50 protein-coding genes and 2 tRNA genes (1 of these 52 running past the window's edge) are annotated in these 57,671 nt (G+C 42.3%); 46 read left to right on the top strand and 6 right to left on the bottom strand.

Features of this window, described 5'->3' with window-relative positions; translation table 11 throughout:
- The 23 genes from lepA to DP73_RS11935 form a co-directional block, all read left to right on the top strand.
- A protein-coding gene (gene lepA, locus DP73_RS12045; RefSeq protein ID WP_034599766.1) for a translation elongation factor 4 crosses the window boundary here: on the top strand, window positions 1-1,127 show its 3' portion. 679 nt of this gene lie to the left of the window's left edge; 1,127 of the gene's 1,806 nt are visible here — the last part of the coding sequence; its start codon lies beyond the left edge, outside the window; the stop codon is at window positions 1,125-1,127.
- Between the two features lie 20 nt (window positions 1,128-1,147).
- The gene (gene hemW, locus DP73_RS12040) at window positions 1,148-2,362 is read left to right on the top strand and encodes a radical SAM family heme chaperone HemW (protein WP_034599764.1); all 1,215 of its coding nucleotides are present in this window, start codon (window positions 1,148-1,150) and stop codon (window positions 2,360-2,362) included.
- A 194-nt stretch (window positions 2,363-2,556) separates the two neighbouring features.
- Window positions 2,557-3,588: a heat-inducible transcriptional repressor HrcA gene (gene hrcA / locus DP73_RS12035; RefSeq protein ID WP_014904744.1), complete on the top strand. Its 1,032-nt coding sequence runs from the start codon at window positions 2,557-2,559 to the stop codon at window positions 3,586-3,588.
- A 91-nt stretch (window positions 3,589-3,679) separates the two neighbouring features.
- Complete coding sequence (gene grpE / locus DP73_RS12030; protein ID WP_034599761.1) at window positions 3,680-4,285, top strand: nucleotide exchange factor GrpE; 606 nt, start codon at window positions 3,680-3,682, stop codon at window positions 4,283-4,285.
- A 19-nt stretch (window positions 4,286-4,304) separates the two neighbouring features.
- Window positions 4,305-6,152, top strand: a complete 1,848-nt coding sequence (gene dnaK, locus DP73_RS12025) for a molecular chaperone DnaK (RefSeq protein ID WP_034599759.1) — start codon at window positions 4,305-4,307, stop codon at window positions 6,150-6,152.
- A gap of 334 nt (window positions 6,153-6,486) precedes the next feature.
- Window positions 6,487-7,596, top strand: coding sequence for a molecular chaperone DnaJ (dnaJ, locus tag DP73_RS12020; protein WP_034599756.1), 1,110 nt, complete (start codon window positions 6,487-6,489; stop codon window positions 7,594-7,596).
- Between the two features lie 14 nt (window positions 7,597-7,610).
- Window positions 7,611-8,537, top strand: coding sequence for a 50S ribosomal protein L11 methyltransferase (gene prmA / locus DP73_RS12015; RefSeq protein ID WP_034599754.1), 927 nt, complete (start codon window positions 7,611-7,613; stop codon window positions 8,535-8,537).
- The gene (locus DP73_RS12010; protein WP_034599752.1) at window positions 8,538-9,275 is read left to right on the top strand and encodes a 16S rRNA (uracil(1498)-N(3))-methyltransferase; all 738 of its coding nucleotides are present in this window, start codon (window positions 8,538-8,540) and stop codon (window positions 9,273-9,275) included.
- A 763-nt stretch (window positions 9,276-10,038) separates the two neighbouring features.
- On the top strand, window positions 10,039-11,385 hold the full coding sequence (gene mtaB / locus DP73_RS12005) for a tRNA (N(6)-L-threonylcarbamoyladenosine(37)-C(2))-methylthiotransferase MtaB (protein WP_052090632.1): 1,347 nt from the start codon (window positions 10,039-10,041) through the stop codon (window positions 11,383-11,385).
- A gap of 80 nt (window positions 11,386-11,465) precedes the next feature.
- Window positions 11,466-11,810, top strand: coding sequence for a histidine triad nucleotide-binding protein (locus DP73_RS12000; RefSeq protein ID WP_034599750.1), 345 nt, complete (start codon window positions 11,466-11,468; stop codon window positions 11,808-11,810).
- Window positions 11,811-11,909: 99 nt separating this feature from the next.
- The gene (rpsU, locus tag DP73_RS11995) at window positions 11,910-12,086 is read left to right on the top strand and encodes a 30S ribosomal protein S21 (RefSeq protein WP_014904736.1); all 177 of its coding nucleotides are present in this window, start codon (window positions 11,910-11,912) and stop codon (window positions 12,084-12,086) included.
- Window positions 12,087-12,098: 12 nt separating this feature from the next.
- Complete coding sequence (locus tag DP73_RS11990; RefSeq protein ID WP_034599747.1) at window positions 12,099-12,551, top strand: GatB/YqeY domain-containing protein; 453 nt, start codon at window positions 12,099-12,101, stop codon at window positions 12,549-12,551.
- A gap of 221 nt (window positions 12,552-12,772) precedes the next feature.
- Window positions 12,773-13,054, top strand: a complete 282-nt coding sequence (locus DP73_RS11985; protein ID WP_034599744.1) for a YabP/YqfC family sporulation protein — start codon at window positions 12,773-12,775, stop codon at window positions 13,052-13,054.
- Window positions 13,054-14,229, top strand: coding sequence for a sporulation protein YqfD (locus tag DP73_RS11980; protein WP_034599743.1), 1,176 nt, complete (start codon window positions 13,054-13,056; stop codon window positions 14,227-14,229). The genes DP73_RS11985 and DP73_RS11980 overlap by 1 nt, the downstream gene beginning before the upstream one ends.
- Window positions 14,230-14,295: 66 nt before the next feature.
- On the top strand, window positions 14,296-16,566 hold the full coding sequence (locus DP73_RS11975) for an HDIG domain-containing metalloprotein (RefSeq protein WP_034599782.1): 2,271 nt from the start codon (window positions 14,296-14,298) through the stop codon (window positions 16,564-16,566).
- Window positions 16,567-16,776: 210 nt separating this feature from the next.
- The gene (ybeY, locus tag DP73_RS11970; RefSeq protein ID WP_034599741.1) at window positions 16,777-17,250 is read left to right on the top strand and encodes an rRNA maturation RNase YbeY; all 474 of its coding nucleotides are present in this window, start codon (window positions 16,777-16,779) and stop codon (window positions 17,248-17,250) included.
- Between the two features lie 36 nt (window positions 17,251-17,286).
- Window positions 17,287-17,673 (top strand): diacylglycerol kinase family protein, encoded by a 387-nt coding sequence (locus DP73_RS11965; protein ID WP_034599740.1) that lies wholly within the window; start codon window positions 17,287-17,289, stop codon window positions 17,671-17,673.
- Window positions 17,674-17,691: 18 nt separating this feature from the next.
- Window positions 17,692-18,147 carry a cytidine deaminase gene (gene cdd, locus DP73_RS11960; RefSeq protein WP_348982416.1) on the top strand — a complete coding sequence of 152 codons (456 nt, stop codon included), beginning with the start codon at window positions 17,692-17,694 and terminating at the stop codon, window positions 18,145-18,147.
- 90 nt (window positions 18,148-18,237) lie between these two features.
- Window positions 18,238-19,149, top strand: coding sequence for a GTPase Era (gene era, locus DP73_RS11955; RefSeq protein WP_034599739.1), 912 nt, complete (start codon window positions 18,238-18,240; stop codon window positions 19,147-19,149).
- A 2-nt stretch (window positions 19,150-19,151) separates the two neighbouring features.
- Window positions 19,152-19,787, top strand: coding sequence for a deoxyribose-phosphate aldolase (deoC, locus tag DP73_RS11950; RefSeq protein WP_034599737.1), 636 nt, complete (start codon window positions 19,152-19,154; stop codon window positions 19,785-19,787).
- Between the two features lie 175 nt (window positions 19,788-19,962).
- Window positions 19,963-20,736 (top strand): DNA repair protein RecO, encoded by a 774-nt coding sequence (gene recO, locus DP73_RS11945; RefSeq protein ID WP_034599735.1) that lies wholly within the window; start codon window positions 19,963-19,965, stop codon window positions 20,734-20,736.
- A gap of 1 nt (window position 20,737) precedes the next feature.
- Window positions 20,738-21,172, top strand: a complete 435-nt coding sequence (locus tag DP73_RS11940; protein WP_034599734.1) for a DUF4342 domain-containing protein — start codon at window positions 20,738-20,740, stop codon at window positions 21,170-21,172.
- Window positions 21,173-21,363: 191 nt separating this feature from the next.
- Window positions 21,364-21,927, top strand: a complete 564-nt coding sequence (locus DP73_RS11935) for an NUDIX hydrolase (RefSeq protein ID WP_034599732.1) — start codon at window positions 21,364-21,366, stop codon at window positions 21,925-21,927.
- Between the two features lie 748 nt (window positions 21,928-22,675).
- Here DP73_RS11935 and DP73_RS23465 read toward each other — a convergent pair.
- Window positions 22,676-22,816 carry a hypothetical protein gene (locus tag DP73_RS23465; protein ID WP_165574410.1) on the bottom strand — a complete coding sequence of 47 codons (141 nt, stop codon included), beginning with the start codon at window positions 22,814-22,816 and terminating at the stop codon, window positions 22,676-22,678.
- A 146-nt stretch (window positions 22,817-22,962) separates the two neighbouring features.
- Here DP73_RS23465 and glyQ point away from each other — a divergent pair, with 146 nt between their 5' ends.
- From glyQ to DP73_RS11850, 17 genes are all read left to right on the top strand, one after another.
- Window positions 22,963-23,856 carry a glycine--tRNA ligase subunit alpha gene (gene glyQ, locus DP73_RS11930; protein WP_034599730.1) on the top strand — a complete coding sequence of 298 codons (894 nt, stop codon included), beginning with the start codon at window positions 22,963-22,965 and terminating at the stop codon, window positions 23,854-23,856.
- Between the two features lies 1 nt (window position 23,857).
- Window positions 23,858-25,933: a glycine--tRNA ligase subunit beta gene (gene glyS, locus DP73_RS11925; RefSeq protein ID WP_034599729.1), complete on the top strand. Its 2,076-nt coding sequence runs from the start codon at window positions 23,858-23,860 to the stop codon at window positions 25,931-25,933.
- A 516-nt stretch (window positions 25,934-26,449) separates the two neighbouring features.
- On the top strand, window positions 26,450-27,088 hold the full coding sequence (locus DP73_RS11920) for a helix-turn-helix transcriptional regulator (protein WP_034599728.1): 639 nt from the start codon (window positions 26,450-26,452) through the stop codon (window positions 27,086-27,088).
- 53 nt (window positions 27,089-27,141) lie between these two features.
- Window positions 27,142-27,963 (top strand): pyruvate, water dikinase regulatory protein, encoded by an 822-nt coding sequence (locus tag DP73_RS11915; protein WP_034599727.1) that lies wholly within the window; start codon window positions 27,142-27,144, stop codon window positions 27,961-27,963.
- The gene (ppdK, locus tag DP73_RS11910; protein ID WP_034599726.1) at window positions 27,956-30,604 is read left to right on the top strand and encodes a pyruvate, phosphate dikinase; all 2,649 of its coding nucleotides are present in this window, start codon (window positions 27,956-27,958) and stop codon (window positions 30,602-30,604) included. Before DP73_RS11915 ends, ppdK begins: the two co-directional genes overlap by 8 nt.
- 413 nt (window positions 30,605-31,017) lie before the next feature.
- Window positions 31,018-31,257, top strand: a complete 240-nt coding sequence (locus DP73_RS11905) for a type II toxin-antitoxin system YafQ family toxin (protein WP_052090628.1) — start codon at window positions 31,018-31,020, stop codon at window positions 31,255-31,257.
- Window positions 31,258-31,497: 240 nt separating this feature from the next.
- Window positions 31,498-32,799 carry a [Fe-Fe] hydrogenase large subunit C-terminal domain-containing protein gene (locus DP73_RS11900; RefSeq protein WP_034599724.1) on the top strand — a complete coding sequence of 434 codons (1,302 nt, stop codon included), beginning with the start codon at window positions 31,498-31,500 and terminating at the stop codon, window positions 32,797-32,799.
- 128 nt (window positions 32,800-32,927) lie between these two features.
- Window positions 32,928-35,528, top strand: coding sequence for a cation-translocating P-type ATPase (locus DP73_RS11895; RefSeq protein ID WP_034599723.1), 2,601 nt, complete (start codon window positions 32,928-32,930; stop codon window positions 35,526-35,528).
- 334 nt (window positions 35,529-35,862) lie between these two features.
- The gene (gene flgB / locus DP73_RS11890; RefSeq protein WP_034599720.1) at window positions 35,863-36,264 is read left to right on the top strand and encodes a flagellar basal body rod protein FlgB; all 402 of its coding nucleotides are present in this window, start codon (window positions 35,863-35,865) and stop codon (window positions 36,262-36,264) included.
- A 344-nt stretch (window positions 36,265-36,608) separates the two neighbouring features.
- A complete protein-coding gene (locus tag DP73_RS11885) occupies window positions 36,609-37,286 on the top strand; it encodes a response regulator transcription factor (protein ID WP_034599719.1) in 678 nt (225 codons plus the stop codon).
- Window positions 37,279-38,331 (top strand): HAMP domain-containing sensor histidine kinase, encoded by a 1,053-nt coding sequence (locus DP73_RS11880; RefSeq protein WP_034599717.1) that lies wholly within the window; start codon window positions 37,279-37,281, stop codon window positions 38,329-38,331. Before DP73_RS11885 ends, DP73_RS11880 begins: the two co-directional genes overlap by 8 nt.
- A gap of 76 nt (window positions 38,332-38,407) precedes the next feature.
- Window positions 38,408-39,433: a hypothetical protein gene (locus DP73_RS11875; protein ID WP_034599716.1), complete on the top strand. Its 1,026-nt coding sequence runs from the start codon at window positions 38,408-38,410 to the stop codon at window positions 39,431-39,433.
- Window positions 39,433-40,341: an ABC transporter ATP-binding protein gene (locus DP73_RS11870; protein ID WP_034599715.1), complete on the top strand. Its 909-nt coding sequence runs from the start codon at window positions 39,433-39,435 to the stop codon at window positions 40,339-40,341. Before DP73_RS11875 ends, DP73_RS11870 begins: the two co-directional genes overlap by 1 nt.
- Entirely contained in the window at window positions 40,332-41,189 is an 858-nt protein-coding gene (locus DP73_RS11865) for an ABC transporter permease subunit (RefSeq protein ID WP_348982417.1), read from the top strand. The genes DP73_RS11870 and DP73_RS11865 overlap by 10 nt, the downstream gene beginning before the upstream one ends.
- 172 nt (window positions 41,190-41,361) lie before the next feature.
- Window positions 41,362-41,850: a cytochrome c biogenesis protein CcdC gene (locus DP73_RS11860; RefSeq protein ID WP_034599713.1), complete on the top strand. Its 489-nt coding sequence runs from the start codon at window positions 41,362-41,364 to the stop codon at window positions 41,848-41,850.
- A 267-nt stretch (window positions 41,851-42,117) separates the two neighbouring features.
- Complete coding sequence (locus tag DP73_RS11855; protein WP_034599712.1) at window positions 42,118-42,810, top strand: response regulator transcription factor; 693 nt, start codon at window positions 42,118-42,120, stop codon at window positions 42,808-42,810.
- Window positions 42,803-44,701 carry an ATP-binding protein gene (locus DP73_RS11850; protein ID WP_034599711.1) on the top strand — a complete coding sequence of 633 codons (1,899 nt, stop codon included), beginning with the start codon at window positions 42,803-42,805 and terminating at the stop codon, window positions 44,699-44,701. The genes DP73_RS11855 and DP73_RS11850 overlap by 8 nt, the downstream gene beginning before the upstream one ends.
- Here DP73_RS11850 and DP73_RS11845 read toward each other — a convergent pair.
- Window positions 44,691-46,379 (bottom strand): methyl-accepting chemotaxis protein, encoded by a 1,689-nt coding sequence (locus tag DP73_RS11845; protein WP_034599710.1) that lies wholly within the window; start codon window positions 46,377-46,379, stop codon window positions 44,691-44,693. The genes DP73_RS11850 and DP73_RS11845 overlap by 11 nt on opposite strands.
- A 288-nt stretch (window positions 46,380-46,667) precedes the next feature.
- Between DP73_RS11845 and DP73_RS11840 the strand changes: the two genes are divergently transcribed.
- The gene (locus DP73_RS11840) at window positions 46,668-47,663 is read left to right on the top strand and encodes a deoxyguanosinetriphosphate triphosphohydrolase (RefSeq protein WP_034599708.1); all 996 of its coding nucleotides are present in this window, start codon (window positions 46,668-46,670) and stop codon (window positions 47,661-47,663) included.
- A 169-nt stretch (window positions 47,664-47,832) separates the two neighbouring features.
- On the opposite strand, the gene DP73_RS11835 is transcribed toward DP73_RS11840, so the two are convergent.
- Complete coding sequence (locus DP73_RS11835; protein ID WP_034599706.1) at window positions 47,833-48,420, bottom strand: GerMN domain-containing protein; 588 nt, start codon at window positions 48,418-48,420, stop codon at window positions 47,833-47,835.
- A gap of 367 nt (window positions 48,421-48,787) precedes the next feature.
- Between DP73_RS11835 and dnaG the strand changes: the two genes are divergently transcribed.
- The 4 genes from dnaG (at window position 48,788) to DP73_RS11815 (ending at window position 52,298) form a co-directional block, all read left to right on the top strand.
- Window positions 48,788-50,638, top strand: coding sequence for a DNA primase (dnaG, locus tag DP73_RS11830; RefSeq protein ID WP_081963040.1), 1,851 nt, complete (start codon window positions 48,788-48,790; stop codon window positions 50,636-50,638).
- The gene (gene rpoD, locus DP73_RS11825; RefSeq protein ID WP_014904698.1) at window positions 50,628-51,818 is read left to right on the top strand and encodes an RNA polymerase sigma factor RpoD; all 1,191 of its coding nucleotides are present in this window, start codon (window positions 50,628-50,630) and stop codon (window positions 51,816-51,818) included. Before dnaG ends, rpoD begins: the two co-directional genes overlap by 11 nt.
- Before the next feature lie 312 nt (window positions 51,819-52,130).
- Window positions 52,131-52,205: transfer RNA gene (locus tag DP73_RS11820), tRNA-Asn, on the top strand.
- A gap of 18 nt (window positions 52,206-52,223) precedes the next feature.
- Window positions 52,224-52,298 (top strand) — tRNA-Ile (locus DP73_RS11815).
- Between the two features lie 472 nt (window positions 52,299-52,770).
- Here DP73_RS11815 and DP73_RS11810 read toward each other — a convergent pair.
- Window positions 52,771-53,100 (bottom strand): helix-turn-helix domain-containing protein, encoded by a 330-nt coding sequence (locus tag DP73_RS11810; RefSeq protein ID WP_034599704.1) that lies wholly within the window; start codon window positions 53,098-53,100, stop codon window positions 52,771-52,773.
- Window positions 53,090-55,204, bottom strand: coding sequence for a hypothetical protein (locus DP73_RS11805; protein ID WP_034599703.1), 2,115 nt, complete (start codon window positions 55,202-55,204; stop codon window positions 53,090-53,092). Before DP73_RS11805 ends, DP73_RS11810 begins: the two co-directional genes overlap by 11 nt.
- 561 nt (window positions 55,205-55,765) lie before the next feature.
- Here DP73_RS11805 and DP73_RS24205 point away from each other — a divergent pair.
- Complete coding sequence (locus DP73_RS24205) at window positions 55,766-55,897, top strand: ATP-binding protein (RefSeq protein ID WP_282432676.1); 132 nt, start codon at window positions 55,766-55,768, stop codon at window positions 55,895-55,897.
- 120 nt (window positions 55,898-56,017) lie between these two features.
- Here DP73_RS24205 and DP73_RS11800 read toward each other — a convergent pair whose 3' ends face one another.
- Entirely contained in the window at window positions 56,018-57,295 is a 1,278-nt protein-coding gene (locus tag DP73_RS11800) for a hypothetical protein (RefSeq protein WP_034599702.1), read from the bottom strand.
- Between the last annotated feature and the right edge of the window lie 376 nt (window positions 57,296-57,671).

Below are 57,671 nucleotides of genomic sequence, written 5' to 3'. Positions count from 1 at the left end.
TGCAGATGATGTCCACCGGGAAATCCTTCGAGGTAACTGAGGTTGGGGTTTTTGCTCCTTCAATGCGTATCGTCGACGAACTCAAGGCTGGTCAAGTAGGATTTATTGCCGCCAGCATCAAGAATGTTAAAGATACTCAGGTGGGGGATACCATTACAGATGCAGATAATCCGGCGGCTGAAGCACTTCCCGGATATCGGAAGGCGACTCCCATGGTCTTTTGCGGGCTCTATACTGTTGAGGCGAGCGATTATAATAAATTGCGGGATTCTTTGGAAAAGCTTCATCTTAACGATGCCAGTTTGATTTTTGAGCCAGAGACTTCCGTGGCTTTAGGCTTTGGATTTCGCTGCGGCTTCCTGGGGTTGCTGCACATGGAGATTATTCAGGAACGATTAGAACGAGAATATGATCTGAATTTGATCACTACGGCACCTAGTGTAATTTACAAGGTTAATACTGTTCAAGGGGAAGTTTTGAGTATCGATAACCCCTCCAATCTCCCTAAAGTGGATCAGATTGTCAGTATCGAAGAGCCCATTGTTAAAGCTACAATTTTGGTTCCGTCAGAGTATGTTGGAGCGATTATGGAGCTTAATCAGGAAAAGCGCGGAGCCTATTGTAATATGGATTATGTGTCAACGAGTCGAGTAAGGCTGACTTATGAGCTGCCCCTAAGTGAGATAGTTTTCGATTATTTTGATCAATTGAAGTCACGAACTAAGGGGTATGCGTCTTTAGATTATGAACTATCCGGTTATAAGGAAACAGATCTTGTTAAAATAGATATCCTTTTAAACGGGGAAATGGTGGATGCTCTTTCATTTATCGTTCACCGTGCCAAGTCCTACAATCGTGGCAGGAAGCTTGTAGAAAAGCTCCGGGGTATTATTCCGAGGCACATGTTTGAAATTCCTATCCAGTCAGTCATCGGCAGTAGAGTTATTGCCCGTGAGACCGTTAATGCCATGAGAAAAGATGTCTTGTCTAAATGCTATGGGGGAGATATTTCCCGTAAACGCAAACTCCTGGAAAAGCAAAAGGCTGGGAAAAAGCGTATGAAGCAAGTCGGTAACGTGGAAATTCCTCAAGATGCTTTTATGGCTGTATTGCAGATCGAAGACTAGAAGAAAGAGTGGGCACACCTATGCCATCTTTATACGTTCACGTCCCATTTTGTCTCCAAAAATGTGACTACTGTGGGTTTTATTCGCACTCACTTAACAATTCCTCCCCGGATCTTATCTCTGTGTATTTAGAGGGCTTAGAAATAGAGATGGCAAAGAGGCAAAAAGATACCCCTCAGGGGGTGTCTTCTCTTTTTATTGGGGGTGGAACTCCAACGGTTTTGAGTGAGCGGCAGTTAGAAGGGTTACTGGGAATGATTCAACGGTATTTCCCCATGAACCCAGAAGTCGAACAGACAATGGAAGGGAACCCGGGGACTATTACAATGGAAAAGGCCAGGCTTATCCGGGATTTGGGGATCAATAGGTTTTCACTAGGGATCCAGAGTTTTGATGATGATTTGTTGTGTGGTGTAGGACGGGTGCACACTGCTGCACAGGCACGCGAAGCCATTGCCCGCTTGAGATCGGCAGGATTTGAAAATCTCAATCTCGATCTGATGTTTGGCTTACCCGGACAAGGTCTGCGGGCCTGGCAGGCATCCTTGGAGGAGGCCCTTTCCTATTCGCCAGAGCATCTTTCCCTCTATGGGTTAATGCTGGAAGAAGGAACACCGCTTTTTGAACAATATGAGGGAGGTAACGACACTAATACTAAGGGGGCCTACCTCCGCAAGCAGTCCTTTCAATTAGAGCAAAAGGGTAAGGATGGTTGTTTAAAAACCCTTCCGAGTGAGGATCAGCAGGCTGAGATGCATGAATGGGCGGTAAGACGTTTAGGTCTGGAGGGTTATCGGAACTATGAGACTTCAAATTTTGCCCTTCCCGGATACGAGTGTCGCCATAATTTAGGATACTGGCGAGGAGCGGATTATCTGGGAATGGGGCCTGGCGGTGTATCATGTTTGAACAGGGTGCGCTGGAAAAATATTGAGGATGTATGTGCTTATAAAAACCTCTTATCTGAGGGGAAAAGTCCTATTGATGAGACCGGTCAAGAGGTGTTGTCTTTACAAGAATGTATGGCTGAGCGGATGATTTTAGGTTTGCGTCTAGAGGCAGGGGTTCATCTTAAAGAATTTGAAATTGACTTCGGAACTGATCTCAGGGATATTTATAGATCTGTTTTGGAACGCTATAAAGATACTGATATTTTTATCGTCGAGGGGGATTATTTCCGCTTGAATCCTCGGTATTCCTTCGTGGCAAACTCCATCTTACAAGAATTTGTATAGTGGTTTAGGTCTCAAATATTTATATTAAAATGATTCTTGACAAAGCCAAAATGAAGTGGTAATGTGAAGACATAAACTGTTAGCACTCATCGAGGTAGAGTGCTAACAACGAAAAAGGTAAGAAGATAATGAGTATGTACTTGTCAGTACATTTTGTATAAAACAAGATCACTCAAGAAAGCGGGGAAGCATATATGCAAATGGATGAGCGCAAACGCAAAATATTAAGAGCGATAGTTCAGGATTATATTGCTACCGCCGAACCCATTGGATCTCGAACGATTGCTCGTAAGTTTGATCTGGGCGTATCTTCAGCAACTATACGAAACGAAATGGCTGATTTAGAAGAGTTAGGATTTATTGAACAACCTTATACCTCTGCTGGACGAATTCCTTCGGACGCAGGATATCGATACTTTGTAGACTGCCTGATGGATCCTCAAGAACTTAATGCCGAGGAAATGGAGATCATCGAGCGTGAAAGCTCGAAAAGAATTAATGAGCTGCAGGAAGTGATTGCTCATACGGGCAAACTCCTATCCGAGCTTACAAACCTGACGAGCCTGGTGCTGGGTCCTCATAAGGGCAAAAGTACCTTCGGGAAAATGCATTTTCTCCCCTATCAGCCTGGGCAGGTTATCATGGTCATCGTCAAAGAAAACGGGGCTGTGGAGAATCATATATTGGATGTGGGGGAAAATCTCTCTGCAGAAGAACTTCAGCATGTGGCCGAAGTCTTTAACCAGAAGATGCGAGGATATTCCATAAGCCAAGTCAAACGCAGCATGCTGCATGAAATATATAGTGAATTGTCCAGGCAAAGACTTTTAATCGATAATGCCATGGATATGTTAAGGGCTATCTTAGATGGTAAAGAGGAAGATGAACGTATCCATCTCGGTGGCACCCTAAATATGCTTAATCAACCTGAATTTAAAGATTTAGCTAAGGTCAAAACACTTTTCAAAGTGTTTGAAGATAATGAACCTCTGAAAAAACTGCTAACCCCCCGCCAGGAAGGACTAAATGTAACTATTGGTGGAGAAAATACATTGAAGGAATTTCGTGACTGCAGCTTGATTTCGGCCACCTATAAGGTCAATGGATTAACCATCGGGGCAGTGGGAGTTCTGGGACCGACCCGTATGGATTACGCCAAAGTAATAGCTATTGTCGATTTTATGACTCGGAGTATGACAGAAATCCTTACGCGACGCAGGCGGTGACGAGAGTAGATTATTGCGGTGACTGAGCCTTCTGGTTCATTCTATATAAATTAACACTTTATAGTGATTATGTTGCGAGAGGTGATTTTGCATGGCGCGAATGAGAGAAGATACTCTCAGAGGCCGAGATTTTAGCGTGGATGAGGATCAAGTGGAGGATACGCTAGAGCGTGACCTTGAGAATCCTCCGGAAGAAGATAGCCTGGATAGTAACGATATGAGTCCTTTAGAAAAAATAATGACTCTGGAAGCTGAGCTTATTCAAGCAAAAGCTAAAGCTGATGAGCATAAAGATCATTTGTTACGATTACAGGCAGAATTTGATAACTACCGAAAACGCACTCAGAAGGAAAAAACAGAGATCATTAAATATGCATCTGAACGCCTTATATCAGAGTTACTACCAGTTTTAGATAATTTTGAACGGGCGGCAAGTTCGGCCCAAGTAAACCCGGATTTCAATGCCTTTTCCCAGGGGATAGACATGATTTACCGTCAATTGCAAACTGCGCTGAATAAAGAAGGGCTTAAGGCCATTGAGGCTACCGGGCAGCCTTTTGATCCCAATCTTCATGATGCGGTGCTCAGAGTAGAGTCTGATGAACATCCGGAAAACACAGTTGTCGAAGAACTACAAAAAGGGTATTACCTTAAAGAAAAAGTTTTACGTCCCAGTATGGTTAAGGTTTCGAACTAGTTAAAGGAGGAAGATTATAATGGGTAAAATTATTGGTATTGACTTAGGTACAACTAACTCTTGCGTTTCAGTTATGGAAGGTGGAGAGGCTGTCGTTATCCCAAACGCGGAAGGAAATCGTACAACTCCATCTGTCGTAGGATTTTCTAAAACCGGTGAAAGATTAGTTGGTCAGGTTGCTAAACGCCAATCTGTTTCAAATCCGGATAAAACTGTTATTTCCATTAAGCGTCATATGGGAACAGATTTCAAAGTGAAAATTGAAGATAAGACTTACAGCCCTCAAGAAATTTCCGCCATGGTTCTCCAGAAGCTCAAGACTGATGCAGAAGCCTATATCGGTCAACCGGTCACTCAAGCGGTTATTACAGTACCGGCATATTTTACGGATGCTCAACGTCAAGCAACCAAGGATGCAGGTTCCATTGCCGGACTTGATGTCTTGCGGATCATTAACGAGCCAACAGCTGCGGCACTTGCTTATGGACTTGACAAAAAAGACGATTCCACGGTTTTGGTCTTTGACTTAGGGGGCGGTACCTTTGACGTATCCATTCTTGAGTTAAGTCAAGGTATGGTTGAAGTTAAGGCAACCAGTGGAAATAACAATTTGGGCGGCGACGATTTTGACCAACGCTTAATTGATTATATGGTTGCAGAATATAAGAAGAGCCATGGAGCAGACCTTGCCAAAGACCGAGTTGCTCTTCAACGTTTAAAAGAAGCAGCAGAAAAAGCTAAGATTGAGCTTTCCGGGGTTACCAGTTCCAATGTTAACCTGCCATTTATCACAATGACTGAAGATGGACCGCAACATTTAGATATGAATATTACTCGAGCTAAGTTCGATGAAATTACATCTGACCTGGTAGAATCCACCATTGGACCTACACGTCAAGCAATTGAAGATGCCAAGTTATCTTGGAATCAAATTGACCAAATTATTCTGGTTGGTGGATCGACTCGTATCCCCGCTGTTGTAGAAGCTATTAAGAAAGTCAGTGGCAAAGAGCCTCATAAAGGGGTTAATCCGGATGAAGTAGTAGCTATGGGCGCTGCAATTCAAGGGGGCGTGCTTAGCGGTGAAGTTAAGGATATGATCCTGTTGGATGTTACTCCCCTTTCCTTAGGGATTGAAACCCTAGGTGGAGTTTTCACCCGGATTATTGATCGTAACACTACAATTCCAACCACTAAATCACAAACTTTCTCAACTGCTGCAGACAACCAAACCTCTGTTGACATTCATGTTCTCCAAGGGGAGCGTGAAATGGCCAGTTACAACAAGACCTTAGGTCGTTTCCAACTTACCGGAATTCCTCCTGCACCCCGGGGCATCCCCCAAATCGAAGTTAAATTCGATATTGATGCTAATGGTATTGTTCACGTCTCGGCAAAAGATGTGGCTACCGGAAATGAGCAAAAAGTAACGATCACTTCTTCTACCGGGCTTTCTAAAGAAGATATTGAAAAGATGAAGCAAGATGCTGAGGCTCATGCTGAGGAAGACAAGAAACACAAAGAGCTAATTGATGCTAAGAACCAAGCAGATTCAATGGCCTATCAAACTGAGAAAACCTTAAAGGAATTCGAAGGTAAAGGCGACGCTGGTGAAGTTGAATCCATCAAAAAGGCAGTAGAAGATTTAAAAACTGCAGCTACCGGCGATAATGTCGAGGAGATCAATGCAAAAGTTGAGGCTCTTAATAAAGTTCTCCATCCTTATATTGAGAAAATGTATCAACAGCAAGCTGCTCAAGACCCCACAGGTGGTGCCGGTGCCGGTGAACAACCCGGTGCTGAACAAGCCAAAAAAGATGATGATGTAGTGGATGCTGAGTTTACTGAAGTGAAGAAGGATCAGTAAGACTGACTAGATGAAGGAAACTACTTCGCCCAGTACAGTGACGATGCTATCAAGCTTCGCAAATTAACTCTCCTGGCTTTGGCCGCCAATCTTATGTGAAATTATGTTGACTGGGATTTCCTTAGCCGTATAAGGTTGGCGCGAGGTCAGGCAGGAGTTATTTAAAATATTAGGGTGCAAAGGTTGAAAGCCTTTGTGCCCGCGTTTGTTTGTGGAAATTTAAGGATTTCCTTTAATGTGGATATTTCCTTGTGCTTCAGAGCGAAGGATCATATAATACTATAGGACTTTGCTGTCCGAGTGGATGGGTTTAGCAGGAGTGTGGAGGGAAGTAATGAAACGCGATAATTATGAAGTGCTCGGGGTCGAGCGGAACGCTAGCGAGCAGGATATTAAGAAAGCATATAGAAAGCTAGCTCGCCAATATCATCCCGATGTTAATCCAGGGAATAAGGAAGCAGAAGAAAAGTTTAAGGAAGTTACTGAGGCCTACGATGTTTTAAGTGATCCTCAGAAGAGAGCGCGTTATGACCAGTTTGGTGACGCAGACCCAGGTATGGGGGGATTTGGGGACGCCGGAGGCTTCGGCGATATTTTCGATATGTTTTTCGGCGGAGGCGGTGGTGGTCAACGTCGTAATGGTCCCCAACGGGGCTCTGATTTGCGCTATGCAATGACCTTGACCTTTGAAGAAGCAGCTTTTGGCGTTGAAAAAGAAATCCAAATTCCCAAGGACGAGACCTGTTCTGATTGTCAGGGTTCAGGTGCAGCGCCAGGTACGCATCCCACAACTTGTTCTCAATGTCATGGCAGCGGTCAAGTTAAGGTTACGCAACGGACTCCTTTTGGTCACATTCAAACGGCCAGAACTTGTCAAACTTGTAATGGAGAAGGCCGTACTGTTAGCAGTCCTTGCTCCACATGCCATGGACAAGGGAAGGTTCGCAAGGTTAAGACTCTTAAAATCAATGTCCCTGAAGGTTCGGAAGATGGTTTGAACTTAAGGCTTAGCGGTGATGGCGAAGCCGGATCTAAGGGCGGGCCTCCAGGAGATTTGTATATCATTTTGCAAGTAAAACCTCATAAGTTTTTTGAACGTGATGGCAATGATGTCTATTGCGAGATTCCCATCACTTTTGTTCAAGCGGCTTTAGGTGCGGAAGTTGATGTTCCAACTCTGGATGGGGTTGTTAAGATGAAAGTTCCGGAAGGGACTCAAACCGCTACGATTTTCCGGCTAAAAGGACATGGTATACCACGTCGCCGAGGAACCGGACGGGGAGATCAACATGTTAGAGTTGTTTTGACAACTCCTACTAAACTTAATGAGAAGCAAAAGAAACTCCTCCGTGATTTCGGGGAAGTTACTTCTGAACAACAACAAATGGGTAAAAAGTCACTGTTTGAAAAGTTTAAAGAGAACCTCCGCGATGCAATGGGGTGAAAAGGAGTATAAACATGGATTGGCGTGAAGTTGCGGTAACAGTTTCATCTGAAGGAGAGGAAGCTGTTGCCGATCTTTTTTATGAGTTAGGTTGTCCGGGAGTCAGTATAGAGGATCCGGAACTCTTTGTGCAATACATTGAATCCGGAGAGTGGGATTATCATAGTTTTGGAGAGGTTAAGCTCACAGGCACCTCTGTGGTTAAGGGGTATTTCCCTGAGGATGAAGAGCTTGGAGACAAGCTTCGTGTCCTTGAACAGGGGATTTCAGGGCTGCTGGAGCGGTATCCGGACTGGATTATTCATACTAAAGGGATCTCATTGAAGGAAGAAGACTGGGCAACGGCTTGGAAGGCCTATTTTAAGCCCATATATATTGGCAAGAACTTTTTGGTAAAACCAACTTGGGAAGAGGTTGAAGTTAAGCCGGAGGATGTTGTTCTTGAGCTGGATCCGGGCATGGCCTTTGGAACGGGAACACACCCTACAACAACCTTATGTTTAAGGACCTTAGAGGATATGATAAAACCGGAACACGTGGTTTTCGACTTGGGAACAGGTTCAGGTATTCTGGCTATTGCTGCAGCAAAGTTGGGGGCCAAGGTTGAGGCCGTTGATTTAGACTCTGTTGCGGTCAAAGTTGCTCAAGAAAATGTTGATCTGAATAATGTGGGCGACCGAGTACGCGTATTGCGTGGGGATTTGGGGACAGTACTAGTAGGACAGGCAGATGTCGTCATTGCTAACATTATTGCGGATGTAATTTTGGGGTTACTTCCGGATTTAAAGCGGATTTTGAAGCCGACTGGGGAATTTTTGGCCTCGGGAATTATTGATAAACGAGCTGAAGAGGTGGAAATTGGGCTGAAGGAAGCTGGACTGAAGATTGTTGACCGTGTCGAAGACTCTGGCTGGATCTTATTTCGAGCGAGGTGGGCTTAATTGAATCGGTTTAAGGTTACGGAATTAGGGAGAGATGTTTTTTGGCTGCGTGATGCAGAACGAGAGCATCTCGTTCGGGTGCTCCGCCTGTCACCGGGAGATTTAGTCGTAGGGTATGATAACACCGGGAGGGAGTACACTGGTGTTATTGTAAATATTGAGGACAAAAGTGTTACTTGCCGAATTCTTAGTACGGATCAACCGGATGTAGAAGCCCATACCTCTGTCTATGTGGTGGCAGGGCTTTCTAAAGGGGAAAAGATGGAGTGGGTGATCCAGAAAGGAACTGAATTAGGAATGACCGGACTCATTCCTTTGCGTGCCAAACGCTCTATTGTACATATTGAAGGTAAGAAGGCTCAAGATAGAGTCGCCCGTTGGCAAAAGATTGCCTCTGAGGCCTCTAAACAGTCTCATAGGGTACAAGAGCCTGAGATATTTGAGGTCTGTGATTGGAAAGAGCTTAAGGGGCAACTACCGGAGGATACTCAATGGATCATTCCCTATGAAGAAGAGAAAACTCAGCGGATGGCTTCTGTTCTGAAAACCATGAGTTCCGAACATCCTATTGCCATCATCATAGGTCCCGAGGGAGGCTTTGAGGAAAGCGAGGTTGCTTGGGTGCAAGAAAACCTTGGTGCTCAGAGTGTTTCATTAGGGCCAAGGATTCTTCGAACTGAAACGGCGGCAATGGCGGCGATTACCCTGGTCTTGGGGCATTTCGGGGATTTAGGGTAGGGGACTTGTGTGTACATCGACTCGGTCTTACGACGCAGAGCAAACTAACCATTCAAGCTCTTTTCTTTGGGGAGCGGGGTTCATCCTTCGGCGATAGTATTGTTTTGAAGAACCCGCCTACGGCGATAGTCTCCACTGGAGACTATCGTACCAGATGAGCCGTCCTTGGCTCACTGGTGGCAGTGTACATCCCTGTACACTGCCCCGGTCTGGGGTCGCTTGAACGGAAGTTTGCTATTCTGCTTACGTAAAAGACGTCGCTGATGTATCACACTGCGTCCTGGTCTGAGGACGAGGGTACGGATGCTCGGGAGAAGGCACATTTCATGTGCGCCTTCAATGCAAGTTAGTGTGGCAAGTGGCAAGGGGACGTTTTGTTTGCCATGTCGAAGGTGAATATGAACAATTTGTCCCTTTGCTCGCTTACTTTGGCTTTGCGTGCTGCTTCTGTACATTGGGTTGTTAAATGGCGACATGTTTTGATAGATTGAAATTGAAAAATCATTCTGACGTTGCTTTGAGACAAGGCACATTAATGTTTACCATATTTTAGATTTTATATATTAGCGCCAAGGGAGTTTTCTTAGGAGGGGCTTTTTCAAATGTAAGGAAATAGGGCAGTTAAGGGGCATGGATGAAAGGTGACGACAACGATAAGAAAGGAGGTCAAATAGGGTCCATGGAAAAGAAGTCGCTGGGATTAACTGAAAAAGTATCAGGAACAATTGCAATTACAACAGAAGCCTTAGATAAAACTAAAGGTATGCTGGCAAACAAAACGTCCCCTCTGCCAGGTGGGGCTGTCTGTTTTGTAACTCTGGGCTGTAAAGTGAACCAAACTGAGAGCGAAGCCATGGCTCAGCTTTTTCGCGAGGCAAAGTATCAGGTAGTTAGTTCTTCTGAAGAAGCGGATGTTGTGGTTGTTAATACCTGTACCGTAACGAATACTGGTGATAGCAAATCGCGTCAGGTTATTCGCCGAATGATTAAGGCTCACCCGGAGAGTGTTGTGGTGGTAATGGGTTGTTACGCTCAAACTGCTCCTGGGGAAGTGCTGGGTATTGAGGGCGTGGATCTGGTGATTGGAACCCAGGATCGGGCGAAGATCTTGGAGTGGATAGATCGGGTGAAGGCAGAGAAGGCACCACAGAATGCTGTGCGTGGGATTTGGGACGCTGAAGAATTTGAGGAACTGCCTCAACTTAGTGAAGAACATCGGACTAGGGCTATGTTAAAGATTCAGGAAGGGTGCAATCAGTTTTGTACCTATTGTATTATTCCTTATGCCCGGGGTCCTTTGCGCAGTCGGCTTCCTGAGAACGCTATTGCAGAGGCTCGGCGTTTGGTAGAGGAAGGGTATCCGGAGGTCGTATTGACGGGTATTCACACCGGGTATTATGGTCAGGACTTGAAGGAAGATTGGAACTTGGCCCGCCTGGTTGGTGAGTTGGAAAAAATCCCTGGACTTCGTCGCTTGCGCTTGAGTTCGATTGAGCCCATGGAATATACTGATGAGTTGATTGAGAAAATTGCTTTGTCTGGTAAGGTCTGCCCTCACGTACATATACCCTTACAAAGCGGGAGCGATAGGATTTTAACCAGAATGAATCGTCCTTATGATTTAAAGGCCTACAAAGATTTGCTGGAAAAACTCCGGCATAGGATTCCGGATCTGGCTGTGACAACGGACATTATTGTCGGCTTTCCTGGGGAAACTGATGAAGACCATGCTTCTACTATTGAGTTTGCCAAGTCCTGTAATTTTGCTGGAATTCATGTATTTCCCTATTCTAAGCGGAAGGGGACTCCGGCAGCGGATTATCCTGATCAAGTTTTGAAAAAGCTGAAGGATCAACGAGTTAAGGAGTTATTAGATGTTGCTCGTACAAGTCAGGGGAGGTTTTGCCGACAGTTTCTTGGAAAGTCGGTAGAAGTGTTAGTTGAAAAAGTTGATCTGAAAGGCAGTGCTATAGGACATACTCCTCACTATATTCAGGTAGATATTCCTGCAGATAAAGATGGGCATCAGTGGGCAGCCGGAGAGTTTGTTACGATTGTTTTGGAAGAGCACCATATTTCTTGCTTAACGATAGGTGCCATAACTTTGTAGGCCCATCCTTTCAGAAAAATCCTTTTGAAGTTGTCAATTATAATGTTTTCTGAATAATATATAGGAGGTTAAGAACACTAATGTCGGATTGTATCTTTTGTCAAATAGCCCTTGGAAAAGTCCCTAGCGAAATCGCTTACGAAGATGATGAAATAATTGCTTTCAAAGATATTCAGCCGTTAGCCCCAGTACATCTGGTCATTATTCCGAAAATTCATTTGCGAAGTCTCAATGATGTAACATCTGATAATGAAGGATTAATTGGACATCTTTTCGGTATTATTCGGCGGTTAGCTGAGGAATTTGGCGTGGCAGAATCTGGTTACAGGGTAGTCACAAATACCGGAACAGATGGAGGCCAAGTCATTGGACATCTACATTTTCATTTGCTCGGGGGCAAAGCTTTAAATGCCAATATCGGCTGACCGATGCGACGACATCTAAAGTGCGCTTGACGCAACCTACTTCATCCAGTATAATAAAAAGGTATATTTGTGATGATCCAGTGGAGGGAGGGATAGACAATGAGTGAAGTCAAAGTTGGTAAAAATGAATCCCTTGATGCCGCACTCCGCCGGTTCAAGCGTTCTTGTCAAAAGGCAGGTGTCAGCGCAGAAGCTCGTAAACACGAGGCGTATGAAAAACCGAGTGTGAAGAGAAAGAAAAAGTCTGAAGCTGCGCGTAAACGCAAGTTCAAGTAAGGAGTGTCTCAATTGACCCTGAAAGATCGCTTGATTGAGGATATGAAGGTTGCCATGAGGGCCAAAGAGGAGGGGAAGGTAAGACTTTCCGTCATTCGAATGGCTAGGGCTGCCATAAAAAATGCTGAGATCGACAAGAAGATTGAATTTAACGATGAGCAAGTCATCGAAGTATTAGCTCGCGAAATGAAGCTGCGTCGGGATGCGCTTGAGGTTTTCGGGCAAGCGAATCGCCCTGATCAGGTTAAAGCTTTGGGAGAGGAAATAGCCGTTCTTATGGATTACCTTCCTCAACAGCTTTCTGAAGGGGATATTCGCCAACTCGTTAATGAGACCGTTACCACACTAGGGGCACAAAGCCTTAAAGACCTCGGGAAAGTCATGGGGGCAGTAACCCCTAAGACAAAAGGCCGTGCAGATGGCAAACTTGTCAATCAAATTGTACGGGAAATTCTTGGGGCATAGTAAGTTTAGTTTTAGGAGAAGGCTCAGTTACACTAGTAACTGAGCCTTTACAATTTATAAGGTAATTATGAAGACTGGGTTTAATATGGAAATCAATTGAGATGGCAAACAAAACGTCCCCTTGCCATACTTGCCATACTTGCCATATTTAAGAGAAAATTCTAAGGCTTGGACTATTATTGCTTTTCCCTTCATAAATATTCGTGAGGGGAGGGTTTTTTTTGTTTAAGAAAATACAAACCAGTGTTGGAGAAGTATTGGATTTTCCACCGGATGTAGTGGGCGAAGGTCCTAAAATTACAATAACCGGAAAAAGAGAAATAATGGTGGAGAACTATATTAGCATCCTAAATTTCTCGGAAGAAGAGATACGCTTGGAAACTGCGGATGGGGATATCTTTTTTAGAGGGAAGGGGTTAATGCTCAAGGTCATTTTAGCGACAGAACTACAAATTGAAGGGGAACTGTCTTCCTTTTGGTTTGATGGAGGGGAGACAAAGTAATGTTTGAATGGCTGCGAAGGTTTTGGTACGGGCGTATTCTTTTCCTGGCCAGGGGAGAGCATTTGGCCCACTTTGTTAATCAGGTATCGAAAGAAGGCATCGCTCTCTATCATACACAAAAATCTGAGCGGGGTATGCGTGCTCAAATTAAGCTTGCCGATTTCAGGAGATTGCGCAGACCTGCCCGTCGTACCCATACTAGAGTTCACATTGTTGCTAAATATGGCTGGCCTTTTGTTGCTGCGCGTTGGAGGCGAAGAAAAGGATTGTTAATCGGAATCGTTATAATTGCTTCGGTTCTTACGATATTGTCTCAACTTGTCCTCTCTATTTCAGTGACAGGAAATAAAAATCTAATTGCCACTGACGTAATAGAACGTGCCGAGAAACTCGGGCTTAGAACCTGGGTGTATTCTAAAGACTTAGATTTAAACGGAATAGCTAAATCACTTCAGGAGCAACTTCCTGATGCAGCTTGGATTGGGATAGAACGTCAGGGAACAAGCATTCAAATCAGAGTTTCGGAGAAAACTCGTCCGTCTATTCCGGATGAAGTCGGAAACCTTGTCGCAAGTCGAGCCGGGATTGTAAAGGAAATAATGGTAATTGACGGAACCCCCCTGATTCATGAAGGAGAAACTGTTCGGGCTGGGCAAGTATTAATTAAGAGTCCGGAAGTGAATAATATGAGCAGTGCCAAAAATGCTCCGGTTTCTGTAGCCAGAGGATTCGTTCGAGGGCGAGTTTGGTATAGTGCTGAAGGACAAATCCCTTTAATAGAGGATAAGGTGGAAGAAAGTGGGAGAGTGGCCAAGGGAAGGGGTATAAAAATCGGCTCTCGCGTTATAATGCTAACAGCAGAAAAATCACCCTTTGAGCAATCTCGAGAAGAAGTGATCAGCCAATCTCTAAAACTGTGGAGGAATTGGCGCTTTCCTGTCGAAGGTATAAGAGTAAATCATATAGAACTTCATAATGTGCATATAGAACGTACTGTTTCCGAAGCGCGCCAACTAGCTGAACAAATAGCTCGGGCTGAAGTTCAGAAGAAAATAACACAGGGCGTACCGATTGTTGCAGAAACGGTTAAGGTTCTTTCTGATAACTCCGGTTCAGAACGAGTAAGAGTAGAGGTGGAAACCTACGAGGATTTAGCTGTATACGCGAATCCATAAGAGGGTGCCAATATGTTTCAGTCTTAGGATCTATAACGAACCTAGGAAGGGCACTTGGAAGTAAGGATGATGATATTGAAGATCAAAATGTTCAAAACGATCTGGGATGAGCTGTCTGGCCGTCTTGATTGGCTTAAACATCACACCACTTGGCTTCGGGCCATTGTTGGGGTGATGTATTTTCTGTTACTTACGGTTTTATTATCTTCGAATATTTTTGTGTCTACATTACACTTAGAAGTAGGAGAACCAAGTCCACAGCTTATTACGGCACCGTGGATGAAAAATATTGTAGATCAGGCAAAGTATAATCGAGATAAAGAGGCGGCTTCGAAAGCAGTCCAGCCGGTGTATAAGCCGGATGAGGAGTATCTGAATCTATTAACTAAGGAGATAGGGAGCGCTTTCACTGCTTTGCGCGATGCCTCAACAAAGTCGGATAGAATTAATGAACTCAGAAAAAGGGAACTTTTCACAAGTGTCTCGGAGAGTGCTTTGACTTTTTTGATAGAAAATGATTCGAGTGATCTTAACGAAATTGAAAAGACTGGTAGAGATATTATCTTGAGCAGAGCTCGCAGTTTAGATTCTGGGGCAAGAACCAGCGAGCAAATGCCGGTGTTTCGTGAGAACCTCAAAAAAGATTTTGAGCAGTCCCAGTTAGATGAGAATGCCAAAGAATTGTTTAAGGTGTTTATCGATCAAGAAGTAACTCAACCTACCCTGATCATTGATGAGCCTACTACCGAAGCCTTGCGAGCAGCTGCACGTGCCTTAATAAAGCAGGAGGTCTTGCATTATAAGGCTCAGCAAAAAATCGTAGGTACCGGTGAAATTGTGGATGAGACGACTTATCAGGTTTTGGTTGATTATGGTTTAATAAATAACCAGAATGCCTGGAAATCAGTGGTTGGAATTGCGCTGATCGTACTAATTGGCATGGGTTCTATTTTAACCTATTTGTTTCAGTATAAAAGAGATATCTTTGTTATGACAAATCGCCTGGTTCTTATTGGTCTTATCATGTGTTTGGTTGTGGCTATTGGACGTGCAGTGATTTCCTTAAATCTGGGGGCCGACTTTAATTCCTTGTCGGGTATGCTGATTCCCATAGCCTGGGCAACTATGACAGTTGCAATTTTGGTCGGTGTGGATATAGCTATTATGGTTTCCTTGGTTTTAGCAGTTTTTGTGGCGGTTTTAGTAGATCCTGTTCTATCGACTTCCTTTGGGCTTCATTCAGGGGTGGTGGCTCTTTTTGGCGGGATTGTGGGAGTTTATAGTGTGTCCCGTTTAAGTCAACGGTCTGATTTAGCTCGTGCCGGGATATTTGTATCAGCTGTAAATGTTTTTGTTATCAGTGGGATCGCCTTGACCTCGGATATGCGCTTAGCAGTTTGGGTAGTAGGTGTGATATTAGGTATTGTCAACGGATTAGCATCGTCATTTCTAACAGTTGGGGCATTGCATTGGTTTGAATCAGGATTTCACATTACCTCTTCTGTAAGACTGCTGGAATTATCTGATCCTAATCGACCATTATTGAAGCGCCTGTTGATGGAAGCTCCCGGCACCTATCATCACAGTATTTTAGTAGGCAATCTCGCTGAAGCCGCGGCAGAAGCAGTCCAAGCGGATGCCACCTTGGTTAGGGTTGCAGCTTTGTACCATGATATTGGAAAGCTAAAGCGTCCGTATTTCTTTATCGAAAACCAATTTACCCAGGATAATCCCCATGATAAGATTGCTCCGACTCTAAGCTCCTTGATTATCACCTCCCATGTTAAAGATGGTTTAGAACTGGCTAAGGATAATAAACTTCCGCAGCAGATCCAGGATATTATAGCTCAGCATCATGGAGATAGTCTGGTGAGTTTCTTTTATCATAAAGCCCTTGAGGAATATGAAAATGTACCGGAGGAGTCTTTCCATTATGAGGGGCCGAAACCTCAGACTAAAGAGGCGGCACTGGTAGCTTTAGCGGATAATGTAGAGGCTGCTGTAAGGTCTATGAAACAACCAACCCCGGGGCGAGTCGAAGGCTTTGTTCGGAAAATTATTAAGGACAAGCTAAACGACGGGCAATTAGATCAGTGTGATTTAACGTTTCAAGATTTAGACCGGATTGCTATGGCCTTTGTTCGTGTCTTGAGTGGTATTTTTCATTCTCGGGTAGAATATCCGGAGATGCCGAACATAAAGGATAACAACAGTAGCTCAATGCATAAAAAACTTGAAGGTCAAGGGGTTCAAGAGAGTGATAAAAATCCTCCCAAGGAAAAGCAGGGGGATAATCCTGAGAAGGATGCTGAAATAAAGGTTTCACAAGAAGGATGATCTAACAAACAAGATTTTCGATCTTTTGGTGAGTGGAGTATTACTACTGCCACCCTATAGTAAATAATTCATGAATACTACGAAACATTGAGTCGGCCCAAGTATAAAATTGGGATGATGCTGTTGACTAATTGTTACAATTTGAAGGGGGGGAGGGTAAACCAATCAGTCTACTCTGGTTAGATTTAAGATAAGGTTTACTCGAATTATATGATCATTGACATCTCTTGGGAAGAAGAATCAGTTTTACTCGCAGAACGTGACACTCTGGCAAATTTATTAAACCAAGCAATAAATGAGGCTCTGCAACTATCAGATGGCCCTGAAGAAGCGGAAGTAAGTCTATTGCTAGTTGATAATCAACGAATACATGCTTTAAATCTAGAATATAGAGGAGTAGACAGACCAACAGATGTTCTTTCTTTTGCCTTGCAGGAAGAGGTGGAAGATGAACCTTCAATTGAGGAAGAGGATCAAATGCTTGGGGATATAGTAATCTCCGTTGAGCGAGCAAGGGCTCAAGCCCAGGAATATGGACATTCCTTTGAACGGGAAATTGTCTATCTTGCGGTTCATGGTTTACTCCATTTATTAGGTTATGATCATGAAGAAGAGAATGATAAACAAGAAATGCGCAGTAAAGAAGAAGAGATAATGGCTGAATTGAAGTTAGAGAGAGTATAGAAAACTTTTGTGCCAATAATCTAAGGGAGGGAGCAGATGGGGAGCATTTATAGGAAACCAGGCTTTTTGCGTAGTCTAAATCAGGCTTGGCGAGGAATGATATACACTGTAAGGACTCAAAAACACGTCCAATTTCATCTCTTTGCAGGTAGTGCTGTTTTGCTCCTCGCTTGGTGGAGTGAGGTTACACGGCATGAATGGCTGATCCTTATTTTGGCCATCGGCAGCGTCATTGGCGCGGAAGTAATGAATTCCGCCATTGAAACTGTGGTAGACATGGTTCAGCCAAATTTTCATCCCTTAGCCGGAATGGCAAAAGATATCGCTGCAGGTGCTGTGTTAGTAACTGCTATTCAGGCAGTTGTAATTGGTTTTGTCGTTTTTCTTCCTCCACTACTACGTTTCGCGAGTAAGATGTTCTAGGGATAGGGGGTATTTTATATGAATCAGAGCCAATCTCAACTGTTTGAAAAAATGGCGACTGAATTAAAGGGACTGCTTGATTCGGATAGTATCAATGAGCTGGTTACTAAGGCTAAAGCCGCCTATGAAAATGCTTATGTGCCTTACTCTCATTATCCCGTTGGGTCAGCAGTTTTATTTTCCTCCGGTAAGATCTATTCCGGATGTAACGTTGAGAATGCCAGCTATGGCTTGACAATCTGTGCTGAACGAAATGCAATTTTCCAGGCTATTGCCCAAGGAGAACGAGAAGTAAAAGGAATAGCCATTGCGGTACCCACAGATGTTTTTCCATCTCCATGTGGTGCATGCAGGCAAGTAATCCGTGAGTTTGCTGTGGATTGTCCGGTTATTTTGATAAATGGCAAAGGGCAAATACGGTGGACAAGTTTGAAGGCATTGCTTCCGGAGGCCTTTGGGCCGGAGTTTTTATAGAATTCAGCTGAATAGACGCTATTGTTTAGGGTTATGGTAATATTGATTGCATAAAAATTAATGATAAAAAGATAGGGAAGTGCTTCACCTTTGGTTTCAACAAAATCACATCAATTTCGTTCAGGCTTTGTTTCTGTTATAGGCAGGCCGAATGCCGGTAAATCTACTTTACTTAATCATTTATTAGGCCAGAAGGTCTTAATCATGTCCGACAAGCCTCAGACTACTCGTAATAGAATCCAATGCATCCTGACGGAAGAACGTGGACAAATTGTCTTTTTAGATACTCCCGGAATACATAAACCGAAACATAAGCTCGGTGAATTTATGGTAGGGGCTGCCAAAGAATCAATGCGCGAGGTTGATGTGATTCTTTATATGGTAGATCTTTCAGCAGAGTTTGGCCCGGGGGAAGAGTTTATCATTGAGATGCTCAAGCAGACGAAAACACCTTGCGTACTTGCTCTCAATAAAGTTGACTTATTGACTAAGGAACAATTAATGCGGAGGATTCAGGAATTTTCTAGTTTGGCAGATTTTAAGGCTATTGTGCCTATTTCTGCAAAAACAGGGGAAAATACCGATGAGCTTTTAAAGGTGATTTTCGATAGAATGCCTAATGGGCCCATGTATTATCCGGAAGATGAAGTGACTGATCAGCCGGAGCGTTTTATTATGGCGGAATTAGTCCGAGAAAAGGTTCTTCAATTAACGAGGGATGAGGTTCCTCATTCCATTGCGGTAGTTATAGAATCAGTTGAAGAAAAGAAAACTCTAGTTAAAGTGCGTGCCCAGGTAATCGTAGAGCGAGACTCTCAAAAGGGGATTATCATTGGGGCCGGTGGCAAACAGCTCAAGGAAATTGGTCGCTTAGCTCGTTTGGATATCGAAGCTTTACTAGGAAGTCCTGTTTTCTTAGAGCTTTGGGTTAAAGTTAAAAAGGATTGGCGCAATCGAGCAGATAGCTTGCGCAATTATGGTTATGGAAAGGAAAAGGGATAATAATGAATCTTGCAGCTATAACAGATCATACATTGTTAAGACCGGCAGCATCTGAGAAGGATATTGTGACACTTTGTCATGAGGCTCAGCATCACAAATTTGCTACTGTTTGTGTTAATCCCTCATATGTTCAAATGGCAGCAAAACTTTTGCATGGCACAGGAATATGTGTTGCTGCGGTTGTGGGTTTTCCTTTAGGTGCAACCTTTACTGAAGTTAAAGTTCAAGAAATATTAATGGTTAAAGCCCACGGCGGCAAGGAAGTTGATGCTGTAATTAATATCGGTTGGGTAAAGTCGGGGAATTGGGAAGCCGTTGAGAAAGATGTTTCTAGAGTCGTTGAAGCAGCTCATAGTTGTGGTTTAATCATAAAAATCATTATTGAAACTTCTTTGCTGACTGAAGACGAGAAAAAGTCTGTGGCAGAGATTGTTAAACGAACCGGAGCGGATTTTATCAAGACTTCCACTGGCTTTGCCGGAGGGGGAGCCACGATTGAAGATGTCCGTAATTTAAAGGCTTGGGTCGGAGAAGGTGTAAAGGTAAAAGCGTCAGGTGGTATTAGGACTAAGGAGTTTGCCTTAGAGCTTGTTGAAGCAGGAGCGGATAGATTAGGTACCAGTGCAGTGCTTGCATGAGCTTGTGTGTACATTGACTCGGTCTTACGACACAGAGCAAACTAACCGTTCAAGCTCTTTTCTTTGGGGAGCGGGGTTCATCCTTCGGCGCTAGTATTGGCACATTTTATGTCTGAGCAGATAAACCATGTATACTAAGATTAAAGATAACAAAGAATAGAAAGGGTGAGTGGGCGTGGCCGTTTATCATGCGGACGCGTTGGTGATCCGCAGCAAACAATTTGGTGAGTCGGATCGTGTACTCACTCTTTTTTCCCGTGAGTTGGGGAAACTTCAGGCGGTTGCCAAAGGAGTGCGTAAACCTAAGAGTCGGCAACGAGCAGGAGCTCAGTTATTTACCTATGGAGATTTTCTGATCCATCGAGGGAAGACTCTGGACACTGTTTCCCAGTGCAGCCCTAAGGAGAGTTTTCCTCATCTTTGGAACGATCTGGATCGGTCATTTGCTGCGACGGGAATTGCTGAGCTTTTAGACATTTCCACGATTAAGGAGCAGCCTAATATTGAGCTGTTTAGACTTACCCTAACTTGTTTTTTTCTGCTAGAACATTTTCAACCCTCACTTGTACTTGGTGCCTATGCTTTACGGTTAATGGATGTCCTGGGCTATCGTCCTTTTTTAGAAGGATGTGCTGATTGTGGGGTTAGTGTCAAGGGGGACCGATTGTTTTTTAGTTTAGAGGCGGGGCTCTTATGTGGGAACTGTCGAGAAAGATATTCCGGGCGCTGGATTCGAGCGGGTAGTGTAGCGTTTATGCGGCAATTGATTCGTGCTGATATTACTAAGCTTGATCGGATGCGCTGGGGAGTCTGGATGGAGCAAGAGATTTTAGAGACATTACGGCTTTATATTGAACATAAATTTGAACGTCCTCTTAAATCTTGGAGAATGGGAAGTTTGATGCAGGATAACTTGGAGCAAAGTTTTGATGGAAAGGAAGGTAAATAATATGAGTGAATCCTGGACAGAACTTGACAAGATAGATGTAATTCGTGAACGTATGGGGATTGGCTATGAAGAGGCTCGAACAGCCTTGAACTTAGCTGAGGGGGATTTATTGAAGGCTTTAGATGATTTAGAGAGGGTTCGCAATGGCTTGGGCCCAGACTGGCATTTTGAAGAATGTGGCAAGGGTATTCTAGACAGTCTTAAATCCACGGTCTCCAGGATTAATCACTCCACGATTAGTCTGAAACGCCACGACAATACGATTATTAGCCTTTCGGCTCCTTTGGGATTAGCCCTGGCCTATACGATATGGAGGAAGCCCAGCCTGAGGTTGCTGACTCTTGTAGGTGCTGTAGGTGCGGCTTTGAATCATTTTGAATTGGAAGTAGCCTCAAAAGCGGATTATCCTTATGATAGAGAAACGGGAGAGTTTTAATTTTCGGTTCTTGGATTCGTGTTTACTGTCCTATTTGTAATATACGAATCCAAGAAATTATCATTTCTTGTCTAGGCTGTTATATTTCAGTTTCTCTTTCTCTATAATAACTACCCACTGATATTTATTGAACATCTAAGACATAATGTTCTCATGATAATTAAATTATTCTTAATGAAAGAGAGCAAAAGATGGATTCTATTGAATTAATTCACAAATACGTTCCCTACAATGAGCAAGAGGAAAAGGATAAAGCTATAATTTTAAATTGTTTAGAAGTCTATGAGGATGTTTTTACTAGAAATAATAAAATTGCTCATTTTACCAGCTCTGCGTTTGTATTGAATAAGGCGAGGGACAAAGTTCTGGTTGTCCATCATAATATATATAATTCTTGGTCATGGACGGGTGGGCATGCTGATGGGGATAAGGACTTGTTAGCTGTTGCCATTAAGGAATTGAAGGAGGAAACGGGGGTTGTTAATATTAACTTAATGGCGACCGGAATATTCTCCTTAGATATTCTTCCTGTTTTAGGGCATATAAAAAGAGGGGAATATGTGTCTCCTCATTTGCATTTATCAGCAGCGTTTTTGATTGAAGCTGATGAAAATGACCTCTTGATTGTTAAGGAAGATGAAAATAGTGGGGTTAGATGGATCCTTTTAGAGGAATTGATTGCCTATAGCAATGAGCCTCATATGCATAAAGTTTATGGGAAGTTTATTTCAAAAATAAAAGAAATAAAGGTTTGAGGGTAGGATTTGACACAATTTCTTCCTCAGCATATAATAATTAAAATCAATGACTTTAATTCTGCGATGATGGGAAAGAAATTCACGAATCCTCTCTTAAAGCGAGTTCGGGCGGGTGGAAGCCGAATGGGAGAAGTGAATGGGGCGGCTCTGAGCATATAAAACGAAGGGGACTCTTAGGGGTCAAACAGGGTGGAACCGCGGGAATAGCTCTCGTCCCTGTAGCTTGTAAAATTGCTACGGGGGTGAGGGTTTTTTTAATTTGAGGTCTTTGAAAGTAAGGGGCCAATGCCCGTTCACACACGTTCCGTTCACTAGCTCGTTGGATGCTGAGGCTATTCCGCCAACCTCTGGGTAGAGCAGAATGTGAACCTGGGCGGAATAATGCCTCAGCATCGGCACTCGCTTTATCGTGAACTCCACTAAAGTGTTCACTAAGCAATTGGCCCCTTAGTTTCTGCAGTCGGGGCTGGGAACGGGGGAAGATGGTGGGTCTTTGAAAGTAAGGGGCCATTGCCCGTTCACACACGTTCCCTTCCACTGGCTCGTTGGATACTGAGGCTATTCCGCCAACCTCTGGGTAGTGCGGAATGTGAACCTGGGCGGAATAATGCCTCAGTATCGGCACTCGCTTTATCGTAAACTCCCACTAAAGTGTTCACTAAGCAATTGGCCCCTTAGTTTCTGCAGTCGGGGCTGGGAACGGGGGAAGATGGTGGGTCTTTGAAAGTAAGGGGCCATTGCCCGTTCACACACGTTCCCTTCCACTGGCTCGTTGGATACTGAGGCTATTCCGCCAACCTCTGGGTAGTGCAGAAAGTGAACCAGGGCGGAATAATGCCTCAGTATCGGCACTTGCTTTATCGTGAACTTCCGCTAAAGTGTTCACTAAGCGATTGGCCCCTTAGTTTCTGGTTAGTTGGGGCTGGGAACGGGGGATATAGTGGCATTTAGGGTTTTGAGTGCCACTGCACGTTCACCCATATGAGTTGAAACCGCATCTTTATCTAAATAAATTCTAATAGGAGGTTTATCATGAAATTCCAAGACATTATTCTGACCCTCAATCAGTTTTGGGGTGAGCAAGGGTGTATCATTGCGCAGCCCTATGATGTGGAAAAAGGGGCTGGGACTATGAACCCGGCAACCTTTTTAAGGGCTTTGGGACCGGAGCCCTGGAATGTTGCCTATGTTGAGCCGTCTCGGAGACCTACCGACGGACGATATGGGGAAAATCCCAACCGCTTACAGCATTATTTTCAATATCAAGTTATTCTTAAGCCTTCGCCGGACAATGTCCAGGAGCTCTACTTGCAGAGTCTAGAGAAATTAGGGATCAATCCTCGCGAGCATGATATTCGTTTTGTTGAAGATAATTGGGAATCACCTACCTTGGGGGCCTGGGGATTAGGCTGGGAAGTCTGGCTTGATGGAATGGAAGTGACTCAGTTTACGTATTTCCAACAGTGCGGAGGGATTGACTGTAAACCGGTTTGTGCTGAGATTACCTATGGACTGGAGCGCTTAACAACCTATATTCAAAATAAGGATAATGTTTATGACATTGAATGGGTAGGGGATGTCACTTATGGTGATATTTATCTGCAAAATGAAATTGATTACTCCCACTATAATTTTGAGGTAGCGGATATTGAAGCCTTACAAACCTGGTTTGATATGTATGAGCGCGAGGCAAAACGGGTTGTAGAGAAGGGGTTAGTACTTCCGGCCTATGATTATGTTTTAAAATGCTCTCATACCTTTAACCTCTTGGACGCCCGGGGGGCAATTAGTGTCACAGAACGTACCAGCTACATTGCCAGGGTTAGAGCTTTAGCTCGTCTTTGTGCTCAGGCCTATGTAGAGCAGAGAGAGAAGTTAGGTTTCCCTTTACTAAAGAAAAATAACTCTGTGAAAGAGGTGAAATAAGATGGCAAAGGATTTTTTGCTTGAGATCGGAACGGAAGAAATCCCGGCAAAATTCTCACCGGGGGCAATGAGTCAGTTGGAAGAGCAAGCCCGCAAGCGTCTTTTGGAACTCCGTTTAAACTATAAGGAAATCCAGGTATTTGCAACTCCCCGGCGTCTGACGCTAATTGTCTTAGAACTTGCGGATACCCAAGAGGATCTATCCATGGAAGTTAAAGGCCCGGCGGTCAAAGCTGCTTATGATGCCAACGGAGCTCCCACTAAAGCGGCTCAAGGGTTTGCCAGAGGGCAGGGTGTGTCCATTGAAGACCTTTTTGTTCAGGAAATTAATGGGGTACCCTATGTATATGCTCGAAAATCTGAAGTTGGGCTGGAAACCAAATCTCTCCTCCCTCAGTTGGCTCTTGACCTGATTAACTCATTACATTTTCCTAAGCCGATGCGTTGGGGGGATCTGGATTTTCGCTTTGCTCGACCCATTCGGTGGATTGTCGCACTTTACGGCTCAGATATCATTCCCTTCGAATTTGTGGGTCTCAACTCAGGGCGTGTTTCCCGAGGACATCGCACTTTAGCAACGGCAGAGGTACTGATTAGTCAACCTTCGGATTATCGTGAGGCTTTGCGTCAAGCCTATGTGGTTATTGATCCAGAGGAACGTAAGGCTTTGATTTTAGCACAATTGAAAGAACTGGCTGAAAAAGTCGGAGGTAAGGTTCCTGAAGATGAAGAACTCTTGAGTGAGGTTATTCATCTGGTTGAATATCCGACGGCGTTATTGGGTGAAGTGGCTTCTCAATATATGCACTTGCCGGAGGCTGTCATTACAACCCCTATGCGGGAGCATCAACGTTATTTCCCCGTTCGCACTGAAGAAGGAAAGCTTTTGCCTTATTTTATCACTGTGCGCAACGGAAGCGATTTCGCTCTAGACACAGTTAAAGCGGGTAATGAAAAGGTTCTGAAGGCTCGCTTAGAAGATGCAGCTTTCTATTATCGAGAAGATCAAAAAGTTGCCTTAGCTGACTTAGTTCCGAAGCTTGGGAAAATTGTCTATCACGAGAAGCTGGGGACTGTTGAACAAAGGGTTGAGCGTTTAAGGGGATTATCCGGATTCATGGCTGAAAGTCTAAGTTTTGGAGAAGGCAAACAAGCAGAGGTTGATCGAACTGCCTATTTAGCCAAGGCAGATCTGGTAACCTTGATGGTTAGTGATTTTCCGGAGTTACAAGGGATTATGGGGGCGGATTATGCTCAAGCCAGCGGAGAGAAGCCTGAGGTATGCCGGGGAATACTCGAGCACTATCAACCTCGCTTTGCAGGGGATGCGACACCTGCTTCAGATTCTGGACGGGTAGTTAGCATTGCGGATAAACTTGATGCGATTGTCGGAGCCTTCAGTATTGGAATTCAACCTACCGGCTCTCAAGATCCTTACGCTCTCAGAAGACAAGCCCAAGGTATTGTGGCAGTTCTGTTAGATTCCGGATGGGATCTCTCTTTGCCCGAGCTCATCCAAAAATCCTACAGTTTATTTAAAGAGCAGGGGACGACAGCATTGCCCCTGGGCGAGATCTTACCTTTGTTGCTTGATTTCTTCCAGCAGAGGGTGCGGTTCGTGCTTCAGGAGCAAGGACTCCGCTATGATACAATCGATGCTGTTTTAGCGCTGGGTAGTGACAACATTAATCGTGCGGTAAAAAGAGCCCGAGTACTTTCGAAAAAACGAGGGGAAGAAGCGTTTGTTCTTTACGCGCAAACCTATACCCGCTGCTATAACTTAAGCAAGAAAGAAGCTCTGGCAGAGTTGAAGGAAGCTTCTTTGGTAGATGAAACTGAAATAGCCTTGGCTAAAGGGATATCTTCCCGTAGACAGGGTTTTGCTGAGATGATCGAGTTAGGCAGCTATGAGGAAGCCTATGATCTGGCTTGGGAACTTGTCCCTCAGATCGAAGCCCTTTTCCAAGCGGTCATGATTATGGTAGAGGATGAAGATTTGAAAAAGGCCCGCTTAGCGTTGCTTGGACAATGTGTGGAAATGCTGGGATGCTTAGGTGAGTTAAGCCTTTTAGCTTAAACGCAAAAGGGCTTTAGCAATTTTGAACTATAAAAGGGTCTGGAACAACTATTGTTTCAGACCCTTTCTGTTCAATATTTAGGCTCCAATTTTAAGGGATAGCTTTGGTAAGCTTGGCACATTAAGTAATTTATCGTCGCATGATTGTGGGTACTTTAATGGATCGAATAATTAATATTTGGAGTGTTTAGGTCAGGAGGCTTATGATATACAGCATATCGTAGGTTCTGCAATCAATTGTTGAAATATGCTTGGTAAATTTGTTCAGTCTTAAGAGCGGGTTAATCTCTTCATTATTAGTTCTATCATTGTCTGCTATCTTCGTAGAGGAATTGAGGGTGATGGGTTGTTGGGGCAAACTTTTTACACCAAATTAATCGAGTTCTTATTAAAAATAATTGGTTATATATGTTCACCTATCTATCCAATGAATAATATAATATGATATAATTGAAGCAAATTGAACCCAATAGTATGTCACATTGAGACAGAGCAATACATAAGAGGTGAAATTGGTTGGAATGGACGGAACGGCAACAACGAATAGTGGAGATCGTGAAAGCTTCAGGTTCCATCACGGGTGAAAAGATTGCGTCAATGCTTAATTTGACGCGAGCCACGCTCCGCCCTGATTTAACCGTCTTGACAATGTCCGGAGTCTTAGTGGCACGGCCACGTGTCGGATATTCCTATCGTGAAGATCTCGGCCCCTCTCCTATCATGGAGCGTATGCTTCAACTACGAGTCTGCTCATTTAAGTCTATGCCGGTCACTGTATTGGAAAATGCGAGTATCTATGATGCAACCGTTGTGATGTTTACCCAGAACGTTGGGAGTGTAACAGTTGTTGGCCCCGACAGAGTTCTGCTGGGAATGGTCTCTCGAAAAGATATCATGAAAGCATCCCTGGGAAAAATGGATCTTCAACAAGTTCCGGTAGGGGTTATTATGACCCGGATGCCGAACATCTACATGACAACCCTGGATGAGCCCGTCTTGAGTGCTGCTAAAAAACTGGTTCAGCACCAGGTGGATAGTTTGCCGGTGGTTGAAGGGTATGTGGATGAGAATGGAAATGAATGTTATGAGGTTGTAGGTCGGTTTACTAAGACAAATGTCACGAAACTGTTTGTAGAGATTTCGGAAACGAGATAAAGATCCTTGATATGAAGGTTAAAGGAACTACGTACAATTCGGAGGTGTTATTTTTGACGACCCAAGCGGCTGTTATTTATGTTATTTCAGATGCACTTGGTGAGACGGCTGAGTTTGTAAGTCGGGCTGCTGCGGCACAATTTATTGGTGTTAAGACACGCATTCGCAGGGTTCCTTATGTAAGGGATCAAACCCATTTAGAAGATATTATGGAAGAGGCTGCTGCCGAGCAAGCTATCTTAGTTTATACTCTTGTACTTAAAGACCTGCGTGAATATTTAGAGAAGAAGGCTTTAGAAAAGGGACTTAAAACCGTTGATATTCTTGGACCGCTGATTGGGGCTTTGGCCAGTCAAACCGGGATGGATCCCACCCATACGCCGAACATAATTCATCGCCTGGATGAACAGTATTTTAGAAAAGTAGAAGCTATCGAGTTCGCTGTTAAATACGATGACGGCAAAGATCCGCGCGGGGTTCTTTTTGCGGATGTCGTTCTGATTGGTGTTTCTCGTACTTCTAAGACTCCACTCAGCATGTACTTAGCCCATAAAGGACTTAAAGCTGCGAATATTCCTTTAGTTCCGGAGGTTGATCCGCCAGAGGAACTCTTTAGTATTCCATCCCGAAAAATAGTTGGTCTTACGTTGAGACCGGAACTGCTTAACCAAATCCGAACAGAGCGTTTAAAAACACTGGGCTTAGGCGCTTCCGCAGATTATGCCAACTTAGACCGGATTATGCAAGAGTTAGAGTATGCCCGAGGTATTATGAGACGTATCGGCTGTCCGATTATCGACGCTACCGGAAAAGCGGTAGAGGAGACAGCCAGCATTATATTAGAGATATTATTTAAGGGGGATCGAAATGAATAAGAAGTATGTTTATTTATTTCAAGAAGGTAAAGCTTCCATGCGCGATTTGTTGGGAGGAAAAGGAGCTAATTTAGCGGAGATGACTCAAATTGGCTTGCCGGTACCTCCGGGATTTACAATTACAACAGAGGCCTGCAACGAGTATTACAGCAACGGTGAGAAGTTTCCCGAGGGGATCTGGGAGCAAGTTTGGCCGGCTTTAGCAGAAGTTGAAGCGGCTTCCGGTAAAGTTTTTGGAGACAAGAAAAATCCTCTGCTGGTTTCTGTCAGGTCTGGGGCAAAGTTTTCGATGCCGGGGATGATGGATACAGTTCTTAATTTAGGACTTAATGATGATACAGTGGAAGCTTTAGCCGCTAACACGCAAAATGAGCGTTTCGCCTGGGATTGTTATCGCCGCTTTATTCAAATGTTTGGCGACGTTGTTTTAGAAGTAGAGCATTATAATTTTGAACAGATCTTAGAGACTGCTAAAGAGAAACAAGGAGTTCGCTATGACTCTGAGCTGTCCACGGAAAGTCTCAAATGGATGGTCAGTGAATATAAGAAAAAGATTGAACGTAAAACCGGCAGCCCCTTTCCTATGGAGCCAAGAAATCAGCTGCAACAGGCTGTTTTAGCGGTTTTCCGTTCGTGGAATAATGATCGGGCCAATGTCTATCGGAAAATTAATAATATCCCCCATGAGATTGGAACGGCTGTCAATGTTCAATCCATGGTCTTTGGAAACATGGGCTCAGATTCAGGAACAGGAGTGGCCTTTACCCGTAACCCATCAACGGGGGAGAGTGCGCTCTATGGAGAATATCTAATGAATGCCCAAGGGGAAGACGTGGTAGCCGGTATACGAACCCCAAACCCCATTGCTACTTTAGCTCAGGAAAATCCTGAGATCTATCAGCAGTTCTTGAGCTTTTCGAAAAAGCTGGAAGCTCACTATCGGGATATGCAGGATATTGAGTTCACAATCGAGCGGGGCAAACTGTACATGTTACAAACCCGTAATGGTAAACGAACTGCGTCAGCAGCTATTCGTGTGGCAGTAGAACTATTCCATGAAGGTGTAATCACTAAAGAAGAAGCTGTCATGAGAATTGAGCCCGATCAATTGGAGCATTTATTGCATCGTCGCATGGATACCGGGGTTAAGCTGCATGTACTAGCCAAAGGACTTCCCGCTTCTCCCGGAGCTGCTTCAGGAAGAATCGTTTTGAGTGCCGAGGAAGCAGAGCGCTTAGGGAATCTTGGCGAGAAGGTAATCTTGGTTCGGACTGAAACTACTCCCGATGATATTCGCGGCATTTTAGCTGCCCAGGGTATTCTGACCAGTCGTGGAGGTATGACAAGTCATGCTGCGGTTGTGTCTCGTCATATGGGTAAACCGGCTGTTTGCGGCTGTGATGCCTTGAAAATAGATTATACTCAAGGTGTAGTGGCTATTGATGGGGTTGAGTACCCACAAGGAACTATTATGTCTATCGATGGAGCTACCGGACGGGTGATCAAAGGCGAAGTATCCATGGTTGATCCTGAGTTGAGTGAAGGATTTAAAGAATTCTTAGGCTGGGCTGATGAGATTTCCAGACTGCGCGTTATGGCCAATGCCGATAGTCCCACGGAAGCCACCAATGCTCGAGATTATGGAGCGGTGGGAATTGGATTAACTAGGACAGAACATATGTTTATGGATCCTGAGCGGATTCCCATTGTGCAAGATATGATTTTGGCCCAATCCCTGGAAGAGCGGGAAGAGGCTCTGGCCAAGCTCTTGCCCATGCAGGAAGAGGATTTCTACGGAATTCTAAAGGCTATGCAGGGATTCCCGGTCACTATTCGTTTACTTGATCCCCCCCTTCACGAGTTCCTGCCCCATTCGGAAGAGTTAGTCGTCGAGATTACTAAGCTGAGAATGAGCAAGGATGAATCGGGTGCCCTACAGGAAAAAGAGTCCTTGCTGCGTAATGTTCGGGCTTTGTCTGAATTAAATCCAATGCTTGGACATCGTGGTTGTCGCCTAGGGGTTTCCTTCCCGGAAATCACGGTTATGCAAGCCCGAGCGATTTTCCAAGCCAGTGCCCGACTGATCAAAGAAGGATATGAAATTCATCCTGAGGTCATGATCCCCCTTGTTATGGGAAAAGAAGAGTTTATTATGATGCGGAAGTTAGTGGATGACACTGCAGCTGAAGTTATGCAAGAACAAAATGTCCAAATCAACTATCATGTTGGAACTATGATTGAAGTACCCCGAGCGGCGCTCTTGGCTGATGAAATCGGAAAAGTAGCGGACTTCTTCTCCTTTGGAACGAATGATCTCACCCAGATGACCATGGGCCTGTCCCGGGATGACGCACAAGGAAAGTTCTTACCAGTCTATCTGGACAAGAAAGTGATGAAAACAGATCCCTTTGTCGTACTCGATCGAGACGGGGTAGGCAAACTCATCGGCATCGGAGTAAATCTGGGTCGCAGTGCTAATCCTAGTCTGGGCTTAGGTATCTGCGGAGAGCATGGCGGAGAACCAAACTCCATTGAATTCTGCCACATTGTTGGTCTGGATTATGTCTCTTGTTCACCCTTCCGGGTGCCGATTGCTCGCTTGGCAGCAGCCCAGGCGGCGGTGAGGAACAAGGTTCAATAATTAAAACGAAAAGCAGAATAGAGATAGCTTTAAAGCTTAATACCAAAGCTTTGAGGGTTTAGGGGTAAAAATAGTGAGGGTATTGTCTTTTGTGATTTCAAAAGACAATACCCTTTTTTAATTTTGGAGGTGCAAAGAATAATCTCACCGAAAAGACATGAGATTATGGGCTTTGCACTTGGTAAATAGCGAGAGGCTATGACAGTAGACGTAGTACCGTCATAGTATCAAAGCAGTAGGGAATTAGCTGAAGAAATTCGCTGTGATCATTAAATATATGTCAGGGGACATGGCAAAGAGATGGTACAAATCTAGAATGGTGTACCCATTCAGGTACGAAGCAGGAGGCATGCTCTGGCTTGTTGAACAAACCCGTATACAATTACAGCCCTTTATAACCGGATCATTCGTGGATGGAATTAAAGGCAATTATTAGGCGAGGATATAATCTTCAATTACTGCAGGATGTTGTTTCTCTATTAGCGGACGGAATCCTCCTGCCGGAAAAAAATCATGACCATATGTTATTAGGTGATTGGACCGGGCATAGGGAATGTTATATTACTCCCGACTGGCTTTTGGTTTATAGGGTTGACAACGATGTTCTAGTTTTGACGCTTACCAGAACAGGTACTCACAGCGATTTGTTTTAAATAAGATACGAAAGTTTAGGAGGACTGCCCGAGATGGGCATCCCTCCTAAACTTTAGATAATGGATGTTAGTTCTGTGAGGGTTGATGAATTCTGGAGTTCGCTCATCTCAATGAACATCATTGGCCTATCCTATGTCATTCTGAAAGTTTCCGGCTAGTATAAACATCCGGAAGGTGTGTACGCTAGTATAAATAAGTTTGCCAGCACCTTTGGCAAACAACGTTTTTGACATGGAGGAATTACAGTGACTACCTACGACGAAATATTTAAACGCTTAGTGAAAGCTTCCTACAATGATAATCTAGAGCAAGAGATCCGAGAAATTGAAGCAAGTGGAAATGAAGCTACAAAAAAATATGTCTATTATGCCTTGGGGAATGGTGAGCAGGACAAAGTAGTATTTCAGATTAACGATTGTAAAGGGGAATGTACAGGCGAAAAACATAACTGTGAAACGTCCTGTATCTTTAATGCCATAGTCCGAGATATGGAAGGAAAAGTCGTGATCCAAGATCGCAGCTGTGTTCACTGCGGGCATTGCATCGATACGTGTTCCCTCAATAACTTAATTGATAAAAAGGAATTCATTCCTTTAATAGATCTTCTGAGGAAAAAAGAGGCTGCAGTCTATGCAATTGTGGCTCCTGCGATTATTGGGCAGTTTGGAGATCGGGTCACAATGGGTCAACTCAGAGCTGCTTTCAAACGTCTGGGTTTTTACGGTATGGTAGAGGTTGCGCTTTTTGCAGATATCCTAAGCTTGAAAGAAGCTCTTGAATTTGATCGAGCAGTTAATTCTGAGGAGGATTTTGTCTTGACCAGTTGTTGTTGCCCCATCTGGGTAGGTATGGTTAAACGGGTATATAATCAATTGATTCCCCATATCCAACCTTCCGTTTCTCCAATGGTTGCTTGCGGACGGGGAATTAAACGACTTCATCCCGAAGCAAAAGTGGTTTTTATAGGTCCTTGTATAGCAAAAAAAGCTGAGGCCAAAGAAGCAGATATCAAAGATGCCATTGATGCAGTATTAACCTTTGAGGAAGTTAAGCAGATATTTGAAGCGACGGGAGTTAATCCAGAAGATATGGAGGATATCACTAGTGGACATTCTTCCTCTGCCGGACGTATTTATGCCCGTACAGGAGGGGTATCGAAAGCTATTTCAGATACCCTTGACCAGCTTAGACCCGACAAACCTATCAAGATTAAGGCAGTTCAAGCCGAGGGAATTCAGGAGTGTAAAGAGATCCTTCGTTCCATTAATCAGGGAGACATTAAGGCGAATTTCTATGAGGGAATGGGCTGTGTTGGTGGCTGTGTCGGCGGTCCAAAAGCCCTCCTTAAATCTGAATTAGGAACTCTCCATGTCAATACCTATGGACTGTTAGCAGATGCCCGCACCCCATTGAACAATCCATATATTCAAGAACTCCTTGACCGCCTCGATATTAAGGATGTCAATGACCTGCTTGAAGGAGAGTCTGCTGCAATATTCCAAAGACAGTTTGATTTACAGTCTAGGCATGAATCTAAGTGAAGTATGCCCAGGGTTTAGTAAAGGTCATCTTAGAAGACATATTACTACACCTGCTCCAAAGCTCATCATATTTTCATTTCTCCATGGAATAATAAATATGAGTTAGGCAAGTGAGAGGAGTCGGTAAGGTGCAAGAGTTTTATAAACTATCAGCAGCAAAAGTGTTGGAAGCTTTGGGAGTTACGGAAAGAGGGTTAACTGATGAAGAGGTAGTAAGCAGGAGAAAGGAACAAGGCTTTAATGAATTAGAAGAAAAGGGTCGGAAAGGTCCGATTCGGATATTCTTAGAGCAGTTTAAAGACTTCTTAGTACTGATTTTATTAGCCGCTGCAGCAATTTCCGCTTTGTTAGGTAAGCTGGAGAGTACATTAGTAATATTGGTTGTAGTTATTATTAATGGAATTTTGGGGACTGTACAACATCTCAAAGCAGAACAATCCCTCAAGAGCTTAAAGTCCTTATCTTCCACGAATGCTAAGGTGTTAAGAAATGGTCAGAAGATTGAAATCCCATCAAGAGAAATCCTCGTGGGAGATATTTTGTACATAGACGCTGGAGATTTTGTAAGTGCAGATGGAAGAATTCTCGAAAACTATAGTCTGCAGACAGATGAGAGCTCCTTAACAGGAGAATCTGTGAGTGTTATAAAGAATTCTGAAGTCATTGAGGGAGAACATATCGCCATAGGCGATAGAAAGAATATGGTTTTCTCCGGAAGTTTTGTAACCTATGGCAGGGCTGTAGTGATTTCGACTGGTATTGGCATGCATACTGAGATTGGAAAGATCGCCAATCTATTAAAAAATGCCCAAGAGAAGAAAACTCCTTTGCAGGTTAATCTCGATGATTTTGGTAAAAAACTTGCTGTTCTAATACTTGCTTTATCGGCATTAATTTTTGCAGTCAACCTATCTAGAGGCCATGCGCTTATGGAATCACTTTTGTTCGCCGTATCTTTAGCGGTAGCAGCGATACCGGAGGCTTTAAGCTCCATTGTAACTATTGTTCTAGCTATGGGCACACAGAAATTAGCTAAAGAAAACGCTATTGTTAGAAAGCTTCCTGCAGTTGAGGGTCTTGGCAGTGTCTCCGTGATTTGTTCCGATAAAACCGGAACCTTGACCCAGAACAAAATGAAAGTACAAAAGATTTTTGTAGATGGGAAAGTTTTAGAACACGATGAACTGGATCATGATAAATGGCTGGAAAAAATGCTTGTACAGGTAGCACTGTTATGTAATGATGCGATAACGGTTAAGGACAAAGAAATTGGTGATCCTACAGAAATTGCGCTTGTGAATTTGGGGGAGATATATGATTTAGATGAAGAAAAGATGAGGATGGATTATCCCAGACTAGGGGAAATTCCGTTTGATTCTGATCGAAAGCTAATGAGTACCGTAAATAAGTTGAATGGTAAAACTATGATGCTCACTAAAGGAGCCTTAGATGTTATGCTTTCCAGAGTGGTAAGCGTACAAAAGGATGGGGGAATAGAATCCCTAACGGAGGAAGAAAGAAATAAGATTGAGACAGTAAACAGAGAGTTCTCTGAAAGTGGGTTAAGAGTATTAGCGTTATCTTATAAAGAAATTAATGACACAGGAAAAATTGAATTAGAGGATGAGAAGGAGCTAATATTTATAGGGCTGATTTCCATGATGGATCCGCCAAGAGAGGAATCGGCACCAGCGATTGCCAGTGCCCAAAATGCTGGGATAAAACCTGTCATGATCACTGGTGATCATAAGATTACCGCCTCTGCCATAGCAAAACAAATTGGGATTTTAAAGACTGAAGCAGAGGCTGTGGAAGGCTATGAGCTCGATCAACTAAGTGATGAAACCCTTAGAGAAAGAGTGGAGCAGATTTCGGTCTATGCTCGGGTATCCCCTGAGCATAAAATTCGAATAGTAAGGGCTTGGCAAGATAAAGGCAATATAGTTGCGATGACTGGTGATGGGGTCAATGATGCTCCCGCTCTTAAACAGGCGGATATCGGTATAGCAATGGGGATTACAGGAACAGAGGTTGCTAAGGATGCTGCATCTATGGTTTTGGCAGATGATAATTTTTCTACAATTATAAAGGCGGTTTCTAATGGACGAAGTATATTTGCTAATATCAAAAATTCAATAAAGTTCCTGTTGTCAGGAAATACTGCTGGAATTTTGAGCGTAATATATGCTTCCGTTGTCGCACTGCCTGTTCCTTTTGCTCCGGTGCATTTGCTCTTCATCAACCTGGTAACGGATAGCCTTCCCGCCATTGCCATAGGGCTAGAACCCCACAATGAAAATGTTATGAAGGAAAAACCAAGAAGAAAAGACGCTCCCATCTTAGACAAGTCCTTTGGGTTAGAGGTTTTAGCGGAAGGCTTAATAATTGCAATCAGTACAATAATAGCCTTTTATATAGGATTGACCACTGGAGATACGGGGGTGGCTACTACTATGGCTTTTGCAACACTTGGTTTTTCTAGGTTATTACATGGGTTTAACTCAAGATCCAAAGAGTCAATTTTTCACGTAGGGATCTTCACTAACAAGATACTTTGGCTGTCAGTGATTATCGGGTTTTCATTAATGACACTGGTAGTAACCTTAAAACCACTCGAAAGAGTTTTCGAAGTTGTATCGTTAGATTATACACAGTTTATAACAGTATTTGGCCTGTCCCTGATTCCTTTGATAGTGGTTCAAATTTATAAACTGTTGTTTGTCAAATAATCTTCTTTAGCTGAAGAATCTCTCTGTGAAAATGAAGAATAATTCCCCAGTCTTCATGAAAAAATATGGATGGATTATCCATAACCAAGCTTGATCAACAAGGAGGGTAAGGAATTGTTGTCGTGAGTTGTAAGAGGGGAAAGATGAGAGGTGTCTAGTTGGCAGTGGAATAATTTGGAGTGATCCTTTGATATTGCTAACTGGACAGGGAATATGTTATTCTTTTTATATCATACTAATCACTCTATATTTCAAACACTATCCTGGATAAAAATACAATAAAAAATATAATGTTATTTGTGCATGAAGCTGACTTTATTGGAAGGATGAGATTATGAATCTTCTCGTTACTCCTCTTATGATTATGATGGAGAATAAACTAGAGGCCTCAGCTCTACGGCAAAAGGTAATTGCTAACAATTTGGCCAATATTGATACTCCAGGATTTAAGAAATCACATGTCGAGTTCGAAGATGTTCTACGCCAAGTCCAGAACAAAGATAGACTATCTTTACATAAAACAGACACTCGACACATTGATCTCTCTTTTACAAACATCGAGGCTGTTAAAGCCAGGGTAGAGATTGATAATTCTACTTCGCTTCGAAATGACGGAAATAACGTAGATGTTGATAAAGAAATGGCTGAATTAGCGAAAAACGGCCTTGATTACCAGGCTTTTGCGCAAATCTTAGCCGATAAATATTCCGGGAGAAAAAAGCTTATTACTGGCTAGGGAAATAATGTTATAGGAAAGCCTTATCTCAAGGGTTTGAAAGACTTATTAAAAAAAATTAGACAGGGTATTATTTCTTATGATCTAAAGAAATAATACCCTGTTTTTATTGAGCATAACATTTCGCAACGGGCGATTGTAAAACATCTTTGATTTTTTGGATTAAGAAATACCGATTTTTACTCCTATAACCACATATTCCTATGCTTTGGGCACATTTAAGTCACAATATATAGTTATACTCTTTAAAAGATATATTCGAAAAAGGTTTTAAAATGAATAATGTTACCGGGAACAAAGGGTATATCCTTTGTTTTTAGTAGTCTTTGGAAAGAAGGTTTTTCATGTTTCAAATATTGGTGGTTGAGGATAATAAGAACTTATTAATGTTAATGAAAACTCGTCTGGAACAAGCCGGTTATCGAGTTTTGCAAGCTGAAAACGGTGAAAAGGCTCTGCAAATTCTTGAAAACGAACATGTGGATTTAATTATCTGTGACATCATGATGCCCTATATGGATGGCTTTGAACTCATTGAAAGCCTTAGAGATGCAAGATTCACCCTGCCGATTTTAATTGTGACTGCTAGAGAGGATTATGAGGACAAAGAAAAAGGCTTTAGGTTGGGTACAGACGATTATATGGTTAAGCCAATTGATATGAACGAGCTGATTTTAAGAGTAGCAGCTCTGCTGAGACGGGCTAAAATTACCAATGAACATAAAATTGTTATCGGTGAAATCCTACTGGATTATGACAATTTGAGCATTACTGGGCCAGACCTTCAAATTGAATTACCCAAAAAGGAGTTTCTGTTACTCTTTAAACTGTTGAGCTATCCGAAGCAAATTTTTACAAGGCAACAGCTTATGTCTGAAATCTGGGGGCTGGATACAGATATCGATGAACGAACGGTGGACAGCCACATCAAAAAACTGCGCAAGAAGTTTGATGACAGGCCGGAGTTTAAAATTATCACGATTCGCGGTCTGGGTTATAAGGCGGAGAGGAACTATGATTAAAGATTTGACACATTCAATTCGCGCCAAAGGGACGTTAATAGCCATTGGAATCTTGGTTTTTTCCTGTTTCCTATCCTTTGCCTTGATGACGATTCTTTTCTTCTTGCTCTATCATGGTGACTTGAGTATCCGAGAAGCCCATGCGGTTTTTGGAAGTTTTATGCTGGTAACACTGCTCTTATGTGTAGCCTTAGGAGGTTCCCTATTGTACTTGGCGATGCGGAAAATTTCCGAGCCGATTATTCGAATTAGTAATTCAGCCAAAGAGGTTGCAAAGGGCGATTTTTCTGTAAAGATGGACTATCCGGGCAATGATGAAATAGGGGTCCTGGCCCAAAATTTTAATTTGATGACGGCGGAACTCGGTAATATGGTATATCTCCGCAAAGATTTTATTAGCAGCGTTTCTCACGAATTGAAAACACCCATTGCCTCTATCCAAGGCTTCGCAGAAATGCTCCAGGATAAGGATTTGTCGGAAGAGGATTTTCGATCTTACACAAATATTATTATTGAAGAAGCAAAGAGATTAAGCCATTTGAGTTCCAATATGCTGCGCCTTTCGAAACTTGACCATCAATTCATTCCAGAGCATACCAAACCATTTTCCTTAGATGAGCAGATTCGAAAGACGATAGTTCTTCTAGAGGAAAAATGGTCTCAGAAAAGTCTAGAACTTAACATTGATCTCGCTCAAATAGCTTACACGGGTGACGAAGCTTTGATTCAACAGATTTGGTTAAATCTATTGGAGAATGCCATCAAATTTTCTGCGCATTCTGGAACAATTTATATACAAGCAAAAAAAACACCCGACAATGTGATAGTTGAGATTAAGGATCAAGGTATCGGGATTGGGAAGAGGGATCAAGACCGGATCTTTGAAAAGTTTTTTCAGGGGGACAAGTCACATTCCAAAGAGGGAAGCGGCCTGGGCTTAGCTATTGTTAAGAAAATAGTGGATATCTATGCCGGAGAGGTAATTGTTGAGAGTGAATTAGATCAAGGGACGTCATTTGTGGTTAGGCTGCCGTTTAGAAATTAATACCCCGAGGGCACACTGAGGACATAATTTTGATTTAAAGTAAGAGTACCAAAAATTTGTGAAGGGACTTGATAACATGAAACGAAAAATCTTTACCTTTGCCTCTCTGGCGCTGGTGGCAGGGCTCATTACGTTTGTAAATCCGGTAAAAACTTTAGCCCTGGATGCTCTGTCGATTTTCCGCGTAAACGATGTGAAAACCATTGAAATTACAATGGCGGACTTGCAGGAAGGAATGCAAGCAATTTCTAGCCTAAAAGAAGATTTCAAGGGAAAAACATTTGAACACAAATCTCTGCTTAACCTTATTTCACAACCGAAACATGAAGTGACAAAACTGAATTCAGCTGGAGAGTTTGAGGCTTTCAAACTTCGTTTACCTTCTAAACTAGCATCTCAAACCCCTGAAATATCTGCGCTGAATTCCAGGGAAATGAAGTTTACCTTAGATGTGGATACCAGCAACGAACTGTTGAAATTGCTGCATAGTCCGCAACAACTTTCCAGCAGTTTAAACGGTGTAGAAATGTCTATGGTATCTCCAGCTGCAGCCTTCGCAAAATATGAGGATGTCCTATTCTTAGCCACCCAAAAGTCCTATTTAGATGCCCCCCAAGCTGCCAAAGAAGAGTTGCGAAATGTTATGTTAGATTTGCCCTTAATCCCTACGAATCTTCGTCAACAGCTTGCCGAAATTGATGAAAATAGTTCTGATATCTATCTTCCTGTCCTAGTAGGCTTCGGCAGAGAAGTAGATTTAGGTGGGAAAAAAGGTTACATCTACACTATGTCTGATTTAAAAGGATTTGCTGAAAATCTGCCTCAAGATATGACAGCCACAGGATCACACAGTAAATCACTTGAAAACTTAAATGGTAAGTCTCACGAAGCATCAATGAACGAAATGGGACAAGCATTGATCGACAAATACGGTGAAGAAAAATTTGCTGCTTTGAAAGAAGCTCATACCATGGCTATGGAGGAAATGTCCAATATGGATAACGCTTCTGTACTAATCTGGACTAAGGATGGCAATTTATATAGTTTAATTGGCAATAAGACGGATGCAGAGCTGGCAGAAATCGCTAGGAGTGTTCGTTAATGATCATCGAAACCCATGCTCTTACAAAAAAGTATGGTAATAAAACAGCCTGTGACCAAATCAACCTTTCAGTAGAAGCTGGGCAAGTCTATGGCTTTCTTGGCCGCAACGGCGCAGGGAAGAGTACCTGTATTAAGATGTTAACCGGGCTTGTATTCCCCACCTCTGGGAGGGGCAAAGTCCTGGGTAAACCCCTGGGTGATGTTTCCGCGCGTGAAAGAATGGGCTACCTGCCTGAACTTTTCCGCTATCAAGATTGGATGACCGGATTAGATTTGCTGAATTTCCATGCCCAATTAATTAAATTGAAAAACAAGAAGGATCAAATTGGCAGGGTCTTGAAGCTAGTTGGACTTGAAGGACAAGAAAAGTTCAAAGTTGGCTCTTATAGTAAAGGCATGCAGCAACGTATTGGGTTGGCCTGTGCGTTGCTGCCTAATCCCCAACTGATCTTTCTCGATGAGCCAACATCTGCTTTGGATCCCATTGGTCGTAAGGATGTGCGAGACATTATTGTTGCTTTAAAAAAGGAAGGGGCAACTGTCTTTCTAAACAGTCATCTTTTAAGTGAAGTGGAAGCTGTATGCGATAGTGTTACCTTTATTCACAAAGGTACGGTTGTTAAATCCGCCCGGATGGACGAGTTATTGATGAATAAAATCTCCTTAACCATTAGAGCTAAGGGTATGACTGCAGATTTATTGGTAACCATGCATAACCAATACCAGTCCTTGCAGATACTAGCAGATGGAAGTTTAACAGCTACTTTAAAGGATTACGAAGAGATTCCTGCCCTGGCAGCTAAGCTGATCTCTAATGGTTTGACACTTTATGAGTTGACACCCCACCGAGAGACACTGGAAACTGTGTTTATGCAGCTTGTCGGCGAGGAGGGGTTATCATCGTAGCAATCCTAATTACCACGCTTAATGAAGCAATCCGTAAAAAAACTTTTATCATAATGGGTATTGTCACTTTTTTGTACTTGTTATTTTGGACAGTAATGCTTAATTATTTTCCTAACACATCAGTGACCCATGGAATGGGAAATCAGTTTAGACCTTTTGCGATTCAAATGGTTACGAAAATGGGCTTTCAATTTTCTGCCATGTTAATAGCTTTGCTCACGATTATGCTTGGCTCCGGTGCCATTGCCTCAGAACTGGAGTCCGGACTGATTCAAGGGATTCTTACTCGTCCGATTCACCGCTATCAGTTTATTCTTGGCAAACTTGGAGGATTATTTCTATTAGCCTGTACCTACGCAACCCTGCTATTCTCCTCAATTCTGGTTATTGGAGCTTTATTTGGCCTAAGTACGATAACAAGTCTCACCTTCTCGCAAATCCTTTCTGGATGGTTGCTTTACCTTTTGCTGCCTGTAGCAGTTCTTTGCCTAACAATATTTGGATCCGTGACTTTAAAAGCAGTGCCCAATGGAATCTTAATGATTTTCATTTACATTTTGGGGAATGTTGGTGGAATGGTCGAAATGATTGGGCAGTATGTAAATAATAACTCGGTTATTGGTACCGGAATTTTTATTAGCTTAGTCTCGCCTTTCCAAACGATTTATAGTACGATGGAACGCATCATGGTTCCAAATTCTGAGCTGGCAGCCGGTGCCATGGCTGGTGCCAGTTTATCCGGCAGCGGTAAACAGGCAAGTATTTGGATGTTCGTCTATATTGCCATTTACATGCTTGGATTTGTGACCTTAGCGATACGGAAATTTTCCAGGAAAGATATCTCTTAGCACGGGCTCTAAAGAAAAATTTATAAATATTGATCAATAAGAAGACACAAGAGAGTCGTAATAGCTCTTTATGTCTGCTAATATAACTCTTTGCTTTATTATTAAGGCAAAGAGTTATATTATAATGTGTGTAGACTGGAATAGGCGTAATCGCGAGATAGAAAGGTTAATTATGTTGACAAAACAATTCCTAGTGGTTGCATCAATTGTCGTGTCCTTGTTAATGGTTATTGTAGTCAATTTGGTACGAGTGAAAAACACAAAAAAACCAGCAGTGGCGAAAATGATTATTTTACCTCCATTCTTTATGGCTACTGGTGGGAGTATGTTTATTTTGCCAATGTTTAGACCAACCCTGCTAGAACTGATAAGTTCCGTTGTTATGGGCATGCTTTTTTCTGTCATCTTAATAAAAACTTCTAAATTTGAAGTAAGGGACAACCAAATCTATCTCCGAAGATCAAAGTTGTTTTTAGTAGCCCTGATAAGTCTAGTCGCTTTGCGCATGATCGGGAAAATTATCCTTGCTGAGGCTATTCAGATCGATCCTACTCAAATGACCGGAATTTTCTTCATCTTAGCCTTTAGTATGATTCTGCCCTGGCGAATCAGTATGTACATAAAATTTAAACGGTTAGAACGACAACTCCAAGAAGTGTGATTTTTGCTTAGGCAAAGAATAAAATCATGGCCATAATCTCTCAGGGAATAGTCGAGATTATGGCCATGATTTTGGTTTGGCGCTGTTGTGAGGAGAGGACAACTGAAAAACAAGAAGGAGTATGACCTAAAGAGTAACAATATTCAATAAAGTAATTGATCTATAAGTTCTAAAACGACTTCAAACGTTTTAGAAATGTCACATTTATGACACAAACACTATTTTTATAAGTGATAAACTTAAGAGAGTGTGGGGGAGGTATGGCTTTTGAACAAATACATATTGATTGCCGATGATAATGAGGGCATTCTAGAAATATTAAGTACCTATGTGACTAAAGAAGGTTTTCTTCCGATTATTGCCCATGATGGGGTAGAGGCAATAGCGAAGCTTTGGGAATATAGACCCCTACTCGTATTACTTGATGTCTTAATGCCCAAGAAGGACGGGTTTGCGGTTTGTCGGGAAATTCGTCAGAGTTCCAATGTACCGATTATCATGATTACCGCCAAGGGCGAAGATGGTGATCGCATTATGGGTCTTGACATTGGCGCAGATGACTACATTGTAAAGCCTTTTAGTCCAGCAGAAGTCATGGCGCGCATTCGTGCAGTATTAAGGCGTCTTGATATTTCAGAGGAGCAAAGCAAAGACATCGTCCATTATCCTGGCTTGGAAATTAACATTTCGGATTATGAAGTGAAAATCGAAGGGCGACCCGTCAGCCTTACAAAAAAGGAACTGGAAATACTATGGGTCTTGGCATCAAATCCGGGAAAAGTTTTCTCGAGAGATAACCTTTTAAACAGTGTGTGGGGGTATGAGTATTTTGGTGATGCCCGTACTGTGGACACTCATCTCAAGAGGTTAAGATCAAAAATAGCTCCTTCTCAAACCTCTGGCTGGGAGATAAAGACTATTTGGGGAGTTGGCTATAAATTTGAGGTGAGGCATGTTTAAGAAGAGTATTGCTCTAAAATTAACGGCTGGTTTTGTTGGAATAGTGCTCCTTTCTATGTTAGTCATAGGGGGATTGTTTATTCAGATGTTCAGGCAGTATACCTTCAGCAGCCGAGAACAAACTATGCTGGACCGTGCTCGAAGTATAGCGGAGGTGATTGCCGAGAACTCCCAAAGTAGTGGTCAGTTTGGGGGCTTCGCTGGATCTATGCGCTTCCTGGATACGATGACTGAGGCAAAGGTGTGGATCACTGACAAGCAAGGGAACCTCTCTCTGATGTCTGGAATGGGTTTTGGAAAAGGCAGAGGTGCAGGTGCAGGTCAAGGCCAACAAGGCCAAGGCCAAGGCCCGGGTACAGGAATGGGTATGAGTATGAGTATGAGTATGAGTATGAGTATGAGGCAAGGGCAGCCTTTTAACTCAGAGCCTCTCCCACAGGAGGCTGAAAGAGTAATTGAAGGGGTTTTAAGTGGACAAGAATCAGTCAGTGAAAATTTTAGCAGTGTCTACAATGAAGCCACTCTGACTGTAGGCGTACCGATTATTGATCCCGACCATCAAGTTATTGGCTCTGTACTTCTCCATTCCCCGGTTACGGGAATTACTGCAACAGTCAATAAAGCAGTTCGAATTTTGGCAATCAGTCTTCTGGGGGCGCTTGTGCTAGCCCTGGGTTTAGGTGTTTTCTACTCCCTGCTCTTTACCCGTCCCTTGAAAGCCATGAACCTAACTGCCTTAGAAATGACGCAAGGAAATTATTCTGTTAAAACAGGAGTTAAGCGCGAAGATGAATTGGGACAACTGGGGAATTCCCTTGACCTTTTGGCCGGTAAGTTAGGTTATACGATTAATCAGCTTTTTCAGGAGAAAGGAAAACTCAAAGACATCATTGCGAGTATTTCAGATGGAATCGTGGCCTTTGACATGACTCTTAAACCCATAAGTGTCAATTCTGCACTTTCGGAAATTATGAATAGACCTCATCCCTATTTGAATGAAGACATAGAAAAGGACCTCAATGAATTGAAAATTGAGGTCCAGCTTACGAAAGTAATGGAGGATAAAAAGACCTCTCAAGTACTCAAAGATTGGTTGGGTAAAAAGCTTATGTTTACTCTTTCGCCAATTGTCGATAACTCGGGAATGGTGACAGGGAGTGTTGCCTTAGTTCAGGATATTAGTAGGAGTGAGCGGCTTGAACAACTACGACGGGACTTCGTGGCCAATGTGTCTCATGAATTTCGCACTCCTTTGACCGTCATTCGTGGATCCCTTGAAGCCATGGTGGATGGAACAGTAGAAAACAGCGAGGAGATTAAACGGTACCACCAAAGGATGCTTTCTGAAACCCGCGGGTTGGAACGATTGGTAGGAGATCTTTTGGAGCTTTCTCGCCTTCAATCCGGCAAGATTAGAATGAATAAAGAAAAGCTGTATATGCCAAATCTTCTTGAAGATGTGGTGAGAAGTCTTCAGACCATTGCCGTAAGAAAAGGGATTAAAGTCGAGTATCTTTCTAAACAAGATATTCCTCCTTTTGAAGGAGATTATGATCGCTTGCGCCAACTGTTGGTAATATTTCTGGACAATGCTGTCAAATATTCGCCGGTGAACACCACAGTGACCGTTGAAACAAGTCTATTTAATATTACGACTCTTTCGGTGATAATTCGCGATCAAGGTGATGGAATTGCACCGGAAGAATTGCCTTATATCTGGGATCGTTTTTACAAAACTGATAAATCAAGAAACAGCGGAGGTACCGGGCTCGGCCTTGCTATTGCAAAGCATTTAATAGAACTTCAGAATGCATCGGTTTCCGTGCAGAGCGAGTTGGAGAGGGGTACAGTCGTGGAAATAAAGCTGCCCCTTGGTAACCCTAAAGTTTAAAAGCACTCACAATTTTTTGCAAGTCCTGAACCATGGCAACTAACTCTTTGCTCGACAAGTTAATTTGTTCCAGGGAAGCAGTCTGTTCTTCTACAGCTGCCGATACAGTTTGAGTCTGATCTGCGGCATCTTGACTAATTCGATCAATGTTTTGAGTGGAAGAGACGATTTTTTCTGTACCACTAGCTATTGCTTGAGTCGTAGCGGATATTTCTTGCACTTGATTAGAGACTTGAAGAACCAGCTTGGTGATATCTTGAAATAATTTTCCGGCGGTATCGACAGTGTCTATACCTGCTTTAACATCTTTAATTTCATCGTCCATGGCCCTAACTGCTTCGTTAATATTATTTTTGTTTGCTTCAATTAACATAGAAATCTTTTGAGCAGCTTCCTTGGATTGTTCAGCTAGTTTTCTAACTTCATCAGCAACTACAGCAAATCCTCGTCCTTGTTCTCCGGCTCGTGCTGCTTCAATTGCTGCATTAAGTGCGAGAAGATTTGTTTGTTCAGTTATTCCAGTGATAACTGTAATGATTTCGTTGATCTGCTCCGAGCTTTCCGACAAATTCTGAACGGTCTGTTGAACCTGCTCTGTTTTTTGATTGATACTATCCATCTGGACAACCACTAAATTAATAGCCTCTTGGCCCAGATGAGTGGTTTGAGTGGTTTTGGCTGTCAATAAAGCTATCTCATTGCTCGTGGCTGCAACCTGCTGAGTGCTGGCAGATAATTGTTCAATAGCCTGGACAGTATCTGCTATTGAATTAACCTGATCCGCAGAGCCAACAGCCACTTTCTCAATTGATACAGCTATTTGAGCCGACGCCTCTGCACTTTGCTCTGTGATGGTTAGCATTTCGCGAGATGAATCAGCTACCTGCTCAGATGCCCTAGAAACATGTTGGACTAAATTCCTTAGGTTAGCAGCCATAGTATTGAACGAACTGCTTAAGTGCCCAAACTCATCTTTATAGTTAGAATTAAGTGCTTCAATAGATAGATCACCCTGGGCGATCTTATCGGCTGAATTCACAATATGATGGAGGCGCCTTAGAGTGCGTGATACGATTATCCAAATGACCATGGCTGATATTAATAGTTCAATGATTATAAAAATAATGATTTTATTACTAAGCCCAGACACTAAATGGTCAATCAGTGAAATTGGCACTCCAATAAAGGTCATACCTATAACTTTGCCTTGTTTATCAATTATTGGTTCATATATGGTTTGGTTTTTTACTCCAACTACAACAACTTCTCCCTTGTAGGTTTTACCCTCTTTAAGGGTGATCTCTTCAACCTCGGATGACACCTTTGTTCCAACAGCCCGTGTGCCGTCCTCTTTTTTTACGTTTGTAGCGATACGAGTATTTCCTTGAAAAATTGTCACATTATCATTAGAGAGTTCGCCGATTTGGTCAACAATAGTACTATCATTTATGACACTTTCGCCTTTATATAGTTTGTTATCTTTAATCGACCAGTCTCCTGGAAATGACTTGTCGATAATCAAATTACTGAGAGCAAGATCAGAGTGCAATTTTTCTTGGGCCATTGTCATCATTCCACTATGAAGTGTTCGAATCGAAAAAACGGTTATTACTGTTGTTGCTACAAACACTAAAGCAACAATGATTGTGACTAGTTTAGTTTTAATACTAAAATTCATTTATTCCCCTTCTTTCTCCAAATGAGATTAAATCTCGATATCATACAACACATTATTTGTATATTCGACATTTATTCACGATATTCCTTCAACACCCATTTTTAGCAAACATAAAATTTTTGAACCGAGTCAATGTTTTGAACTAGGTAAATTATGAATCTCAAGAAGCAACGGGCATTAACGTGCCGTTTCTCTCCTTTCCCTTAGGAAGGCAGGTATTTATCCGGTCATTATGCTAAAATAAAAGAGAACTGTTTACAGAATAGTTTCTAGACAAGGGGGGATAAGATGAGCGGGAGCTTAAACATTCGTCAACGCTCGGAAAAAGAAGAGGAAACGCGACTCTCACCCTATGCAGCAAAAAGCAAAGATGCTAAACGCGAGGGTCTGGAAGAAGAGTGCCCAATTCGCACAAAATTTCAACGGGATCGAGATCGGATTTTGCATAGCAAACCATTTCGTCGTCTTAAACATAAAACCCAGGTGTACATTGCTCCTTCAGGAGATCATTATAGGACTAGAATGACTCATAGTTTAGAAGTATCCCAAATATGTCGCACTATTGGCCGGGGACTTCAGTTGAACGAAGATCTTATTGAAGCCATAGCTTTAGGACATGATGTAGGGCATACTCCCTTTGGCCATGTTGGGGAAGAGGCTCTACGACGCATTATTGGCCATTTTGAGCATAATGAGCAGTCCATTCGCATCCTCAAGGTGCTGGCTAAGGATGGTCTGGGTTTAAATCTTACGGATTGTGTTCTGGACGGAATCTTAAATCACACTGGTGAAGGTATTCCGAAGACCTTGGAAGGTCAGATTGTTAAAACAGGAGATAGGATTGCTTATCTGTGTCATGATTATGATGATGCTTTAAGGGCCGGCTTGCTGACTGAAAGTGACTTGCCCCTGAATGTCAAGGGAATGTTGGGGGTGAAACCAAGTGATATGATTACCACAATGGTAGTGGATATGATAGATGCGTCTACTGGAGAAAATCAAATTAAACAGTCTGTTGAGATCAATGCGGCAATGAATGAGTTTAGACAATTTATGTTCGCAAGGGTCTACACCAGTTTAAATTTGCGGGAAGAAAGGGAGAAAGGGCAGTACATAGTTCAAGCACTTTTTAATTATTATCGTCAGAACTTTTCAAAACTTCCTCAGAACTTCTTGGTTTGGGCCGGTGGTGATAAAACTACTGCGGTTGTTGACTACATTTCAGGTCTTACCGATAATTATGCCATTGATCTTTTTCAAAGCTTATTTATTCCTCGGAAGTAAAAAGATGATGAAAAAGTGGTTGAGATTTAAATCTCAACCACTTTTGTAATATATTCCATAATTAAAGTATAAGTTTTGTCTTAGAGAAGTAAAATAAAGCTATCAGACATAAGGTAGTTAGTGTGTTATTGAATAAAAAGACAAATCAAAGGAATCTACTATGGATTAGCTAGGATTTGATAATTAAGCTCTCATCGGGTTTGATTGGATCATGGGTATCCAAATGACCGAGAATGCCAGCGTGTTTTGCGCCCTCCAGAAGAAACTGGACACTCTGGACATTAGGAAGGGTCGTTAAGGTGTTTACAATACTATATATGGTCATTTGTTCCCCGGCAGAGCCTCCCCCAAAGTTTGCTTTAAACTCCTTAGAGAGATTAATCGTAGCTATTCCATCTGCGCTTACCTTAGCGTCAAGAAGAGTGGTTCCTGATGGGAGAGGGGGTTCATATCCACTAGGAGGGTGAGCTAATTCGTTAAACATTGCCTTAATAACTGCCTCATCCTTTACTTCAACGGTTCGTTCAAAAGAAACCAACCCTGTAGCATCTGAGTTAGGGAAATAAAGCTTCATTTGTAGGGAATTTTTAGGTTGCTCTATTGTATCCGTATTGGAAGGCGGCGGGGTGGTTGCTGTATCCGAAGGTTTATTATCAACCTGAGCTTTGGAGGAATTGCACCCTGTCAGAAAGGCACCTGCCAGCAACAGGCAAAAAAGCATAGCTAAAATAATTGTGCGTGTTGATCCCTTTGTCATAAAACATTCACCTTCCTTAAGTTAATTGACCTATGAGCTTAATGTTCGTCCATCGGCACTAGTCCAATCTTTTATATATACTATCATGCTTTTTAAATGAGCGAAAGGGCTAAGGGATTGATTCTAGTTTTTAGGCAACTGATCATAGATAATTTATTTTTATAAAATAATTGTCGAAGTAAGAAGGTATTATCCTTGAAAAAGAAGAATTAATACAATTGAAGAAGATGATTTTACCCTCACTAAACAGTTTCACCGAATGAAGAACTAAAAAAGAGGATTTTATGAAGTTTCGGCGAAAGAAATGTATATGTAAGGGTTGACAAAATAAACAAAGTGTGGCTGGAAACTGAAAGGCGTAGGAGACGTGGATATTAGACTTCATCAAGAATTTATGCCGGAAGAAATTATCGAGGAAGTGCGATTACGCACAGATATTGTAGAGATTATATCTGAATATGTAAGCTTGCAGCGTAAAGGGAAAACTTATTTGGGGCTTTGTCCTTTTCATACGGAAAAAACTCCTAGTTTTACTGTAACCCCTGAAAAACAAATGTTTTATTGTTTTGGCTGCAATGTTGGGGGGAATGTTTTTTCTTTTCTTATGAAAAAGGAGAACTGGTCCTTCATCGAATGTGTTCAGAATTTGGCCTCTAGATATGGTGTGGCATTACCTGAGAAAGAGTTATCTCCGCGTGAACGGGAAGCAAATCGACGTCGACAGCGTTTTGAAGAAATCCATGAATTAGCTACCAGCTATTTTCATGAACTTTTACTTAATGCACCTGAAGGAGAAGTTGGAAGACTCTATTTCTCAAAACGCGGGGTTGACTTAGATACCATGAAGAGCTTTCGTCTGGGTTATGCACCTGATCGCTGGGATGGGTTACTAACTTTCATGAAGGAACGAGGAGTGCAGCCAAATGAATTAGTAGAGAATGGGCTGGCGATAGAAAGGGGAACCCAAGGCAAAAGCGGAGGTTATTATGATCGCTTTCGAAACCGTGTCCTCTTTAGTATTCTTGATCGACGAAACCATTCAATTGGATTTGGCGGTCGAGTTCTAGATGATTCTCTTCCTAAATACCTTAATTCTCCGGAAAGCGAGTTCTTTAACAAGGGGCATCAGCTATATGGCATACATCGGGCCCATCAAGGAATTCGGGAGAAAGGGTATGCCCTTTTGGTTGAAGGCTATATGGATGTGATAGCGCTTCAGAATGCCGGCTATCCCAATGCAGTCGCCTCTTTGGGGACAGCTTTAACAAGGGATCAGGCCAAGCTATTAAGACGGTATACACAGCATGTCATCCTGCTTTATGATTCTGATGAAGCCGGAATCCAGGCTGCGTTAAGAGGAGGAGAAATTCTTCGAGATGCGGGAATCCGCTTGGATGTAGCTACTTTAAAAGGAGCAAAAGACCCTGATGAGTTCCTGAAACGGTATGGAGCCGAGGACTTTGGAAAAGTATTAGGTCAGGTTTTGAATTATTTTGAGTTCAAATACCGGACGCTTGTTAAGGAAGTTCCTCCTCAGACCATTCAGGAAAAAGCAGAATTAGTCGTGAAGCTTGCTCCGGATATCATAAAAGTTAGCAGTCCAATCGAACGTGAAGGTTATGAGCGTTTCTTGAGTTTTGAACTTGGTCTAACTTTTGAGGCGGTACAACGAGAAATCTATAGAGTAGAAAACAAAAATACTAAAAATGTACAATTTATCGAATATTCTCAGCAAAAACAGGTTAGTTCTGGGAAAAATAGAGATAATATTAAGGGTGAAATTATTTCTCAAGGTGAAAATACTCCAGCTTCACCAACAGTCCATTTAAAGGTGTATCGATCCGAACGTATTCTTTTACGGTTACTTATAGAGGAGATTTCATACTTGCCAAAAATTAAGGCGGAATTGGGAGAATCCTTTTGGAAGGTACCGGAGCATCAGCAAATCTTTAATTATCTCAATCAGGAGGGTAAATTGCCTGTTAACAGTGAAGAACAGGTTCAAAGCCGCTTGGCTAGTTTACTCCTGGAAGAGTTAGATATAACCCATTCCGAGCGGCTTTTAGAAGATTGTATCCAAGGGATTCTTTCTACTCAAGCAAATGAAAGAGTCGAGGATCTTCAAGCCCGCATGGCGGCTTTAGAAAAATCCGGTGACATGGCAGGGGCTATGGCTCTGTTGAAAGAGATAGGAGAGCGGTTGAAACGTGGCGAATAGTAAGGTTATAGGCACCAAAAAGAATGATCCGAGGGAAGGTGGGGGACAGATGAACGAAAAGCAAAAGATTGACAATGTCCAAGCCCTCATTCAAAGTGGAAAAAAGAAGGGATCTTTAACTTACAAAGAAATTATGGATGCTCTTCAAGGAATTGAACTTTCCGCGGATCAAATTGATGATATCTATCAGCAACTAGGACGCATGGGAATAGATGTGGTGCCGGAGCCTGAGGAAGTTGAACTGGAAATCTTAAAAGGCGTTAAAGTTGACGAAGATGATGACATTGTAGAGGATCCGGACGATGATGTTGAGGAAGAGGCGGAAGTGGATCTTTCTGTACCAGAGGGTGTAGGAATTGATGATCCTGTTCGCATGTACCTAAAAGAAATCGGACGAGTTCCCCTGCTCTCAGCCGATGAGGAAATCGAATTAGCCAAACGAATGGAGAACGGTGACGAAGAAGCAAAACGCCGCTTAGCGGAGGCAAACTTGCGCCTTGTGGTTAGTATCGCTAAGCGCTATGTCGGACGGGGCATGCTTTTTTTGGACTTAATCCAGGAAGGTAATCTTGGTCTGATTAAAGCTGTAGAAAAATTTGATTATGTTAAAGGCTTTAAGTTTAGTACCTATGCCACTTGGTGGATTCGTCAAGCTATTACCCGCGCCATTGCAGATCAAGCTCGGACCATTAGAATTCCCGTGCATATGGTTGAAACTATCAATAAGCTAATTCGGGTTTCACGTCAACTTTTACAGGAATTAGGAAGAGAGCCAGCTCCCGAAGAAATTGCTAAAGTAATGGATATTCCTGTGGAGAGGGTTAGGGAGATTATGAAAATCGCCCAAGAACCTGTGTCTCTTGAAACCCCCATTGGGGAAGAGGAAGATTCCCATTTAGGCGATTTTATTCCGGATGATGATGCTCCGGCACCCGCTGAGGCTGCTTCGTTCATCTTGCTAAAAGAACAGTTAGAAGAAGTCTTAGAGACCTTGACCCCGCGCGAAGAAAAAGTTCTTAGATTACGCTTTGGACTTGATGACGGACGCACCAGGACTTTAGAGGAAGTTGGACAGGAATTCGGTGTCACTCGTGAACGTATCCGACAGATCGAGGCCAAGGCATTGCGTAAATTACGCCACCCTAGCCGTAGTAAGAAATTGAAGGATTATTTGGAGTAAAGTCTTCTTGAGATTACAGCCCAAGTACTTCAGGGAAGATAGAACAGCGTCGCAGGTGGAACTACCCTCTGCGGCGTTTTGTCTTTATCGAAGTGTGATAGAGTATTTCTATTCATAAGAGGCTAAAAAGACGTGTCCATCAAAAGGTGAATTGAAAGGAAACTTCCACTTTGTAAGACTAACTTCCACATGTAAGTGTAGTAGGGGTGGAAATAAGTTTTACAATCGAGGCGTCTCTAAAAAACTTTAAAAAGTTTCGCCAAAGACTTGACTATAGGTCGTTAATTACGTATAATAACCCGTGCAGAGCATTCCTCGATAGCTCAATGGTGGAGCAACCGGCTGTTAACCGGTAGGTTGTAGGTTCGAGTCCTACTCGGGGAGCCATTTACTTCAGTTCTTTTCGGGCCCATAGCTCAGCGGTAGAGCCCCCCGCTCATAACGGGTTGGTCCTAGGTTCGAATCCTAGTGGGCCCACCAACCTTCCGTACTAAAAGGTAATCAAATGTTCGAAATGTTCGAACGCCTGGAAAAATAAGGAAAAAGACCCTTCCGAGCAGAACTCGGAAGGGTCTTTCCTATTATTAAGATAGTAAGAGTTAATTATTGGGAAATAATGTCCTTTTTCCTTTGCATTAGGAGCATAGTTCGTTTCTTTAGCTCCATGCAACAGTTTATAAACTTAACCCGCCAAAAATTTATCAATCTGGAATTGCATAAATTACTACGACTGTAGGGATTAATTCCCCATCCTTGCCATAAGTCCCTTAACTAAAACTCTGAGCATTGCGCTAGCAGGCCCTAAAGAAGCGATAGCCCCTGCTAAGTTAGCAATGCATAATAAACAACACGGATCTCAGGCTGAAGTCTCTACTAGGCCTCATGGCCTGCTAATGAATCATCTTTCATTATGCTATAAAAATAGTCTAGGTATATTGAGAAAACAAGGTATTTAGTTGTCCAAGAACATCTTAGCTATCGAATTTGTTCGACAATAACTATTTTTTAGGAAATCCTTAATATTCTTACCAACTATTCTATAGCTTCCTCCAGGACTAACCTGTAATGCGTTTAGCTTATTTTGCCTACATAGCCTTGTAACATGCTGAGGTGTGAATTTGAGGAATTCCGCCACTTCCGTAGTAGAGTATATATCATCATCATTAATATTTTCAACTATGGATGGTAGTTGAGGGATTAAACCCAAGTTCTTTAATAATAGCGCCTTTTTTTCCTCGGAAATAGATTTAAGAATAAGAGCATCATTTTCGTCATTTGACATACGTGTTAACCCCCTTTAATTCAATAAGTACTTTTGTCATTTCACGAAGTTTTGATCGCAACATTATCTTATTCGTTACGGACTTGCGTTTCAGAAGCCTTTCTATTTCTTCAATTCCTAGTTCAAGATCTCTTATCCTCTTTTCCCTAGGGGAAATCATTGTTTGGGGTAAGAATTCAGGTATTGAATCGAATTTGCTCTCTTCCGTTTCCAAGGTTAGAGTGGGATACAAATTTTCCCTTTCATAGGAAGCGAGTGGTTCTGGTATCTGTCGTTTTTCTTCCCAAATTTTTAGGTTGGCGAGGTCCCAAGGAAAGTTTAGGGCATTATTAATACATAGAATATACTGACCCTGCGTAGGCTTACTTGTATAGTGTTTCACGTTAACAGTACCCCTCAATTTATGTCTTAAGTGAATTTCTGCAATTCGGTTCACTATATCTGCTGGTAAGTTTACGGGCGTTTTCTTAATCCAATCATTGATAGAGCGCCTCAAATCGTGACTGCTGACGTTCCCTCTAATTTTTGTTTCCATTTGATTCTTTGTTCTTTGAAAAATTTCAAATGCAATAGCCTCCCCACAATCCCTAGCTTTTTCTAGCCACAAGGCATATTCCATTTCATTATTAATGTGACTTGGGACTTTGTCGAAAAGCTCATCATATTCACGAACGGCCTTTTGTCGCAAAAGATAGGTCTCCGATGTGTGGAATTTCATGAAATCCGTTTCGAGATACATGTTGATTATTTCACGTAGTTTTGGGACGACTGCAATATGATATGGTTTAAATGAGGGGGAATAGCCTCCCTTCGATTTATACGCAGGAAGCACTAGCGCTCCGAAGCCATTTCCGACGTCCCTTAGAAGACCTCTTTCGTCTAATTCGAAGTCACCAATTTGTATCTGAACTGCCTCACTTAACCTTAAAGCCAAGAAGCCAACGAGGCATAAATAAATGACAAACTTAAGTTTGGTTTTTTTTATGCAGGTTCGGAAAGCAGTAGTAATTATTGTAATAAAGTCTTTTCTAGAGATAAAATTCCCATCCCCCGCCACGAAAGTCGAAGTTGCAGGTTTAGGCATCCTCTTATATAAATTAACTAATTGAGTTCTATTACTCTCTTCTATAGTGTAATTTTCCAACAAATAAGGTATGAATTGTTTTAAGTTATGTGCCTGATTTCTGGTTACCTTTTTAACCATAAGATAATCAGCTAGAGTTAATGAGAAGACTGAAAACTCACTTATGCCAGTTTCAGTGCAGCCCCGAGCTTTAATGACTTTTATTAAAAAATTCTTAAGAGTCTTTTCATTGCTTATTGCGTTGGTAGGCTTCCATTTCGAATCACTTACTTTTTGCGATTCGAAAAAAATCGCTATACCTGCCGCTTTATAATTAACGAATTTAGTGATAATTACCTGGGTATCATTGTTTAACAAGTTGACCTTCTCCTTTACTCCTTGCAAAAACGTAACTAAATACATAATGTAAATTCTCATTTTTTTGTATTTACATTGAGTGTAGTTAGCTTTAAGAAAATTCAGATAATCGTTGAGAACACCTACTAATTTGTGATTATCAAAGCAAATTGTGAGTCCTTGTTCGACGGTCCAAATGTATAGATCGATAATGGAACTTATTCGAAAACTGCGGTTAGTTATTGATAAGAACCACCCTTTAAATTTATCCCTGTTGTCTTCAGGTATCTCATCAGGCAATTCGTTAAGAAGTTCCTTGCCCTTTGGGTCCGTTGCAAATTGTTTACTGGCTTTTAAGAAGATTTCAAATAAGTAACGAAAGGCCTTTGTATCAATAACGCTACATCTTTCCAGTAGAATTTTTACATGTGAAAGCTTAAGAAATAGAGACATGGGGTATTTGCTGTCTTTAAATAAAAAATAAAAGGTTCCTTTAAAGTGAGGAGATTCAAATACTACGGTATTGCCTTCGTTTTTGGCCACTTCTGCAACCCACTCAAGCACATGCATCGGGTCAATCTCTCGTGAATCAAGAGGATATGTATGACCAAGAGCAAATTCAATAAATTGAGAAACTCTACTTTTTGAAGCTGCTCTTGGGCAACGCAATTCAGAAATAAACATTTTTTTCACCCACTTGTACCCTAATGAATGCTCGTGCATTCGCTTTAATAAATATCTGATTTATTTTGGAATTGAAGACTCCTGCGACGATATAGAGTTTTTGAGAACTGTACGTACGTCACGGATATTTGAAAAATAAATGCTTTGTAAGGTGAGTGTTGCCAAAGAAAAAAATATTTATTCATCGAGTGTATAAATATAACCAAGTGCGGTTACATTATGAAGTTGATTACATTGTACTTGTACTAGTACAATGTAATCAATGTGATCCATTTACCGAAAAAAGTCACGTTCTATTGCTCTTGGCATGGGGGTCATGCAACAGGGATACAGCGTGCGTTTTGTACTGGTTATGCAACTCATCTAGGAGTTGCAGCAAGAGAATCGGAATACCGTCTTCCCCGTTATCTGAAAAATTGGAACAAGTATGATTTAGTGATTCTATATGAACTCTACCCCTTTGGGAGAAGGGGGCAAGCTGCTCTTTGAGTTTACTTCTCAGCGTTATGAATGTGAAAGCCTCATTATTACTCTAATCTGGAGTTTTCACGCTGGACTGAAGTGTTTGGAGATTTCCCTTTAACCACAGCACTATTAGATCGCCTAACTCACCATTCTCACATCCTTGTATTTAATGGTGTTTCGCACCGATTCCGTGAGTTTTTAAGGCGCTTAGAGGGGGGCGAGGAGTGAATAGAAAGACGACAATACCCTACAACCTTGAGCAAGACCAGTGGTGTGCCAAATTAAATGGGCGGATGTATACCTTCATATGTATTAACATCTTTTTATTTGCCAAGGTAGGTCTGCTTTTTAGTTATCAAGGCGGTCAACTTTTAAGTTGAAAAATACATCTTCCGTTTCTACGGTTACAGCGGGATACAAATTTTTGCTCTCATAGGAATGGAACTGATCTGGTATCATTCGTTTTGCTTCCCAGATTTGTAGGTTAGTTAGTTCCCAAGGAAAGTTGAGTGCATTATTAATGCATTCGATATATTGAACGAGCGTAGGCTTGTTAGTATAGAGTATATGGTTAAAGCTATCTCTAGATTTAAGCCTTAAATGAATTTCCGCAATTCTATTCACTATATCGGGTGGCAATTTCGAGGGTGTTTTCTTAATCCAATCATTGATAGAGCGTCTCAAATCCTGACTACTCAAGTTTCCGCTAATTTCTGTTTCCAGTTGACTCTTTGTCCTTTTGAAAATATCGAATGCTATTGATTCCCCACGATATTTTGCTCTATTTAGCCATATGGCATATTTTTCTCTCTCTTTATTGTGGTTTGGGACTTCGTCGAAAAGAGGATCGTATTCACGAACGGCCTCGGTCCGCATAAGGTATGTCTCAGGCGTGTGGAATTTCATGAAATCCGTTTCGAGATACATGTTGATTATTTCACGTAGCTTTGGGACGACTGCAATATGATATGGTTTAAATGAGGGGGAATAGCCTCCCTTCGATTTATACGCAGGAAGCACTAGCACTCCGAAGCCATTCCCGGCGTCCCTTAGAAGACTTCTTTCGTCTAATTCGAAGTCACCAATTTGTATCTGAACTGCCTCACTTAACCTTAATGTCAAAAGACCAACGAGGCATAAGTAAATGACAAACTTTAGTCTGGTTTTTTCCCTGCAGGTTCGAAAAACAGTAGCAATTATGGCAATAAAGTCTTTCCTAGAGATGAATTTCCCATCTCTCGCCATGAAAGTCGAAGTTGCTGGTTTAGGCATTCGCTTATATAAATTAACTAATTGAGCCCTATTGCTCTCTTCTATAGTGTGATTTTCCAACAAATAAGGTATAAATTGTTTTAAGATATGTGCCTGATTTCTGCTTACCTTAACCATAGAATAATCTGCGACTGTTAATGAGAAGACTGAAAACTCACTTATGCCAGTTTCAGTGTAGCCCCGAGCTCTAATGACTTTTATTAAGAAATTTTTAAGAGCGTTTTTATTGCTTATTGCGGTGGTCGGATTCCATTGTGAATCACTTGCTTTTTGCGATTCGAAGAAAAACGCCATACCTGCCGTTTTGTAATGAACGAATTTAGTGATTATTACTAGGGTATCATTGTTTAACAATTTAACCTTCTCCTTTACTTCTTGCAAAAACGTAACTATATACACAATGTAAATCCTGACTTTTTTGTATTTACATTGAGTGAAGTTAGCTTTAGAAACTTCAGATAATCGTTACATCTTTCCAGTAGAATTTTTACACTGAAAGCTTATGAAATAGAGACACGGAGTGTTTTTTGAAGCTGCTCTTGGGCAGCGCAATCAGAAATCAACATTTTTTCACCCGCTTTTTTGAAATCTGTACGTACGGATATTTGCAAAATAAACGTTTTGTAAGGTGAGTATTGCCAAGAAAAAAATATTTATTCATCGAGTGAATAAATATCATCAAGTGCGGTTACATTAGGAAGTTGATCATATTGATTACATTGTACTAGTA

It is taken from the genome of Desulfosporosinus sp. HMP52, from assembly GCF_000765145.1.
Taxonomy (GTDB): domain Bacteria; phylum Bacillota; class Desulfitobacteriia; order Desulfitobacteriales; family Desulfitobacteriaceae; genus Desulfosporosinus.
This window is presented reverse-complemented; position numbering and strand designations above follow the sequence as displayed.

Bases quoted from the DNA above. Each gene is read 5' to 3' on its own strand.
- hemW (WP_034599764.1), top strand. From the start codon at position 1,148: ATGCCATCTTTATACGTTCACGTCCCATTTTGTCTCCAAAAATGTGAC.
- hrcA (WP_014904744.1), top strand. From the start codon at position 2,557: ATGCAAATGGATGAGCGCAAACGCAAAATATTAAGAGCGATAGTTCAG.
- grpE (WP_034599761.1), top strand. From the start codon at position 3,680: ATGGCGCGAATGAGAGAAGATACTCTCAGAGGCCGAGATTTTAGCGTG.
- dnaK (WP_034599759.1), top strand. From the start codon at position 4,305: ATGGGTAAAATTATTGGTATTGACTTAGGTACAACTAACTCTTGCGTT.
- dnaJ (WP_034599756.1), top strand. From the start codon at position 6,487: ATGAAACGCGATAATTATGAAGTGCTCGGGGTCGAGCGGAACGCTAGC.
- prmA (WP_034599754.1), top strand. From the start codon at position 7,611: ATGGATTGGCGTGAAGTTGCGGTAACAGTTTCATCTGAAGGAGAGGAA.
- mtaB (WP_052090632.1), top strand. From the start codon at position 10,039: ATGCTGGCAAACAAAACGTCCCCTCTGCCAGGTGGGGCTGTCTGTTTT.
- DP73_RS12000 (WP_034599750.1), top strand. From the start codon at position 11,466: ATGTCGGATTGTATCTTTTGTCAAATAGCCCTTGGAAAAGTCCCTAGC.
- rpsU (WP_014904736.1), top strand. From the start codon at position 11,910: ATGAGTGAAGTCAAAGTTGGTAAAAATGAATCCCTTGATGCCGCACTC.
- DP73_RS11980 (WP_034599743.1), top strand. From the start codon at position 13,054: ATGTTTGAATGGCTGCGAAGGTTTTGGTACGGGCGTATTCTTTTCCTG.
- DP73_RS11975 (WP_034599782.1), top strand. From the start codon at position 14,296: ATGATGATATTGAAGATCAAAATGTTCAAAACGATCTGGGATGAGCTG.
- ybeY (WP_034599741.1), top strand. From the start codon at position 16,777: ATGATCATTGACATCTCTTGGGAAGAAGAATCAGTTTTACTCGCAGAA.
- DP73_RS11965 (WP_034599740.1), top strand. From the start codon at position 17,287: ATGGGGAGCATTTATAGGAAACCAGGCTTTTTGCGTAGTCTAAATCAG.
- cdd (WP_348982416.1), top strand. From the start codon at position 17,692: ATGAATCAGAGCCAATCTCAACTGTTTGAAAAAATGGCGACTGAATTA.
- deoC (WP_034599737.1), top strand. From the start codon at position 19,152: ATGAATCTTGCAGCTATAACAGATCATACATTGTTAAGACCGGCAGCA.
- DP73_RS11940 (WP_034599734.1), top strand. From the start codon at position 20,738: ATGAGTGAATCCTGGACAGAACTTGACAAGATAGATGTAATTCGTGAA.
- DP73_RS11935 (WP_034599732.1), top strand. From the start codon at position 21,364: ATGGATTCTATTGAATTAATTCACAAATACGTTCCCTACAATGAGCAA.
- glyQ (WP_034599730.1), top strand. From the start codon at position 22,963: ATGAAATTCCAAGACATTATTCTGACCCTCAATCAGTTTTGGGGTGAG.
- glyS (WP_034599729.1), top strand. From the start codon at position 23,858: ATGGCAAAGGATTTTTTGCTTGAGATCGGAACGGAAGAAATCCCGGCA.
- ppdK (WP_034599726.1), top strand. From the start codon at position 27,956: ATGAATAAGAAGTATGTTTATTTATTTCAAGAAGGTAAAGCTTCCATG.
- DP73_RS11905 (WP_052090628.1), top strand. From the start codon at position 31,018: ATGGAATTAAAGGCAATTATTAGGCGAGGATATAATCTTCAATTACTG.
- flgB (WP_034599720.1), top strand. From the start codon at position 35,863: ATGAATCTTCTCGTTACTCCTCTTATGATTATGATGGAGAATAAACTA.
- DP73_RS11885 (WP_034599719.1), top strand. From the start codon at position 36,609: ATGTTTCAAATATTGGTGGTTGAGGATAATAAGAACTTATTAATGTTA.
- DP73_RS11880 (WP_034599717.1), top strand. From the start codon at position 37,279: ATGATTAAAGATTTGACACATTCAATTCGCGCCAAAGGGACGTTAATA.
- DP73_RS11875 (WP_034599716.1), top strand. From the start codon at position 38,408: ATGAAACGAAAAATCTTTACCTTTGCCTCTCTGGCGCTGGTGGCAGGG.
- DP73_RS11870 (WP_034599715.1), top strand. From the start codon at position 39,433: ATGATCATCGAAACCCATGCTCTTACAAAAAAGTATGGTAATAAAACA.
- DP73_RS11860 (WP_034599713.1), top strand. From the start codon at position 41,362: ATGTTGACAAAACAATTCCTAGTGGTTGCATCAATTGTCGTGTCCTTG.
- DP73_RS11850 (WP_034599711.1), top strand. From the start codon at position 42,803: ATGTTTAAGAAGAGTATTGCTCTAAAATTAACGGCTGGTTTTGTTGGA.
- DP73_RS11845 (WP_034599710.1), bottom strand. From the start codon at position 46,379: ATGAATTTTAGTATTAAAACTAAACTAGTCACAATCATTGTTGCTTTA.
- DP73_RS11840 (WP_034599708.1), top strand. From the start codon at position 46,668: ATGAGCGGGAGCTTAAACATTCGTCAACGCTCGGAAAAAGAAGAGGAA.
- DP73_RS11835 (WP_034599706.1), bottom strand. From the start codon at position 48,420: ATGACAAAGGGATCAACACGCACAATTATTTTAGCTATGCTTTTTTGC.
- DP73_RS11810 (WP_034599704.1), bottom strand. From the start codon at position 53,100: ATGTCAAATGACGAAAATGATGCTCTTATTCTTAAATCTATTTCCGAG.
- DP73_RS11805 (WP_034599703.1), bottom strand. From the start codon at position 55,204: ATGTTTATTTCTGAATTGCGTTGCCCAAGAGCAGCTTCAAAAAGTAGA.